Annotated in this window: 46 protein-coding genes and 1 tRNA gene (2 of these 47 cut by a window edge); 25 read left to right on the forward strand and 22 right to left on the reverse strand. The window is 68.2% G+C overall.

Annotated features, from left to right (window positions below; all coding sequences use genetic code 11):
- The 7 genes from MC45_RS17365 to MC45_RS17395 form a co-directional block, all read right to left on the reverse strand.
- Positions 1-387 carry the 5' end (the start) of an FAD-binding oxidoreductase gene (locus MC45_RS17365; RefSeq protein WP_052075748.1) on the reverse strand. 1014 nt of this gene lie to the left of the window's left edge, so the window shows 387 of its 1401 coding nt (coding positions 1-387); its start codon is at positions 385-387; its stop codon lies beyond the left edge, outside the window.
- Positions 388-391: 4 nt separating this feature from the next.
- Positions 392-2578 (reverse strand): TonB-dependent receptor, encoded by a 2187-nt coding sequence (locus tag MC45_RS17370; protein WP_038665882.1) that lies wholly within the window; start codon positions 2576-2578, stop codon positions 392-394.
- A gap of 117 nt (positions 2579-2695) precedes the next feature.
- Complete coding sequence (locus MC45_RS17375; protein WP_038665883.1) at positions 2696-3457, reverse strand: SDR family NAD(P)-dependent oxidoreductase; 762 nt, start codon at positions 3455-3457, stop codon at positions 2696-2698.
- A 13-nt stretch (positions 3458-3470) separates the two neighbouring features.
- Complete coding sequence (locus MC45_RS17380) at positions 3471-4976, reverse strand: carboxylesterase/lipase family protein (RefSeq protein ID WP_038665886.1); 1506 nt, start codon at positions 4974-4976, stop codon at positions 3471-3473.
- Between the two features lie 102 nt (positions 4977-5078).
- Positions 5079-5549: a GAF domain-containing protein gene (locus MC45_RS17385; RefSeq protein WP_052075749.1), complete on the reverse strand. Its 471-nt coding sequence runs from the start codon at positions 5547-5549 to the stop codon at positions 5079-5081.
- Between the two features lie 268 nt (positions 5550-5817).
- Positions 5818-7197 carry a sensor histidine kinase gene (locus tag MC45_RS17390; protein ID WP_038667885.1) on the reverse strand — a complete coding sequence of 460 codons (1380 nt, stop codon included), beginning with the start codon at positions 7195-7197 and terminating at the stop codon, positions 5818-5820.
- Between the two features lie 62 nt (positions 7198-7259).
- Positions 7260-7925, reverse strand: a complete 666-nt coding sequence (locus tag MC45_RS17395; protein WP_179944552.1) for a response regulator transcription factor — start codon at positions 7923-7925, stop codon at positions 7260-7262.
- Between the two features lie 95 nt (positions 7926-8020).
- Between MC45_RS17395 and MC45_RS17400 the strand changes: the two genes are divergently transcribed.
- From MC45_RS17400 to MC45_RS17415, 4 genes are all read left to right on the forward strand, one after another.
- On the forward strand, positions 8021-9097 hold the full coding sequence (locus MC45_RS17400; protein WP_245640771.1) for an ABC transporter substrate-binding protein: 1077 nt from the start codon (positions 8021-8023) through the stop codon (positions 9095-9097).
- The gene (locus tag MC45_RS17405; protein WP_038665889.1) at positions 9094-10581 is read left to right on the forward strand and encodes an OprO/OprP family phosphate-selective porin; all 1488 of its coding nucleotides are present in this window, start codon (positions 9094-9096) and stop codon (positions 10579-10581) included. The genes MC45_RS17400 and MC45_RS17405 overlap by 4 nt, the downstream gene beginning before the upstream one ends.
- 20 nt (positions 10582-10601) lie before the next feature.
- Positions 10602-11906 carry a CitMHS family transporter gene (locus tag MC45_RS17410; protein ID WP_038665892.1) on the forward strand — a complete coding sequence of 435 codons (1305 nt, stop codon included), beginning with the start codon at positions 10602-10604 and terminating at the stop codon, positions 11904-11906.
- 79 nt (positions 11907-11985) lie between these two features.
- The gene (locus MC45_RS17415) at positions 11986-12645 is read left to right on the forward strand and encodes an alpha/beta fold hydrolase (protein WP_038665895.1); all 660 of its coding nucleotides are present in this window, start codon (positions 11986-11988) and stop codon (positions 12643-12645) included.
- 82 nt (positions 12646-12727) lie between these two features.
- On the opposite strand, the gene MC45_RS17420 is transcribed toward MC45_RS17415, so the two are convergent.
- Positions 12728-12814, reverse strand: a tRNA-Leu gene (locus MC45_RS17420).
- A 109-nt stretch (positions 12815-12923) separates the two neighbouring features.
- Here MC45_RS17420 and MC45_RS17425 point away from each other — a divergent pair.
- From MC45_RS17425 to gltB, 6 genes are all read left to right on the forward strand, one after another.
- Positions 12924-13853: a complex I NDUFA9 subunit family protein gene (locus MC45_RS17425; protein ID WP_038665898.1), complete on the forward strand. Its 930-nt coding sequence runs from the start codon at positions 12924-12926 to the stop codon at positions 13851-13853.
- A gap of 9 nt (positions 13854-13862) precedes the next feature.
- The gene (locus tag MC45_RS17430) at positions 13863-14660 is read left to right on the forward strand and encodes an undecaprenyl-diphosphate phosphatase (protein WP_038665901.1); all 798 of its coding nucleotides are present in this window, start codon (positions 13863-13865) and stop codon (positions 14658-14660) included.
- A 153-nt stretch (positions 14661-14813) separates the two neighbouring features.
- The gene (locus MC45_RS17435; protein WP_038665904.1) at positions 14814-16247 is read left to right on the forward strand and encodes an NAD(P)-dependent oxidoreductase; all 1434 of its coding nucleotides are present in this window, start codon (positions 14814-14816) and stop codon (positions 16245-16247) included.
- 17 nt (positions 16248-16264) lie between these two features.
- Complete coding sequence (locus tag MC45_RS17440; RefSeq protein ID WP_245640772.1) at positions 16265-16543, forward strand: nucleotidyltransferase domain-containing protein; 279 nt, start codon at positions 16265-16267, stop codon at positions 16541-16543.
- Positions 16540-17013 carry a ribonuclease HepT family protein gene (locus MC45_RS17445; protein ID WP_038665910.1) on the forward strand — a complete coding sequence of 158 codons (474 nt, stop codon included), beginning with the start codon at positions 16540-16542 and terminating at the stop codon, positions 17011-17013. The genes MC45_RS17440 and MC45_RS17445 overlap by 4 nt, the downstream gene beginning before the upstream one ends.
- On the forward strand, positions 17010-21536 hold the full coding sequence (gene gltB / locus MC45_RS17450; RefSeq protein WP_052075751.1) for a glutamate synthase large subunit: 4527 nt from the start codon (positions 17010-17012) through the stop codon (positions 21534-21536). Before MC45_RS17445 ends, gltB begins: the two co-directional genes overlap by 4 nt.
- A gap of 4 nt (positions 21537-21540) precedes the next feature.
- On the opposite strand, the gene MC45_RS17455 is transcribed toward gltB, so the two are convergent.
- Together MC45_RS17455 and MC45_RS17460 are read right to left on the reverse strand one after the other, a co-directional pair.
- Positions 21541-21927, reverse strand: a complete 387-nt coding sequence (locus MC45_RS17455; RefSeq protein WP_038665914.1) for a type II toxin-antitoxin system VapC family toxin — start codon at positions 21925-21927, stop codon at positions 21541-21543.
- Positions 21924-22190 (reverse strand): type II toxin-antitoxin system VapB family antitoxin, encoded by a 267-nt coding sequence (locus MC45_RS17460; RefSeq protein ID WP_038665917.1) that lies wholly within the window; start codon positions 22188-22190, stop codon positions 21924-21926. The genes MC45_RS17455 and MC45_RS17460 overlap by 4 nt, the downstream gene beginning before the upstream one ends.
- Positions 22191-22286: 96 nt before the next feature.
- Between MC45_RS17460 and MC45_RS17465 the strand changes: the two genes are divergently transcribed.
- Both MC45_RS17465 and MC45_RS17470 read left to right on the forward strand, forming a co-directional pair.
- On the forward strand, positions 22287-22961 hold the full coding sequence (locus tag MC45_RS17465; protein WP_038665920.1) for a glutathione S-transferase family protein: 675 nt from the start codon (positions 22287-22289) through the stop codon (positions 22959-22961).
- Positions 22948-23295 (forward strand): tRNA-binding protein, encoded by a 348-nt coding sequence (locus tag MC45_RS17470; protein WP_038665924.1) that lies wholly within the window; start codon positions 22948-22950, stop codon positions 23293-23295. Before MC45_RS17465 ends, MC45_RS17470 begins: the two co-directional genes overlap by 14 nt.
- 25 nt (positions 23296-23320) lie before the next feature.
- Here MC45_RS17470 and MC45_RS17475 read toward each other — a convergent pair whose 3' ends face one another.
- The gene (locus MC45_RS17475) at positions 23321-23749 is read right to left on the reverse strand and encodes a DUF1810 domain-containing protein (RefSeq protein ID WP_038665926.1); all 429 of its coding nucleotides are present in this window, start codon (positions 23747-23749) and stop codon (positions 23321-23323) included.
- A 41-nt stretch (positions 23750-23790) separates the two neighbouring features.
- Between MC45_RS17475 and MC45_RS17480 the strand changes: the two genes are divergently transcribed.
- Together MC45_RS17480 and MC45_RS17485 are read left to right on the forward strand one after the other, a co-directional pair.
- Complete coding sequence (locus MC45_RS17480) at positions 23791-24297, forward strand: hypothetical protein (RefSeq protein WP_038665929.1); 507 nt, start codon at positions 23791-23793, stop codon at positions 24295-24297.
- Between the two features lie 3 nt (positions 24298-24300).
- On the forward strand, positions 24301-24921 hold the full coding sequence (locus MC45_RS17485) for a YbhB/YbcL family Raf kinase inhibitor-like protein (protein ID WP_038665933.1): 621 nt from the start codon (positions 24301-24303) through the stop codon (positions 24919-24921).
- Between the two features lie 280 nt (positions 24922-25201).
- On the opposite strand, the gene MC45_RS17490 is transcribed toward MC45_RS17485, so the two are convergent.
- Together MC45_RS17490 and MC45_RS17495 are read right to left on the reverse strand one after the other, a co-directional pair.
- Entirely contained in the window at positions 25202-26257 is a 1056-nt protein-coding gene (locus MC45_RS17490) for a GGDEF domain-containing protein (RefSeq protein ID WP_038665936.1), read from the reverse strand.
- A gap of 62 nt (positions 26258-26319) precedes the next feature.
- Entirely contained in the window at positions 26320-26850 is a 531-nt protein-coding gene (locus tag MC45_RS17495) for a peroxiredoxin (RefSeq protein WP_038665938.1), read from the reverse strand.
- A gap of 63 nt (positions 26851-26913) precedes the next feature.
- Between MC45_RS17495 and MC45_RS17500 the strand changes: the two genes are divergently transcribed.
- Positions 26914-27729, forward strand: coding sequence for an inositol monophosphatase family protein (locus MC45_RS17500; RefSeq protein WP_038665941.1), 816 nt, complete (start codon positions 26914-26916; stop codon positions 27727-27729).
- Between the two features lie 120 nt (positions 27730-27849).
- On the opposite strand, the gene MC45_RS17505 is transcribed toward MC45_RS17500, so the two are convergent.
- Positions 27850-29985 (reverse strand): AsmA family protein, encoded by a 2136-nt coding sequence (locus tag MC45_RS17505; protein ID WP_425423989.1) that lies wholly within the window; start codon positions 29983-29985, stop codon positions 27850-27852.
- Positions 29986-30153: 168 nt separating this feature from the next.
- On the opposite strand from MC45_RS17505, the gene rpmI reads away from it, so the two are divergent.
- The 5 genes from rpmI (at position 30154) to pheT (ending at position 34854) form a co-directional block, all read left to right on the forward strand.
- Entirely contained in the window at positions 30154-30357 is a 204-nt protein-coding gene (gene rpmI / locus MC45_RS17510; RefSeq protein WP_017977259.1) for a 50S ribosomal protein L35, read from the forward strand.
- 12 nt (positions 30358-30369) lie between these two features.
- Complete coding sequence (rplT, locus tag MC45_RS17515) at positions 30370-30735, forward strand: 50S ribosomal protein L20 (protein ID WP_038665948.1); 366 nt, start codon at positions 30370-30372, stop codon at positions 30733-30735.
- 226 nt (positions 30736-30961) lie between these two features.
- Positions 30962-31279 (forward strand): GIY-YIG nuclease family protein, encoded by a 318-nt coding sequence (locus tag MC45_RS17520; protein WP_038665952.1) that lies wholly within the window; start codon positions 30962-30964, stop codon positions 31277-31279.
- A complete protein-coding gene (pheS, locus tag MC45_RS17525) occupies positions 31276-32382 on the forward strand; it encodes a phenylalanine--tRNA ligase subunit alpha (protein ID WP_038665955.1) in 1107 nt (368 codons plus the stop codon). The genes MC45_RS17520 and pheS overlap by 4 nt, the downstream gene beginning before the upstream one ends.
- Before the next feature lie 108 nt (positions 32383-32490).
- Positions 32491-34854, forward strand: a complete 2364-nt coding sequence (gene pheT / locus MC45_RS17530; protein ID WP_038665959.1) for a phenylalanine--tRNA ligase subunit beta — start codon at positions 32491-32493, stop codon at positions 34852-34854.
- Positions 34855-35082: 228 nt separating this feature from the next.
- On the opposite strand, the gene MC45_RS17535 is transcribed toward pheT, so the two are convergent.
- Positions 35083-35793 (reverse strand): murein L,D-transpeptidase catalytic domain family protein, encoded by a 711-nt coding sequence (locus MC45_RS17535; RefSeq protein WP_038665961.1) that lies wholly within the window; start codon positions 35791-35793, stop codon positions 35083-35085.
- Between the two features lie 205 nt (positions 35794-35998).
- On the opposite strand from MC45_RS17535, the gene MC45_RS17540 reads away from it, so the two are divergent.
- From MC45_RS17540 to MC45_RS17550, 3 genes are all read left to right on the forward strand, one after another.
- On the forward strand, positions 35999-36559 hold the full coding sequence (locus MC45_RS17540; RefSeq protein ID WP_156143872.1) for a L,D-transpeptidase family protein: 561 nt from the start codon (positions 35999-36001) through the stop codon (positions 36557-36559).
- Between the two features lie 47 nt (positions 36560-36606).
- Positions 36607-37482, forward strand: a complete 876-nt coding sequence (locus tag MC45_RS17545) for an aldose 1-epimerase family protein (RefSeq protein WP_038665964.1) — start codon at positions 36607-36609, stop codon at positions 37480-37482.
- A 302-nt stretch (positions 37483-37784) separates the two neighbouring features.
- Complete coding sequence (locus MC45_RS17550) at positions 37785-39311, forward strand: peptide chain release factor 3 (RefSeq protein ID WP_038665968.1); 1527 nt, start codon at positions 37785-37787, stop codon at positions 39309-39311.
- Positions 39312-39873: 562 nt separating this feature from the next.
- Here MC45_RS17550 and MC45_RS17555 read toward each other — a convergent pair.
- The 5 genes from MC45_RS17555 to rpmF form a co-directional block, all read right to left on the reverse strand.
- Entirely contained in the window at positions 39874-40242 is a 369-nt protein-coding gene (locus MC45_RS17555; RefSeq protein WP_038665971.1) for a MerR family transcriptional regulator, read from the reverse strand.
- The gene (locus MC45_RS17560; protein WP_038665973.1) at positions 40239-40538 is read right to left on the reverse strand and encodes an integration host factor subunit alpha; all 300 of its coding nucleotides are present in this window, start codon (positions 40536-40538) and stop codon (positions 40239-40241) included. The genes MC45_RS17555 and MC45_RS17560 overlap by 4 nt, the downstream gene beginning before the upstream one ends.
- A 124-nt stretch (positions 40539-40662) precedes the next feature.
- The gene (locus tag MC45_RS17565) at positions 40663-41631 is read right to left on the reverse strand and encodes a beta-ketoacyl-ACP synthase III (RefSeq protein ID WP_038665976.1); all 969 of its coding nucleotides are present in this window, start codon (positions 41629-41631) and stop codon (positions 40663-40665) included.
- Positions 41628-42659 carry a phosphate acyltransferase PlsX gene (gene plsX / locus MC45_RS17570; protein WP_038665979.1) on the reverse strand — a complete coding sequence of 344 codons (1032 nt, stop codon included), beginning with the start codon at positions 42657-42659 and terminating at the stop codon, positions 41628-41630. The genes MC45_RS17565 and plsX overlap by 4 nt, the downstream gene beginning before the upstream one ends.
- Positions 42660-42692: 33 nt before the next feature.
- Complete coding sequence (rpmF, locus tag MC45_RS17575) at positions 42693-42872, reverse strand: 50S ribosomal protein L32 (protein WP_037532429.1); 180 nt, start codon at positions 42870-42872, stop codon at positions 42693-42695.
- A 309-nt stretch (positions 42873-43181) separates the two neighbouring features.
- On the opposite strand from rpmF, the gene MC45_RS17580 reads away from it, so the two are divergent.
- The gene (locus MC45_RS17580; RefSeq protein ID WP_245640773.1) at positions 43182-45794 is read left to right on the forward strand and encodes a TonB-dependent receptor; all 2613 of its coding nucleotides are present in this window, start codon (positions 43182-43184) and stop codon (positions 45792-45794) included.
- 447 nt (positions 45795-46241) lie between these two features.
- Complete coding sequence (locus MC45_RS17585) at positions 46242-48299, forward strand: hypothetical protein (protein WP_038665982.1); 2058 nt, start codon at positions 46242-46244, stop codon at positions 48297-48299.
- Here the strand turns inward: MC45_RS17585 and MC45_RS17590 are convergent.
- Entirely contained in the window at positions 48274-48951 is a 678-nt protein-coding gene (locus MC45_RS17590; protein ID WP_038665985.1) for a DUF6445 family protein, read from the reverse strand. The two genes, MC45_RS17585 and MC45_RS17590, sit on opposite strands and share 26 nt — an antisense overlap.
- A protein-coding gene (locus MC45_RS17595) for a tryptophan halogenase family protein (RefSeq protein ID WP_038665988.1) crosses the window boundary here: on the reverse strand, positions 48948-50312 show its 3' portion. Its footprint extends 138 nt past the window's final position; 1365 of the gene's 1503 nt are visible here — the last part of the coding sequence; its start codon lies beyond the right edge, outside the window — the gene reads right to left on this strand; its stop codon occupies positions 48948-48950. The genes MC45_RS17590 and MC45_RS17595 overlap by 4 nt, the downstream gene beginning before the upstream one ends.

Here is a 50312-nt window from a genome sequence, read left to right on the forward strand (position 1 = left end):
CTCGTTGAGCTGCTCGCGGCGGCAGCCCGCCTGCACCGTACAGTCGAAATCCTCGGCATTGACCGCGACGATCTGGTTCATCTCGCCGAGATTGACGCTGACGCCGCCGCGCACCGGCACCGCATTGCCCTCGATCGAGGTGCCGGCGCCGAACGGCACGATCGGCACGTCGGCGGCCACGCAGAGGTTGACGAGATCGACGACATCCTCGGTCGAATGCGCGAACACGACCGCGTCGGGCAGGACGACGTCGAAATGCGCCTCGTTCGAGCCATGCTGGCGCAGCATCGCGTCGGTGAGATGGAGGCGCTCGCCGAAGCGCGCGCGCAGCCGGTCGAGGAACGCCGGGTCAGGCGCGGCGCGGGGGAGGGCTGTGTCGATATGCATGGGGTCAGAACCTGAAGCCGAGGCGCACGCCGATGCGGCGGCGATCGCCGATGATGCCGAGGTCGGAGGCGGGCAGGCCGGCGAGGGCGAGCGTCGTCCTTTCGATATAGGCGTCGAAATAGTTCTTCTGGAGCAGGTTGTTGGCGAAGGCCGCCACCTCCAGCGGGCCGGTGCGATAGGTGATCGCGGCGTTGACCAGCGCATAGGGGCGCAGGAAGGTCGGCGTCGTCTGATTGAGCGTCGCGGCGAGGCGGCTGCCCTTGGCAACGACGCCGCCGGTCAGCGTCAGCGTGTCCTCGCCGCCGAGGGGGATGGTATAGTCGCTGTAGATGTTGCCGCTAAAATCGGGCTGGAAGGTCAGCCGGTCGGACGACAGCGTGCGGCCGGTCACCAGCGTATAGGGCGAGGAATCGGTCAGTCGGGCGTGGATGTAGGTGACGCTGCCGTTGATCGTCCAGTTGGACACCGGCCGGATCGTCGCCTCCAGCTCGGCGCCGTAGCTTTCGACGTCGCCGCTGTTGAGATCGACGGTGACGAGGCCGCCTCCCGCCGCCGGCGCGATCGAGTTGAGACCGATGTAGTTGGAATAATCGTTGTAGAAGACGTCGCCCGACAGGCTGAACGCGCGATTGGGCGAGACGTATTTCGAGCCGATCTCATAGGTCCATGCCGAATCGCCCTTGTAGGTGCGGATCGGCGCGGTCGGCGCGTTGAAGCCGCCGCCGCGATAGCCGCGCGCCACCGAGGCATAGGTCATCAACTGGCTGGTCCAGTGGCGGGTTATCGAAAGGCGCGGCTCGACCTGATCGGATTTGAGCTGCGCGTTGGAGAGGGTGGTCGGCAGCGCCGCCGCGCCGACGGTGATCGCGATGTCGCCATCGGCGCTGCGCTTCTCGTGATCGTAGCGCAGGCCGAGCGCGATCTCCCAGGCGGTCGTCGGCTTCCAGAAGATCGTGCCGAACGCGGCATAGGTGTCCGCCTTGGTGGCGTTGTTGGTCAGGCGGGTGAGGTTGGCGGGCAGGATGCGGGTGCGGTCGAACGCGGTCGCCTCCTCGCGGCTGTAGAACAGGCCGAGCAGGGTGCTGAGCGTGCCGCTGAGTTCGGTGTCGAGGCGGGTCTCGACGGTCTTGGTGCGCAGGCTGTCGGTGCCGTTGCTGCGCGCGATGTCGGCGGGGCCGAAATCGGCGTCGCTATTTGGGGAGACGCCGTTGCGCGCGTCATAGGAGCCGACGAGGGTGAATTTGGAATTGATCGCCTCGATCGGCGTCTCCAGCCGCGCGTTGACGCCGCGATAGCGATATTGGATGCGATTGGGTGCGTTGAACTGGACGATCCGCGAATAATCGGTCGGGCCGGTAACGCGTGCATAGGGCGTGTTGGCGCCTTCGACCCAGTCGTAATAGCCGTTGACGGTCAGCACGACGTCGCCGGTCGGGACGAAGCGGATCGTGGTGTTGAGCGAGTCGGTCTTGAACGGGCTGGCGTCGATGCCGAGCATGTTGTTGCGCAGGAAGCCGTCCTGCTGGCGGTGGCCGGCGGCGACGCGGACCTGCAGCACGTCCTTGATGATCGGGCCGCTGACCGAGGCGGAGGCGAGGATGCTGTCGTCGGGGCCGGCGAAGCTGAAATTGCCGCGCGCCTCGGTCTCGTTCGACGGCTGGCGGGTGATGACGTTGATCGCGCCGCCCAAGGTGTTCTTGCCGTACAGCGTGCCCTGCGGGCCGCGCAGCACCTCGATCCGGTCGATGTCGAGCAGCGGATTGTTGAGGTAGGAGGTGTTGGGCTGGTAGATGCCGTTGATGAACAGGCCGACGCCGGGCTGCACCGATTGCACCAGCGTGACGCCGACGCCGCGGATCGAGACGAAGGCGCGGCCGGCGCCGTCGCTGGCGATGTTGAGGCCGGGGGTGAGCGAGGCCGCCTCGCGCACCGAATTGACGCCGCGTTCGGTCAGCGTGTTGCCGCTGATCGCGGTGGCGGCGATCGGCACGTCGAGCAGCGATTCGGCGCGCTTGCGGGCGGTGACGACGATGTCCTGATCGCCGGTCTGCGGGGCGGCACCGGTGGCGCGGCCGGGCGGGGCGGTATCGGTGACGTCGGGGGCCTCGGCGACCTGCGCGGCGGCGGGTGCGGCAAAAGCGAGCAGCGCGACGGGCGCAGTGGTGACGGCAAACAGGGTGCAAAGGCGCATCGAAAATCCTCTCTTTGGCCGGTGAGTCTTCGCCCACCTGTCAGAAAGGTTGTGCGCCTTTCGCTACCTATCCGAAAGGTCGATCGGATATGCCGATCGGCTCTGCGACTTCGCCGATCACCAGCAGCTGTAACCGCCGTCGGCGAGGACGATGCTGCCGGTCATCAGGCTGGCGGCGTCGCTGGCGAGGAAATGGACGATCGCGGCGACCTCCTCGGGTTCGCCGAGCCGCGCCTGCGGCGTGCCGTCGATCCAGCGGCGGTACATTTCGCTCTCCTTGTCGGCGAAGGCGTTGAGCGGGGTGGCGATATAGGTCGGCGCGACCGCGTTGACGCGTACGCCGCGCGGCGCCCATTCGGCGGCGAGGCTGCGGGTGAGCTGATGCACCGCGGCCTTGCTGGCGTTGTAATAGCTCTGCGGCTGCGGGCGGTTGACGATGAACCCCGACATCGAGCCGATGTTGACGATGCTGCCCCTGCCGCGCGCCAGCATATGCCGGCCGAAGGCGCGCGCGCACCAGAAGGTGCCGTTGAGGTTGACGTCGAGGACGTTGCGCCATTGCTCGTCGGTGACGTCTTCGGCGGGGGTATCGCTGCGCGCGATGCCGGCGTTGTTGACGAGCACGTCGACCACGCCGGCGCTGTCGGCGATGCGGGTCACCGCGGCAGGGTCGGTGACGTCGAGCAGGACACCGTCGACGGGGCGGTCCTGGCCACGCAGGCGCTCGAGCGCGGCGCCGAGCGCGTCGGGATCGCGGTCGGCGAGGATGACGCGCGCGCCGGCCTCGCCGAGCGCATCGGCGCAGGCGAAGCCGATGCCCTGCGCGGCGCCGGTGACGAAGGCGGTGCGCCCGTCGAGGCGCAGACGATCGAGATACATGGGCGCAATCCGATCAGGGCAGGAAGGCGGCGGCGGGCATCACCGGTTCGGCAACCGGTTCGCCGGCGGCGAGCTGGTAGACGGTGCGGCCGTCGCGCTCGAACGGCGCCCAGGGCAGCGATCCGTCGCGGGCGAATTGCACCCAGAGCGCATGGATGCGGTCGGCGAGGTCCTGCGGCGGCGCGGTGCCGCACAATCCTTCCGCGCCGGTGCAGGTGGCGAGGCTGTCGAAGACGAAGGGCAATTCCATGCCGTGCGACGCGCCGAGCCCGTCGCCGTAGCGCGGTGAGCGCCATTCGAATTCGTACATATGGGTGCGGCCGCGATGCTCCTCGGCGAAGCGGCGCGCCGGCCAGCGGAAGACAAGGTCGGTCAACGCGTCGGTCAGCACCTGTCCGGCGGGTTTGCCGCGCCCCATGCCATAGGCCTTGAGCACGGCCCAGGCGCGTGGCTGCGACTTGCGCAGCACGACCCAGGCGAGCAGCCTGCCGACCGCGCTGTTCAATTTGTCGCGGACGCCGCTGGGGACGAGATAGAGGTTCATCTCCTCGCGGTTGCTGCCGATCAGCAGCGCGACCTCGGCGCCGGCGCCCTGTTTGAGCGCCTCGAGCGGCGCGAGCGGCAGCACGTCGTCGCCGTGGACGGGGACGAAGCGGCTGATCCCGAACACCGGCTCGCGCCCGTCGTCGCCGCGCAGGTCGAGCCGGGTGGTGGGCAGCGACACCGTCTCCACCGCATCGAGCAGCGGGTCGCCGGGTGCGACGCTCGCGAACCCGGCGCGATCGGGGGTGACGCCGAGCAACGCCGCCATCTTGCGCACCAGCCGCTGCGCGACCGGGACGGTGCGGGTCATGCCGCCATGGCCGCTCTGCACGATGGCACGCTGGAACAGCCCCCTGGCGAGCGGCGAGGCGATCAGATCGGCGATCGCCATCGCGCCCGCGCTCTCACCGAAGACGGTGACGTTGGCGGGATCGCCGCCGAAGGCCGCGATCTCGTCGCGCACCCAGCCGAGCGCGGCGATCATGTCGCGCAGGCCGAGGTTGGTCGGCACGCCCGGGATCGGCAGGAAGCCGTCGACCCCCATGCGATAGTTGATCGCGACATAGACGATGCCGTCGCGCGCGAAGCTCGCGCCGGTCTGCACGCCCGCGTCCTTGCTGCCGACGACGAAGCCGCCGCCGTGGATGAACACCATGACCGGGCGCGCCCGCTCGTCCCCCGCCGGGCACCAGACGTCGAGCGCGAGATATTCGTCGCCCGGCGTCCAGCCCTCGCCGATCAGCGGCGCGGCATCGAGGCCGGGCAGCTTGCGGGTTCGCTGCGGCGCGTTGGCGCCGGGCTCGACCGCCGGCCGCACGCCGGACCAGCGCGGCACCGGTGCGGGCGGCGCGAAGCGGTGCGCGCCGACGGGGGCCGCGGCATAGGGAATGCCGCGAAAGACGGTGAGCGCGCCATGGCGGCGCCCTTCGACCGGTCCGGCACCGGTCTCGACCACGGGAGGGGGAAGCGACGACATCCTGCCCTTATGCCGCGGGCCGGGCGCCCGGCGTAGCGCCCATCGTTATGCCGATCGGGTGATTTGCCGTGCCCGGCGAGGGCGGCCTGACCCGCGGCCCGATCAGACGTCGGACTCGAGGCGGAGCCGCCAGGGCGTCGGTGCGGGGGTGGGGGCGGGGGCGATGGCGGCGATGGCGCGCTCGGCTTCGCGGGCCATCATGACGAGCAGCGACCGGTCGAAATCCCCGGTCAGCGGTGCACTGTCGGCGATGCAGAGTGCGCCAAGCGCCATGCCCGCCTCGTCGTGGATCGGCACGCCCGCGTAGAAGCGGACGAAGGGATCGCGGGTGACGCTGTCGAACTTGGCGAAGCGGGCGTCCTCGCGCGCATCGGGCACGACGAGCGCTCGACCACCCTGCTGGATCGTCACCGCGCAGAAGGCGGTGCTGCGCGCGGTCTCGGCGATGCCGAGGCCACGCTCGGCGAGCAGGATCTGCGAGCGTTTGTCGATGATCGAGATCGCCGCATAGGGCCGGTGATAATGATCGCGCACGACGTCGACGATCCGCGCGAGTTCGGTGCTGCCGCGCATCGAAACCGCCCGGCTGCGATCCACGGCAAGCTGCCGCGTCTTCTCCGCGGAGAAAGCATCAAACCATGAACTGACGCGCGGCTCGTTCACCGTGCTCTCCCACCTGTTTCATCAACAACTCTAAGTATCGCAATTGGTTGCCTAACAACGCAACTGAAAATACCAAGCAAAGCCGGTGGATATCGGCAGCTGTCGTCAGCAGGGGAGAACAAATCGGCGAAGAATAATCCAACCGAAATGAGGCGAATTCTCGTTAACGGACGATTTACTACGATGACGGAGCGTCGGGCAGGTGGAGGAGGACGGCGAGGCCGGGCTCGGCGTCGGCCAGCCGCAGCGTCGCGCCGATCCGCGCCGCGGCGGAGCGCACGACGGCAAGGCCGAGGCCGCTGCCGTCGGGCGCATGGCGGTCGCCGAGGCGGACGAACCGCTCCAGGGCGCGGTCGCGGTCGGCGGCGGCGATACCGGGTCCGTCGTCGCGCACGGAGAGATCGACGCCGCCGTCGGCGTCGCGGATCGCGACGGTGACGGTGCCGCCGCGCCGGTTGTAGCGGATGCCATTGTCGATGAGGTTGCTGAGGATTTCGACCAATAAAGTGCGGTGGCCGTGCACCCAGGCGGGCGCCGCCGCGGCGTCGAGCTGGAGTTCGACGCCGGCGTCGATCGCCTGGCCGATGCGACGGCTGATGACGCGAACCGCCACCTCGCGCAGGTCGACGCGTTCGAGCGGCGGCGCGGCGCCCGCCTCCTCGGCGCGGGCAAGCGCGAGCAGCTGGATCAGCAGCCGTTCGAGCCGCGCGGCGGCGGTGGCGATCTCGTCGAGCGCCTCGCGCGAGCCGCGGCGGGCGAGTTCGATCTGCACCTTCAGCACCGACAGCGGCGTGCGCATCTGATGCGAGGCGTCGGCGGTGAAGCGGCGCGTCGCGGCGGTCGCGGTGTCGAGCTGGGCGAGCAGCCGGTCGAATGCCTCGGCGAGCGGGCGAAGTTCGAGCGGCAGCGGGCCGGCGTCGATCGGCGACAGGTCGGGCGCGGCATGGCCCTCGCGCGCCTCGACCGCGCCGCGCAGCCGCGCGAGCGGGCGCAGGCTCCAGCCGAGCGCCGGGCGCAGCAGCAGAATGGCAATGCCGACCAGCGCGAGTTCGCCGCCGAGCAGCGCGATCAGCAGCCGGCGGCTGAGCGCGCGACGGCCGTCGAGCGTCTCGGCGACCTGGACGACGACCGGTCGCTCGATGCCGGGCAAGGCGCGGCGGACTTCGGCAATGCGGATGCGCTGGTCGCGATAGTCGGCGAAGCGGAAGCGCGGTTGGTCGATCGCCAGCGCATCGGGGGCGGGGGCGGGAAGGTCGGCATAGCCGGTGAGCAGATCGCCGCCGACCGCGATGCGGTAATAGACGTTGTCGCGCTCGCTGTTCTCCAGCATGCCGAAGGCGGCGGGCGGCAGGTCGAGCGTCACCTCGCCGCGCTCGACCTGCACCGTCTCGGCGATCGCGCCGAGCGCGCCGCCGAGCACGCGGTCGTTGGTGCGCCGCACGACGTCGGCGATCAGCGCCGCGCCGGCGACGCCGAGCAGCACCGCGACGCCGAGCAACGGCCCGAGCATCGCGACGAGCAATCGCGTGCGCAGCGCGATGGCGCGGGGGGCGGGCATCAGGTAGCGCCGCGGGGGAGGGGGCGGGTCGCCGTCCGTCGGCAATGGTGGGTCATCCCGCCTCACCCCGCATCGAGCAGATATCCCACGCCGCGTACCGTGCGGATCTGCGGGCCGTCGGGGGCGAGCTTGCTGCGCAGCCGGGTGACGTTGACCTCGATCGCATTGGGGCCAACCGGCTCGTCATAGCCGAACACCTCGGCGAGCAGCAGTTCGCGTGGCACCACCTGCCCGGCGCGGGTGGCGAGCGCGTCGAGCACCGCCCATTCGCGGCGGCGCAGGTCGAGCGCACGCCCGCTCACCTCGGCCTGCCCGGTCGAGCGGTTAAGCGTCAGCGCGCCGATCGTCACCACCGGCGTCGGATCGCCGCCGCGGCGCCGGCCGAGCGCCCGCACGCGCGCCTCCAGCTCCTGCGGCTCGAACGGCTTGCGCAGATAATCGTCGGCGCCGAGGTCGAGCCCGCGCACCCGGTCGTCGAGCGCGTCGCGCGCGGTCAGCATCAGCACCGGCACCTTCTCGCCGCGCCGCCGCAGCCGTTCAAGCACGGTGAAGCCGTCGATGTCGGGCAGGCCGACGTCGAGGATCAGCAGCGCATAGGGTTCGCCCGAGACCAACGTCAGCCCCTCCTCGCCGCTCGCGCAATGATCGACCGCATGGCCGCCGGCGCGCAGCAGCGCGGCGATGCTCCGGGCGAGCGCCGCATCGTCCTCGATCATCAGGATTCGCATGGTTTCACCCGGTGAAAGGTTGCTGACAGGTGCGCCGGATATCCCACGATGGCAGCTTATCCGATCACAGAAGCGGAAAAGCGAGAGGAGCCGGGATGCGGACGATCCTATTCGGGACGATGATGATGCTGGCGGCAGCGGCGACGGCGCACGCCCAGACCCGGCCGGCGGGCTATCCGCGCTCCTATGACGGGCTGATCGCCGCGGCGAAAACGGAGGGCGGGCTGACCGTCTACGGCAATGCCGACCGCAGCGAGCTGGTCGGCGTCGTCGCCGGCTTCCACCGCCTCTATCCCACGATCCGCGTCCGCTACGTCGACCTCGGCTCGATCGAGATCTACCGCCGGCTGGTCGGCGAGACGCGCGCGCGGCAGCAGTCGGCGGATCTCGTCTGGTCGTCGGCGATGGCGTTGCAGGTCAAGCTCATCAACGACGGATTCGGCCAGGGCTATGCCAGCCCCGAAAAGCCGGCGCTGCCGGCGCAGGTGGTGTGGAAGAACATCGGCTATGGCGTCACCGCCGAGCCGATCGGCATCGTCTACAATCGCCGGCTGATCCCCGACGCGCAGCGGCCGCGCAGCCATGCCGCGCTTGAGGCGCTGCTGCGCACGCGGCGGGCGCAGTTCACCGGCCGCGTCACCACCTTCGATCCGGCGCGGTCCAACGTCGGCTATCTCTATCTGACCGAGGACCTTGCGATCACCCGCGACAGCCGCGCGCTGATGACGGCGATCGCGGCGACCAAGCCGGTGCTGGCGGAGCGGACCGAGCCGATGCTCGCCGCGGTCGCCGCCGGACGGCAGGCGATCGCCTATAACGTCATCGCCTCCTACGCGCTGGAACAGGCGAAGCGCGATCCGCGGCTCGGCGTGGTGCTGCCGAGCGACTATACGATCGTCACCTCGCGCATCGCCTTCATCGCGCGTCAGGCCCGTTCGCCGGCAAGCGCCAAGCTGTTCCTCGATTTCCTGCTGTCGCGGCGCGGCCAGAGCCTGCTCGCCGCACGCAGCCTGTGGCCGGTGCGTGCCGACGTGCCGGCGCGGCGGCTGTCCGCGGCGCAGGCGCGCCCGATCCGCGTCGGGCCGCAACTCCTCGTCCCCCTCGACCGCATCACCCGCCAGCGCTTCCTGCGCGACTGGCGCGCGACCCTTGCCGGAGCCTCCACCCCATGATCCTGCGTACCGGAGCCGCCCTGCTGGCGCTCGTCGCCGCCACCCCCGCGCTCGCCCAGACGCCGACGCAGGCCGAGCTTGCCGAACTGGTGCGCGCGCAGGCGGCGGAGATCGCCGCGCTGCGCGCCCGGCTCGACCGGATCGAGGGCCAGCAGGCGCTCGCCGCCGCGCCGGCCCCGGCGTCCGCCCCCGCGCAGACGCCGCCGCCCCAGGTCGCGCAGGCCGCGCCGCCGCAGGTTCGCCGCACGGTGCCCTTCGCACCGCAGCTGGTGCCCCCCGGCCCGGCCGACCGCGACGTCGCACAGGCGACCGCGGCACGCGACAATCCGTCGGGCGTGACCACCGAATGGGGCGCGGGCCTGCCCGTCTTCCACTCGGCGGACGGCGTCTACACCTTCAAGCCGCGCGGGCGCATCCTCGCCGACGTCAGCAGCACATTCGGTTCCAGATCGGACACGCGCAACCTCACCACCACCGGCATGCGCGCGCTGCGCCTCGGGCTGGAGGGCGGCGTCGGCGCGCATTTCTTCTATCAGATGGAAGCCGATTTCTCGGAGAATGAGGTCGACGTCGTCACCGCCTTCATGGGCTGGCGCAACCGGATCGCGCCGGGGATCGATTACGACGTGCGCGCCGGTCATCTGTTCAACGATCGCAGCTTCGAGGGCTCGACCGGCTCGGATTCGACGCCGTTCCTCGAACGCACGACGGTCGCCACCGCGATCATCCCGCAGCGCGGCTTCTACGGCATCGGCATCATGCCGCGTCTGTTCTGGAAGACCGGCCATGCCTCGCTGACCGTCACCGGCGACCGCGTCGACGGCACGCAGGCGGTGAGCGACGGCCGCACCGTGCTGGGCCGCGCGCACTGGAACCCGGTCAAGACCGACGACACGGTGATGCACGTCGGCATCTGGGGCTTCGACGAGAGCCTGTCGTCCGCGGCGACGACGCTGACCCGCAACACGGTGATCGGCGGCCGTTTCAACGGCGCCCTGCGCGTCTCGACCGGCACCCTGCTCGGCGGCACCGGTACCACCGGCTATGGCGTCGAGCTGGGCGGCTATCGCGGGCCGTTGTGGGTGATGGGCGAGGCGGGGCGGCGCAACGCGCGGCTGGACGGTGGCCGGTCCGATTTCGTCAGCAAGGCGTGGAGCCTGTCGGGCGGCTTCTTTATCACCGGCGACCTGCCGCCGTACAATCCGCGGCTGGGCAGTTTCGGCCAGCCCAAGGTCAAGCGGCCGACTTTCGACGGGGGACCCGGCGCGATCGAGCTGACCGGCCGCTATGAGAGTCTCGACTATACCGATCTCGTCACCGGCGGCGAGGGATGGGCGGGGACTCTCGGCGTGAACTGGTATCTCAACAGCTTCACGCGCGTGCAAGTCAACGCCATCCACTGGGACACCGACAATCGCAGCGGCGCCGTCACCGGCGCCGATTCCGGCGAAACCGTCAGCGCCCGCGTCGCCGTCACCTTCTGATCTTTCCAAGGAACATGCCCATGGATCTGGCGCTGCTCGGCTTCCTGATGGTGGCCACCTTCATGACGCTCATCATGACCAAGCGGATGACCCCGCTGGTCGCGCTGATCGTCATCCCGACGATCTTCGGCGTGATCGCCGGCCAGGCGGCCGGGCTCGGCGACATGATGATCGACGGCATCAAGAATCTCGCGCCGACCGGCGTGATGCTGCTGTTCGCGATCCTGTTCTTCTCGACGATGACCGATACCGGGCTGTTCGATCCGCTGGTCGGCCGGCTGATCCGGCTGGTCCACGGCGATCCGACGCGCATCCTGCTCGGCACCGTCGTGCTGTGCGCGCTGGTCAGCCTCGATGGCGACGGCTCGACCACCTATATCATCACGATCGCCGCGCTGCTGCCGCTCTACAAGCGCTACGACATGAACCGGCTGTATCTGTGCTGCCTGTTGATGGCGACCAGCGGCATCATGAACCTCACCCCCTGGGGCGGCCCGACCGCGCGCGCGGCGAGCGCGCTCAAGCTCGATCCGGCGACGCTGTTCCTGCCGCTGATCCCCGGCATGATCGCCGGCCTCGCCAGCCTGCTCGCGCTGGCGGTGTGGTTCGGCCGCAAGGAGCGCGCCCGCATCGGCGCGGTGCAGGCACGCGAGGAGGCGGAGTTCACCGGCATGGCGGTGTCGCAATATCCCGAGGCGCGCCGGCCGAAACTGATCTGGTTCAACGGCCTGCTCGTCGTCACGCTGCTCACCCTGCTCGTCTGGGGGCTGCTGCCACTGTCGGTGCTGATGATGATCGCCTTCGCGATCGCGATGATCGTCAACTATCCCGGCGTCGCCGAGCAGAAGGAGCGGATCGCCGCGCATGCCGGCAACGTGTTGTCGGTGGTGTCGCTGATCTTCGCCGCGGGCATCTTTACAGGCATCTTGGGCGGCACCGGCATGGTCGAGGCGATGAGCAAGGAGGTCGTCGGCATGATCCCGCCGGTGATGGGCCCCTATATGGCTCCGATCACCGCGTTGCTCAGCCTGCCCTTCACCTTCTTCATCTCCAACGACGCCTTCTATTTCGGCATGCTGCCGATCCTCGCCGAGGCGGGGGCGCATTACGGCGTCTCGCCGATGGCGATCGCGCGCGCCTCGCTGATGGGCCAGCCGGTGCATCTGCTCAGCCCGCTGGTGCCGTCGACCTATCTGCTCGTCAGCCTCGCCGGCGTCGACCTCGCCGACCACCAGCGGTTCACGCTGCTGCCCGCCGCGATGGTGTGCGCGGTGATGACGCTGGTCGGGATGATCGCGCTCGCCTTTCCGTTCGTCGCCGGGTGATCCGCGACGCCGCCTCGATCGCGCCGCGCTTCGCCGTGGCCCCGCGCGCCTTCCGCCGCCCCCAACCCCCGGAGACCCCATGGACCGAACGCGCCTGCCCCTGATGCTGCTGCCCGCGATGGGCTGCGACGGGCGCCTGTGGGCGCGCCAGATCATGGACCTCGCCGATATCGCCGAGCCCGACTTCGGCGATCTGTCGCAGGATGCGACGATCGGCGCGATGGCGGCGCGGGTGCTCGCCGCGATGCCACCGCGTGGCGCCGTCGCCGGGGTCAGCCTCGGCGGCTATGTCGCGCTGGAGATGGTGCGCCAGGCGCCCGACCGGATCACCCGCATCGCCCTGTTCGGCACCCGCGCCTCGATGGAGCCGCGCGCGCGCACCGTCGCCGACCAGGGCCTGATCGCCACCGCGCCGCATGCCGATCCGCAGCTCTCGGCGATCGTCAGCGGTCCGGCGCTGGCGATGGCGGAGCGGCTCGGCCCGGCGGTCTTCGCGCGGCAGCAGGCGGCGCTGCTCGCCCGCCCCGACATCGCCGAGGCGATTCGGGCGATCCACGTGCCGACGCTGGTCGCGGTGGGCGATCGCGACCGTATCTGCACGCCCGACGACGCGCGTGCACTTGCCGAGGCGATTCCCGGCGCGGCCCTGCACGTGCTGCGCGGCTGCGGCCATCTCTCGCCGATGGAGCGGCCCGGCGAGGTGACGACGCTGCTGCGCCGCTGGCTGCGGGCGGAATAGGGGCGGGGTGGGCGCTGCGCGACCCGGCGTTCGTGCCGGTGCGCTGCGCTTTCCGGCCGCGGCAGATGCCGGGGTCGGAAAATGGTGCCCAGAAGAGGACTCGAACCTCCACGACCTTGCGATCGCCAGCACCTGAAGCTGGTGCGTCTACCAATTCCGCCATCTGGGCACGGGGTAGGCGGCGGCCTTTAGGGGGCGGTCGCCGCGCTTGTCAACACGGGTTTCGCCGGGCAAGGGGCGAAACATCAGCACAGCGACGAAAAAATGAGGCCCGGGCGATGAAAGACAAGCTGGTTACGATCTTCGGCGGCGGCGGATTCGTCGGCCGCTATGTGGTGCAGGCGCTGCTCCGCGGCGGCGCGCGGGTGCGCGTCGCCGAGCGCGATCCGCGGCATGCGTGGTTTCTCAAGCCCTTGGGCGGTCTCGGCCAGACGCAATTCGTCGCCGCCGACGTGACATTGCCCGAAACGGTCAGCCGCGCGGTGCAGGGCGCCGATGCGGTGATCAACATGGTCGGGCTGCTTGCCGGCGATTTCGAGCGCGTCCATGTCGGTGGTGCGCGCAACGTCGCCGAGGCCGCCGCGGCGGCCGGGGTCGCGACGCTGGTCCACATGTCGGCGATCGGCGCCGATTCGTCGGCGCCCTCGGCCTATGGCAGCAGCAAGGGCCGCGGCGAGGAGGCGGTCCGTGCCGCCTTCCCGAACGCCGCGATCATCCGCCCGTCGATCGTCTTCGGTCGCGAGGACCAGTTCATCAACCGCTTCGCCGGCATGATCGGCAAGGCCCCGGTGGTGCCGGTGCTGCGCGCGCCGGTGAAGTTCCAGCCGGTGTTCGCGGCCGATGTCGGCGATGCGATGGCGGCGGCGACCGACGCGCGCTTCGCCGGCCAGACGTTCGAGCTCGGCGGCCCCGACGTGATGACGATGGGCGAGATCATCCGCTGGATCGCCAGGACGATCGGCCGCAGCCCGTCGATCGTCGAACTGCCCGATGCGGCCGGCGCGCTGCTCGCCAGCCTGCCGTTCGCGCCGATCACCAAGGACCAGTGGCTAATGCTCCAGCGCGACAACGTCGTCGCGCCGGGCGCGTCGGGGCTGGCGGCGCTCGGCATCGACCCGACCCCGCTGCAGGCGGTCGCGCCCGAATGGCTCGTCCGCTTCCGCCGCACCGGCCGGTTCGGTCGTCGCGCCGAAACCCTCGCCGCTTAAGGACGTTTCATGGACCTGCTCACCGTCATCCTCCTCGGCATCGTCGAGGGGGTCACCGAATTCCTGCCCGTCTCCTCGACCGGCCATCTGATCCTCGCCGGCACCTTGCTCGGCGTGCAGGACCAAGCAACCGCGACCTTCGACATCGTGATTCAATTGGGCGCCATCCTCGCGGTGATCGTCCTCTACTGGCGACGCTTCTGGGACGTGGCGGTGGGCCTCGTCGGTGGCCAGCCCAAATCCTGGGCGTTCGTGCGCAATATCGCGCTCGGCTTCCTGCCCGCCGCGGCGATCGGCGTGGTCGTCTACAAGGCGGTCAAGGCGTTGCTCGAAAGCCCGACCGTGGTCGCGGTCGCGCTGATCGTCGGCGGCATCGCGATCCTCGTCATCGAGCGGCTGGTCAAGCAGGCGCGGATCGAATCGGTCGAGGCGATGCCGTGGAGCACCGCGCTCGGCGTCGGCGTCGTCCAGTGTCTCGCGATGATCCCGGGCGTCAGCCGGTCGGGCGCGACGATCATGGGCGCGCTCAGCCTCGGCGTCGATCGGCGCGCGGCGGCGGAATTCTCCTTCTTCCTCGCCATCCCGACGATGCTCGCCGCCTCGGGCTACGACCTGCTCAAATCGGGCGCGACCCTGGGGCAGGGCGAGTGGCTCAGCATCGCGATCGGCTTCGTCGTCTCGTTCGTCGTCGCTTTGGTGGTGATCCGCTGGTTCGTCGGCATCGTCAGCCGTCACGGTTTTGCACCGTTCGCATGGTATCGGATCGTCATCGGCGCGGTGGCATTGGTCGCACTTCAACTGCGATAGGTCCGCAGCGATACCAAATTTCCGATTTCCGGGCCAGTCCATCCTGCGAAGGGGTCATTACGACGCTATATTAGGGAATGGGTGCTGACGTATTGGTCAATTTATGCGTGACACGGCGCTTCTTCCTGCGTAGCGACGCGGGAAGGAGGCCCCATGGCGCACGATTCCATGCTTAAGTTCGTCGGCCGTCAGCAGGCCTATCCCGCGAAGCGGGCACCCCAGGCGCGTGCCGAGGACTTCGCCGAGATCGCCGCGCGCTATGCAGCGCCGGCCGCGGAGGATCAGGCGGGGCGCTGCTCGCAATGCGGCGTGCCTTATTGCTCGGTGCATTGCCCGCTGCACAACCACATTCCCGACTGGCTGCGGCTGACCGCCGAGGGGCGGCTGCGCGAGGCGTACGAGCTGTCAAACAGCACCTCGACCATGCCCGAGATCTGCGGCCGCATCTGCCCGCAGGACCGTTTGTGCGAGGGCAATTGCGTGATCGAATTCACCGGCCACGGCGCGGTGACGATCGGCTCGGTCGAGAAGTTCATCACCGACACCGCCTGGGAAGAGGGTTGGGTCGAGCCGCTGGTGCCGGGGCCGGCGCGCGGGCAGTCGGTGGCGGTGATCGGCGCCGGTCCGGCCGGGCTGACCGCGGCGGAATACATGCGCGGCCACGGCTATGAGGTCCATGTCTACGACCGGCACGATCGCGCCGGCGGGCTGCTGACCTATGGCATCCCCGGCTTCAAGCTCGAGAAGCCCGTCGTCATGCGCCGCGTCGACCGGCTCAAGGCGGGCGGCATCGTCTTCCACGAAGGCTTCGGCGTCGGTGAGCAGGCGAGCCTCGACGATCTGCGTCGCGAGCATGACGCGGTGCTGATCGCGACCGGCGTCTACAAGGCGCGCGCGCTCGACGTCGCCGGTGGTGACGACGGCCGCGTGGTGGCGGCGCTCGATTTCCTGATCGCGTCGAACCGCAAGGGCTTCGGCGACGCGGTGCCGGCGTTCGACGAGGGCGGGCTCGATGCGGCGGGCAAGCACGTCGTCGTGATCGGTGGCGGCGATACCGCGATGGACTGCGTCCGTACCGCGATCCGCCAGGGCGCGGCGTCGGTGAAATGCCTCTACCGCCGCGACCGCAAGAACATGCCGGGCAGCCAGCGCGAGGTCACCAATGCCGAGGAGGAGGGCGCCGACTTCGTCTGGCTCTCCGCCCCGGCGGCGTTCGACAGCGACGGCACGGTGCGCGCGCGCAAGATGCGTCTGGGTGCGCCCGATGCGAGCGGTCGCCGCGCGCCGGAAGCCGATCCGAGCGGCGACTTCACGCTGAAGGCCGATCTCGTCATCAAGGCGCTGGGCTTCGACGCCGAGGATCTGCCAGCGCTGTTCGGCGCGCCCGAACTTGGCGTCAGCCGCTGGGGGACGGTGTTGGTCGACGGCAAGACGCTGATGACCAGCCTCGACGGCGTGTTCGCGGCGGGCGACATCGTCCGTGGCGCGAGCCTCGTCGTCTGGGCGATCCGCGACGGCCGCGACGTCGCGGCGACGATGCACAAATGGCTCAAGGCGAAGGCAAAGGCGGGAAAGGTCGCGGCGTGAGACTGACCGCGGACGAGGTGCAGGCGATCAAGGCGGCCGCCGTCGAAGCGTTCGGCGCATCCGCCGTCGTGCGCCTGTTCGGCAGCCGGGTGGACGATGCCAAACGTGGTGGCGATATCGACCTGCTGATCGAGGCGCCGGCGGATCGGATCGGGATCGTCCATGAGTCGCGATTTCTGTCCGACCTGTTCCGGCGGATCGACGAGCGCAAGGTCGATGTGGTGTTGACCCAACAGGGTCAGCCATTGCCGCCGTTCGCTGCGATGGTCGCGCAACATGCGGTGCCGCTCCCATGACGGACACCGAGGTCTTTATCGGTCGCACACTCGCCCGCTGTCGCAGGGTTGCGGCGGGCGCGGAGGAACTGGTGCCGCTGCTGGCTGGCGTGATGCCGTTCGGTGGCGAGGATCTCGCCGCGTTAAACCTGATGCAACGCACGGCGGCGACCGCATTCCTGAAACGGTTCGAACAGCTTCAGGATCTGATCGCCCGCGCGGTGCGCGCGATCGCGGGCTGGACGGGCGTCGACGCCGGGTCGATGACCCATCGCGACATCGGCGATTGGCTGGAGAAGCATGCGCTCGTGTCCGACGCCGAATCCTGGATGGTGGCGGTGCGCCTGCGCAACCGGCTCGTCCACGAATATCCGATCGAAGAGCAAGAACAGGTGCGGCGGCTCAACGAAAGCTGGGCCACGATGCCCCTGCTGCGCACCATCACCGACAATCTCGGCGCTTATGCCGAAGGGAAGGGCCTGCCGTCATGACCGACGCCCATGATCCGATGAAGACTGACCAGCGTGCCTATCTCGCGGAACACGGCATGTACCGTCCCGACAGCGAGGGCGATGCCTGCGGCGTCGGCCTCGTCGCCGCCACTGACGGTCGTGCGTCGCGGCGCGTCGTCCAGTCGGCGGTCGATGCGCTGAAGGCGGTGTGGCACCGCGGCGCGGTCGATGCCGACGGCAAGACCGGCGACGGCGCCGGCATCCATATCGACCTGCCGCACCGCTTCTTCGACGATGCGGTCGTCGCGAGCGGCCACAAGGTGCTGCCCAACCGGCTCGCGGTCGGCATGATCTTCCTGCCGCGCACCGATCTCGGCGCGCAGGAGAATTGCCGCACGATCGTCGAGAGCGCGATCATCGAGGCGGGCTATACGATCTACGGCTGGCGACAGGTGCCGGTCGACGTGTCGGTGATCGGCCTCAAGGCGCAGACGACGCGGCCCGAGATCGAGCAGATCATGATCGCCGGCCCGTTGCCCGACGACGTCTCCGCCGCCGAGTTCGAGAAGAACCTGTATCTCGTCCGCCGCCGCATCGAGAAGCGCGTCATCGCCGCGCAGATCCAGGGTTTCTACGTCTGTTCGCTTTCGTGCCGCTCGATCGTCTACAAGGGGCTGTTCCTCGCCGAGAGCCTGTCGGTCTTCTATCCCGACCTGCAGGATCAAAGGTTCGAATCGCGCGTCGCGATCTTCCACCAGCGCTATTCAACCAACACCTTCCCGCAATGGTGGCTGGCGCAGCCGTTCCGCTGCCTTGCGCACAATGGCGAGATCAACACGATCCGCGGCAACAAGAACTGGATGCTCAGCCACGAGATCCGGATGGCGAGCCTCGCGTTCGGCGACAATTCGGAGGACATCAAGCCGGTGATCCCGGCGGGCGCGTCCGACACCGCCGCGCTCGACGCGGTGTTCGAGGCGATCTGCCGTTCGGGCCGCGATGCGCCGACCGCCAAGCTGATGCTCGTCCCCGAGGCGACCGGTGCGGACACGCCGCCCGATCACGCCGCGATGTATAATTATCTCGCCTCGGTGATGGAGCCGTGGGACGGCCCCGCCGCGCTGGCGATGACCGACGGCCGCTGGGCGGTGGCGGGCGTCGACCGCAACGCGCTGCGGCCGCTGCGCTATACGCAGACCTCGGACGGGCTGCTGATCGTCGGCTCGGAGACCGGCATGGTCGTCGTCCCCGAATCGACCGTCGTCGCCAAGGGTCGGCTCGGGCCGGGCCAGATGATCGCGGTTGACCTCGACGCAGGCCGGGTGCTCGGCGACCGCGAGGTCAAGGACCGGATCGCCGCGGAGCACGATTATCCCGCGATGATCGGCGAATTCCATACGCTCGACGACCTGCCCGAGGTCGCCGAGGCGGTGGTCCGTTTCGATCGGCCCGCGCTCGCGCGCCGGCAGGTCGCCGCCGGCCAGACGCTGGAGGATATGGAGCTGATCCTGTCGCCGATGGTCGAAACCGCGAAAGAGGCGATCGGCTCGATGGGCGACGATACGCCGCTCGCCGTCATTAGCGACAAGCCGCGTCTCATCAGCCAGTTCTTCCGCCAGAATTTCAGCCAGGTCACCAACCCGCCGATCGATCCGCTGCGCGAGCGCTACGTCATGTCGCTGCGCACGCGGTTCGGCAATCTCGCCAATATCCTCGACACCGAGGATCAGCGCGATCGCGTGCTGGTGCTCGATTCGCCGGTGCTCACCGGCCAGCATTGGGCGCGGCTCAAGGCGCATTTCGCGCGCACCGCGACCGAGATCGACTGCACCTTCGACGCGGAGGGCGGCCCGGAAAAGCTGCGCGCCGCGATCCAGCGCATCCGCAACGAGGCGGAGCAGGCGGTGCGGCAGGGCAAGAGCGAGCTGTTCCTGACTGACGAGCACGTCTCCGAAGACCGGATCGCGATCGCCGGCGTGCTGGCGGCGGCGGCGGTGCATACGCATCTCGTCCGTCGGGGGCTGCGCTCCTATGCCTCGATCAACGTCCGCTCGGCGGAATGTCTCGACACGCATTATTACGCGGTGCTGATCGGCGTCGGCGCGACGACGGTGAACGCCTATCTCGCCGAGGCGGCGATCGTCGACCGGCAGGCACGCGGCCTGTTCGGCGACTTGTCCTTGGACGAATGCCTCAAGCGCCATCGCCATGCGATCGAGGAGGGGCTGCTCAAGATCATGAGCAAGATGGGGATCGCGGTGATCTCCTCCTATCGCGGCGGCTATAATTTCGAGGCGGTCGGCCTCTCGCGCAGCCTCGTCAACGACCTGTTCCCCGGCATGCCCGCCAAGATCTCGGGCGAGGGCTATAATTCGCTGCACCACAGCGCGCTCGTCCGCCACGAACTGGCCTGGGACGAGGGCGTGGCGAAGCTGCCGATCGGCGGCTTCTACCGCCAGCGCCACACCGGCGAGACCCACGCCTATTCGGCGCAACTCATGCACCTGCTCCAGACCGCGGTGTCGACCGACAGCTATACCAGCTATCTGCAATTCAGCCGCGGTGTCGCCGATCTGCCGCCGGTCTATCTGCGCGACCTGCTCCAGTTTAATTTCCCGAGCGAGGGCGTGCCGGTCGATCAGGTCGAGGCGATCACCGAGATCCGCAAGCGTTTCGTCACCCCGGGCATGTCGCTGGGCGCGCTCAGCCCCGAGGCGCACGAGACGCTGGCGATCGCGATGAACCGCATCGGCGCCAAGGCGGTGTCGGGCGAGGGCGGCGAGGATGTGAAGCGCTTCAAGCCCTATGAGAATGGCGACAACGCCAATTCGACGATCAAGCAGATCGCGAGCGGCCGGTTCGGCGTCACCGCCGAATATCTCAACGCCTGCGAGGAGATCGAGATCAAGGTCGCGCAGGGCGCCAAGCCCGGCGAGGGCGGCCAGTTGCCCGGCTTCAAGGTGACCGAGTTCATCGCCAAGCTGCGCCATGCGACGCCGGGCGTGACGCTGATCTCGCCGCCGCCGCACCATGACATCTATTCGATCGAGGATCTCGCGCAGCTCATCTACGACCTCAAGCAGATCAACCCGCGCGCGCGCGTCTGCGTCAAGCTGGTCAGCTCGTCGGGGATCGGCACCGTCGCCGCTGGCGTCGCCAAAGCCCACGCAGACGTCATCCTGATCGCCGGCCATGTCGGCGGCACCGGCGCGAGCCCGCAGACCAGCGTCAAATATGCCGGCACGCCGTGGGAGATGGGCCTCAGCGAGGTCAACCAGGTGCTGACCCTCAACGGCTTGCGCGGCCGGGTGCGGCTGCGCACCGACGGCGGGCTCAAGACCGGGCGCGACATCGTCATCGCCGCGATCCTCGGCGCCGAGGAATATGGTATCGGCACGTTGAGCCTCGTCGCGATGGGCTGCATCATGGTGCGCCAGTGCCATAGCAACACCTGCCCGGTCGGCGTCTGCACGCAGGATCAGGCGTTGCGCGACAAGTTCGTCGGCACGCCCGAGAAGGTCATCAACCTGATGACCTTCATCGCCGAGGAGGTGCGCGACATCCTCGCCCGGCTCGGCGTCAGGAGTCTCGACGAAGTGATCGGCCGCACCGAATTCCTGCGTCAGGTCAGCCGCGGTGCCGAGCATCTGGACGATCTCGATCTCAACCCGATCCTCGCCAAGGTCGATGCGACCGACGCCGAGCGCCGCTTCTCGCTGTCGACCTTCCGCAACGAGGTCCCCGACAGTCTCGACGCGCAGATCATCAAGGATGCCGCGGCGGTGTTCAGCCGCGGCGAGAAGATGCAGCTCACCTATTCGGTGCGCAACACGCATCGCGCGGTCGGCACGCGGCTGTCGAGCGAGGTCACCCGCCGTTTCGGGATGAGCAAGCTCGCCGACGGCCACGTCACCGTCCGGCTGCGCGGGAGCGCCGGGCAGAGCCTCGGGGCCTTCATGTGCAAGGGCATCACGCTCGAAGTGTTCGGCGACGCCAACGATTATGTCGGAAAGGGCCTTTCGGGCGGCATCATCGTGCTCCGCCCGGCGGTGTCCTCGCCATTGGCGAGCCAGGACAATACGATCCTCGGCAACACCGTGCTCTACGGCGCGACCTCGGGGACGCTGCTCGCCGCGGGGCAGGCGGGCGAGCGGTTCGCGGTGCGCAATTCGGGCGCGACGGTGGTGGTCGAGGGCTGCGGCGCCAACGGCTGCGAGTATATGACCGGCGGCGTCGCGGTGCTGCTCGGCCGCGTCGGGCAGAATTTCGGCGCGGGCATGACTGGCGGCATGGCCTTCGTCTACGATCCCGACGGCGAGTTCGCGCAGCGCGCCAATCCGGAGAATATCGTCTGGCAGCGGCTCGCCTCGGCGCATTGGGAGGGCGTGCTGCGCGACCTCGTCGAGCGGCATGCCAATGCTACGGACAGCAAATGGTCGAAGGGTCTGCTCGCCGACTGGGAGCGGATCGCCGGCGATTTCTGGCAGGTCGTGCCGAAGGAGATGCTGTCGCGGCAGACCTATCCGCTGGACGATTCGGTGGAACTGGTCGCGGCGGAGTGACGGATCAGAGCGCGGACCGGATATCGGTCCGCGCGAAATCCTCGCCTTTGTAGAGCAAGGGCGCGTCGAGTGCTTTGGCGATCGCATAGACCATGCAGTCGCCGAAATTCAGCCGGGCCGGCCGGCCGCCGAAGCGCGTATATGCCTCGCATGCGATCACCAGATGCTGTTCGGTCCAGTCGACGAGGCGGATAATGCCGTGACTGAATAACGGCACCGCGAGGCGTTTGTCATCCGGCGTTACTCGCCGGCTGAGCACAAGATGGACCTCAAGCGCGGTGGGTGCTGGCATGATCGCCTCGTCGGCGCTTGCAATGGCTCGCAGGAAGCGGTCGGCATCCGGCTCTTCCAACGCGATGGCGACCAGCGCCGACGCGTCGACGACGATCATTTCGGCAGGCCGTCCGCGTCGTACAGCATCTCGTCCGGGGATCGGTCGTCGAGTACCGGCAGAGTGCGGATATGCGCCTGCAGTTTGCGGACGTCGTCCAGCCACGCCAGCCGTTCCGGCGACAGGCGCGCCCGTAGGTCCAACTCCTTAGAGAGTTCGCCGAGCATCACCTGTCCGACAATATCGGCCGGAGTCTGCCCACGCAGCTCCGACAGTTGATGGATCGCGTGTTCGACATCGGGCCGATCGATCTGGATATCCATTGGATCACCTCTGCGGTGGTGAACTGGTAAATAGATTGGGGCAGGCTGGTCTGCAACGGCTTCACCTCGCCCCCGCCGATGCCCTACAGGGGCCGTATGTGGCAGCTTTACCAATTCCCGCTTTGTCCGTTCAGCCGCAAGGTGCGCCTGCTGCTCGGCGAGAAGGGCATCGGCTATGAGCTGGTGCGCGAATCGCCGTGGGACCGACGCGACGAGTTCATGGACATGAACCCCGCCGGCGAAACGCCGGTTATGGTCGACGCGTCCCGCCCCGGTGCGCCGCTGATCGATTCGATGGCGATCTGCGAATATTTCGAGGAGACGGTCGACAAGGCGGCGACGATCAACGGCACCGCCGCCAATCGCGCCGAGATCCGCCGGCTGGTGAGCTGGTTCGACACGCATTTCTATCGCGACGTCACCGGGCCGCTGCTCCACGAGCGCGTCGTCAAGCGGCTCGCGCACCGCGCCGCGCCCGATGCCAAGGGGCTGCGCGAGGCGATGAAGGCGGCGGTCAGCCATCTCGATTATACCGATTATCTGCTCGACCACCGCAACTGGCTCGGCGGCGCGACCCTGAGCCTCGCCGATCTCGCCGCGGCGGCGCAGATCTCGGTCGCCGACTATCTCGGCGGCATCGACTGGAAGGGGCACGACCAGACCGCGCGCTGGTATCGCGGCTTCAAGAGCAGGCCGAGCTTCCGGCCGTTGCTGTCGGAGCGGATGGAGATGATCGGACCACCGGCGCATTACGACAATGTCGATTTCTGAGCCGATCACCTTCGCCGATTTCGAGCGGGTCGACATCCGCGTCGGCACGATCGTCGCCGCCGAGCCCTTTCCGGAGGCGCGCAAGCCGGCGATCAAGCTGCGCATCGATTTCGGCGACGCGATCGGGGTGAAGAGATCCTCGGCGCAGATCACCGACCATTACACGCCCGAGGCGCTCGTCGGCAGGCAGGTCGCGGCGGTGGTCAATTTCCCGCCGCGCCAGATCGGCCCGTTCATGTCCGAGGTGCTGACGCTCGGCTTCCCCGATTCGGACGGCAAGGTGGTGCTGATCGGCCCGAGCTTGGCAGTGCCGAACGGCGGCAAGCTGTTCTGACCGGCGCGCGGTGCCTGCGCGCGCCTTACGAACCGCCGTCCCGCGCCAGCAAGTCCAGCGTCGCCGGATCGCACTCGCCGCCGTAGAAGCGCGTCAGTGCCGCCTCGAACGGCGCGGGATCGTCCGCGACCGCGGCGAACAGCGTCAGCGACGAGCGCAGCTTGAGCGCGTCGACCTCGCCGAAGATCGCGACGGCGGTGCCGGGTGCGCTGGTCACCGTCCGCGTCGCCTCGATCAGCCGCGGGCTGAGCAGCGGATGCGCAAGATAGGCGCGCGCCTCCGCCGCGTCGCGGATCGCGTAGAAACGCGCGGTCTCGCTGCGCCCGAGGCCGGCGATCTGCGGAAAGATGAACCACATCCAGTGGCTGGTCTTGCGGCCGCGGCGCAATTCGGCGAGCGCCTGATCGTGGACGAGCGCCTGGGCGGAGAGGAAACGGTCGAGAGCTTGCGTCATATCGCAGGCAACCGCCGGGGCGCTTGCCGCGTTCCACGACAATGCGCGCTCTCTGCCTTGCTCCGCTCCTGCTGCTCGCCGCCTGCGGCAGTGGCCAAAAGTCCAACGGTGCGGACAATGCCGCGGCACGCTTCGTGCCGCCGGCGACGCAGCCGCCCAAGCCACTGCCGGGGCAGGAGCACAGCAATCCGATCACCGCCTATGTCGGCAAATATCCGGGCGATACGGTCGCCGGGGTCGGCTTCTACGACCGGACCGAGGTATCGCGCGCGCTGATCGATGCGATCGGCGACGACACGTTGCGCCATCGCTTCACCGCGCATGACGCGGTCAGCGTGCCGATCTTCCAGACCAAGGACGGGCGCATCGCCGCGCATGGCTGCGAAGCGCACAATTGCGACGGCAAGGACTGGACCTTCCTCGTCGCCCCCGACGGAACGCGCGGCGAGGCCTGTTACCACGATGGCGAGACGATGGGCGCGACCAGCCGCTGGTATGCCGCCGGCAGTCCGCCGAAATCCCGTCCCGGCGATTGCCCCCAGGAGTAAGCGATGCTCGAACACGTTCCTGCCTGGCTCGGCCAGGCGCTCAGCGGCGTCCGCGCCGGCGCCGACAAGCTGGCGATTGCCCGGCCCGAACTTGGCGCCACGTTTCCCGCGCTCGATCTCACCAGCCCGGCGTTCGCCGATGGCGCGCCATTGCCCGACCGGTTCACCGCGGATGGCGAGGGCGTATCGCCGCCGCTGACCTGGGGCGCCGCGCCGGCGGGCACCGCGCTGTTCGCGCTGCTGGTCGAAGACGCCGATGCGCCGGCGCCGCAGCCGCTCGTCCATGCGGTGATATGGGGGATCGCCGCGGATGCCGGGCGCCTCGAAGAGGGCGCGATCGTCGGTGATGGTGCCGGATCGCCCGACCGCGATGTCGGGCGCAATTCCTACCTGCGCGAGGGCTGGTTGCCGCCCGATCCGCCGACCGGCCACGGTGCGCATCGCTACGTGTTCCAGCTGTTCGCGCTTGGTCCGGATGTCGGGGCGCCGGGCGAGACGCCGGGTCGCACCGCGATTATCGAGGCGATGGCGGGGCATGTGCTCGCCGCCGGAGTGTTGACCGCAACCTATGGTCGCGGCGAGGCGGCGGCGGTCGGCCCGGTCGGGGCCGCCGCGCCCGCCTGAGTCATCATGCGATCGGCGTGACCGGCACCGCGGCGCTGATTGCGACGGCAGCGAAGGCGAGGGCGGCGACGACCGAGAAAGCGGTGCGCTGGGCGAGTTCGAGGCGGAGAAACATGGCGTTGGTCCCTTTGCTGATCGGGGCGAACCGTTCGCCGCCGATGCTAGGGACGTTGCAGCCATCGTGCCAGAAACAAAAAACGGTTGATTTCTGCCGATTTTCGTGGTGAGGTGAGATGCGCTTGGGAAATCCCGCCAGCCGCATCCGTACGTTGCGCCAAGATCAGGCGGCGCAGACCCGGTCGCGGCCCTCGGCCTTGGCCGTGTAGAGCAGACGGTCGGCGCGATCGAAGGCATCGGTGAGCGTCTCGCCGGCATGGACCGCGGTCACGCCGATCGACACCGTCACCTGCCCCAGCGGGCGGTCGCTCTCGCGCAAGCGGAAGCGCTTTACCGAGATCGCGTCGCGCACGTCGTCGAGTCGCGCTGCCGCATCCGCCAGCGCGACGCCGTGCAGCAGCACCGCGAATTCCTCGCCGCCGTGCCTGACGACGAGATGATCGCCGCACGCATCGGCGAGCGTCCGCGCCACCGCGCTGAGTACGCGGTCGCCAATCGGATGGCCGTGGACGTCGTTGATCCGCTTGAACCGGTCTATGTCGCATACGGCGAGGCAGAAGGGACCGTCGTGCTCGCGCCGTACCGCGAACGCCTCATCGAACGCGCGGCGGTTGGGCAGGCCGGTCAGCGGATCGCGCCGCGCGGTGTCGTTCGCCTCGGCCAGCTTGGCGCGCAACGCCTCGGCCTCGTCGGTCGCCTTGGCCAGCCGCATCTCCGCCTCGCGGATGCGGGTGAGCATCGCGCCGGTGATCCGTGCGATCTCGTCGAGCCCCGCGGCGGCGGGGATGGCCGGCGTATTGTGGCGGATCGCCGCCGCGCTCTGCGCGAGATCGCGACCGAAGCCGCGCGTCTCGTCCTGCATCTCGCGCATCATCGTCGCGAAACCGTCGACCTGCGCCTGCGTCTTCGCCACCAAAACGGCGGCATCGTCGTCGCGTGCATCGGGTTCGCCCTGGCGCCTGTCGGCCTGCGACTCGACGGCGGCGCCGCCGGTGCTCACCGTCCCGCCCAGCGCTTCGATATCGGTGCGGCTGAGCCGGATGCCGCCGTCGGTCAGCCGGCGCACCGCCTGGGCGATGGCGCCATGCGGATCGGCGATGACGTCATAGGCGAAGCTGTAATGCGTCGGTTCCGGCGACAGGCCGTGATCCGCCAGGAAGTGGCCGATCTGCCCGAACAGATCGACCTTTCCGTCCTTCCTCGCTGCAATCCCGCGCATGCCCCACCCTTCGTTCGCAAGCACTTATAAATACTATTACTTAGCGTAGGGTTTCGAAAAGATCAGGAATGGTGAAGCTTGCGCACCGCGGCGAGCGTCAGCGCCACGTGCTGCGCCGGGTTCATGTCGTCGTGGACGAACGCGACGCGGCCGTCGGATGCGATGACGTAGCTGGTCCGCTTGGTCAGCGCGCGCCCGCCGCCGTTGAGCGCGACGTCATAGCCCTTGATGACGTTCGGCCCGGCACTGGCGACCGCGAACTTGCCCGCGCATTTCTCCGCGGAGAAGCGCTGGAGCGTCGGTACGTCGTCCGCCGACATGCCGATCACCGTCGCGCCGGCCTTCTGGAAGTCGGGGATCGCCTCGGCGAAGGCATGCGCCTCGGCATTGCAGCCGCCGGTGAACGCCGCCGGGAAGAAATACAGCACCACCGGCCCCTTCTTGAGCTGCTGTGCCAGGTCGACCCCGACCACCTGCCCGGCGACCGCCCCGCGGGTGGAAAAGGTCGGCGCCTTGGCACCGACCGGCAGGCCGGCGAGCGCGGGGGTGGCGATCAGGGCGACGGCGGCAATGGCGGCGGGGAACAGGCGCATGGGATATCCTCTCGACTTTCGTGCACTCTAGCGTGGCGCGGGGCGGCGCGATAGGGCTGGCCCATGCCGATCACCGCCGCCGATATCCAGCTCGCCAGCCGCCTCGCCGACGCCGCCGGCGCCGCGATCCGTCCCTATTTCCGCGCCGAGCATGGCGTCGAATTCAAGGACGATCATTCGCCCGTCACCCGCGCCGACCGCGAAGCGGAGGCGGCGATGCGCAAATTGCTCGATGCCGAGGCGGCGGGCGACGGCGTGATCGGCGAGGAATATGGCGAGAAGCCCGGCGTGACGGGGCGGCAATGGGTGCTCGACCCGATCGACGGCACGCGCAGCTTCACCGTCGGTCGCGCGATCTTCGGCACGCTGATCGCGTTGGTCGAGGACGGCTGGCCGCTGCTCGGCATCATCGACCAGCCGGTGCAGCGCGAACGCTGGCTCGGCGTCGCCGGCCGCCCGACGACGTTGAACGGCCGGCCGACGCGCACGCGGACCTGTCAGCAGCTCGAAGGCGCGGTGCTCGCCACCACCAGCCCGCATCTGTTCGCCGAGGACGACGTGCCGCATTACATGGCGCTCGTCGCCGCCGCCTCGGGCGGCCATACGCGGCAGGGGCCGGTCTATGGCGGCGACTGCTACAATTACGGGCTGCTGGCGAGCGGGCAGCTCGACATCGTCGTCGAATCGGGGCTGCAATTGTACGATTTCGCCGCGCTGGTGCCGGTGGTCGAGGGCGCGGGCGGTCGCATGTGCGACTGGAACGGCGACCCCCTGACCTCGGCGAGCGCCGGCCACGTCCTCGCGATCGGCGACCCGGCGCGCACCGACGACGTGCTTGAGGCGATCCGCGCGACCGCGGGGAACGACCACGGTCATTGAGGGAATCCCATACCCCACTCCGTCATCCCCGCGCAGGCGGGGATCCATACACGCTGACGTAGCGGCTTAAAGGGGGACCCGCGCGTCTGGATCCCCGCCTACGCGGGGATGACAACGAGGTCAGAATATCCCCAGGAACTTCTTCCGCTGGCTCTTCTTTTCGCCGCCGGTCGTCTTGCCGTCCTCGTCCTTCGCCGTCGTGCCGTGGCCGACGTCGTCGCGCGCTTGCCCCTTCGTCGTCCGCTGCGCCTGCGCCGTCGCGCCGGACAGCACCGGCCCGCACGCCGCCGACTTGGCATCGCCGACGTCGACGAACGCCAGCACCCCCGCCAGCGGCGTCGCGACCAGCGCGAGCCCCAGCCCCGCGCCCGCGCGCCCGAGCAACTGGTCGCTGATGACATTGAGCTTCGGTGCCGCGAAATAGCCGCCGACGCCGACCGGCGACTGGCCCGAGAACAGGCTGAACTTCTTGCCGTCCGCACGGAAGGCGAGATCGACCGCCTCGGTCCTGAAGCTGAACCCGCCGCGGCCGACGATGACGTTCTTGGTCGTGTCGATCAGGATCGGGTCCGCCGCCGCGACGCCGTTGCGCACGGTGAAGCCGATCAGCCCGCAATTCACCTCGACCGGCTTCTTCAGCTTGTCCTCGAACATCTTCTGCACGAACGTGCCGAGATCGAGCTCGGCGAGCTGGACGTTGCGTGTCCACAATTGGCCGTGCGGCATGACGAAGGCGATCCGCCCTCGCGCGGTGCTGAGCGAATCGTGGATCGAATCGCCGCGCCCCTCGAGCTGGATGCGTCCCTTGATCGTCCCCGTCGTCCCCGCCTCGGCGACGCCATAGCCAGCGAGCAATTTGCCCATCGGCGTCGGCGACAGGCGGATGTCATAGGTGTCGCGCGCCGGCCGCTGGCGCGTATCGAACACCACGTCGGCGGCGACGTTGCCGCGCGCCATCGCCATTGTCAGCGGCGACAGCGCCAGCCGGCCGCGCTCCAGATCGAGCGTCATGTCGATGTCGCTGATCGGCAGGTTGCGCGAGCGCACCCGTGCGATCGTCCATTTCAGATCGGCGTCGAAGCGCTGCATCGTCGCGATCGGCAGCGCCGCCTCGGGCAGGATGCGCTGCGGCGCGGCACCAGTGGCGCGCGCGGCGGCGAGCGCGCCCTTGGTCGCGACGATATCGGGATTGTAGCCGATGAACGGTGCGGCATCGATGATGTCGAGCGTCTTGGTCGATAGCTGCGAATCGAGATGCAGCCGCTCGCCGTTGGTGATCTTCAGCGTGCCGGCGACGTCGCTTGCCCCGACTACGCCGCTCATGCGGGTGAAATTATAGACCTGCCCCTGCTGCATTAGTTGCGCTTTCAGCCGGTAGATGCGCGTATTGGGGATGGCGACGCCGATGATGCCGAGCAGCTCGGACAGGTTGCGGCCGCGCGCACGCGTCTGCAACGGCACGCCCTCGATCGCTGCGATCGACGGCAACGTGCCCGAGACGTCGAGCACGTTGTGTGCCGCCCAGGCGCGCATCACCAATTCGTTCTTGCCGCGGTTGACCGTCGCGTCGGGGGCGAGCAGCCGCGCAGTGACGCGGAACGGCGTGCCGCGCACCAGTCCGTCGCCCTCGACGCCGACCGCACGGCCGATCCGCGCATCGGTCGAGCGGATATCGTCGACCTTGAGGTCGGCGAGCAATTGCATGCGCGGGTCGCGATAGCGCACGCTCGTGCCGCGCACCGTCGCGGTTTCGATGCGCGGGAAGTCGAGCGGCTTGCCGCCCTTCTTGTCGCTGAACGTCCACGTGTTGGCGGTATGCGCGCGGTTCCATTCGAGATCGACCGCGCCGTCGGTGAGATCGAGCCAGTAGAGATGCCGCTTGCCCCACAACAGCGACAGCGGCGCGATCCGCGTGTCGATCCGCGCCGCCTGGAACAGATAGGGTCGCGTCGCCCACTCCGGATTGGCGATCGTCATCTGCTCGGCGACGAACTTGATGCGGAACGGCGCGAAATAGAGCTGGAAATCGCCCGCCACCGTCACCGGCCGATGCGTCTGGCCGCCGACGAATCGCTCGAACGGATGGCGCAGGAAACGGCCCTTGGTGATATAGAGCACCAGCCAGATCGCGACGATCAGCCCGACCAGCGTCAACAGGATGTTACGGACGATCCGCCAGACGCGGCGGCGCTGCGGAGCGACCGCGGCGGGAGGGGGCGGCGGCGCGGCAGCCGGTTCCGGAGCGGGGGGCGGCATATCCATCGCCGCCTGAATCGCGCCAGCGCTCGTTCCGGTTCCGCATCGGTTGCGTTTCCTCGCGGGGTCGGCTAGGGGCCCCGCTTCCCGAGCGAGGCGCTACAGGACTGCCCGGCCATCAAGGGCTGCCGCGGCGGTTCATGCCATGCTCACAGCGAAAGGACCAAAATGCCCAAGCTCAAGACCAAGAGTGGCGTCAAGAAGCGCTTCAAGCTGACCGCCAGCGGCCTGCTGAAGCACGGCGTCGCCGGCAAGCGCCACCGCCTGATCAGCCACAACAGCAAGTACATCCGCCAGAACCGCGGCACCAAGGTGCTGTCGAAGGCCGACACCGCGACGGTGAAGGCCTGGGCGCCGTACGGCCTCAAGTAAGGACATCAGGACATGGCACGCGTCAAACGTGGTGTAACCACCCGCGCCAAGCACAAGAGGATTCTTGAGCAGGCCAAGGGCTATTACGGCCGCCGCAAGAACACCATCCGTATCGCCCGTCAGGCCGTCGAAAAGGCCGGGCAGTACGCCTATCGCGACCGCAAGGTCAAAAAGCGGACCTTCCGCGGCCTGTGGATCCAGCGCATCAACGCCGGCGTCCGCGCCGAGGGTCTGACCTATTCGCAGTTCATGCACGGCCTCAAGCTCGCCGGTGTCCAGCTCGACCGCAAGGTTCTGGCCGACATCGCGATGCACGAGAGCGCCGCATTCAGCGCGATCATCGCCCAGGCGAAGGCCGCGCTGCCCCAGGCCGCGTAAGCGATCGGGACTGCAGACGGATCGGGGCGCCGGTGGGACACCACCGGCGCCCTTTTTCGTTTTCGGGCCATTCCCCTCTCCCCATTGTCATCCCCGCGTAGGCGGGGATCCATAAACGCTGACGTCCATGCTGGAGGCGCAACACCTGCGCGTCTGGATCCCCGCCTTCGCGGGGATGCCGATGAAGCGGGGGGCGGACACCTCCCCAAACCGGAAGGCATAGCGGATGGAATGGCAGCCCTGCGTCTACATCCTCGCCAGTCGCCGACACGGCACGCTCTACGTCGGCGTCACCTCGAACCTCATCGGACGGCTGATCCAGCATCGTGAAGGATTGATCCCGGGGTTCACCTCCCGCTACGGCGTGCATCGTCTGGTCTGGTACGATGTGGCGGACACGATGGAAGCTGCTATCCATCGCGAGAAGCAGCTCAAGCGATGGAACCGCGACTGGAAGCTGCGGCTCATCGAAGAGCATAATCCCGGCTGGGATGATCTGGCGCTCGGCCTCGGCCTGCCGCCTGTGAAAGAGAGCGATACGTGACCGAAGACCTCGATACCCTGCGCGACCATCTGCTGACCGCGATTCCCGCCGCGGCGAGCGCCGACGCGCTCGAAGCGCTCCGCGTCGAGGCGCTCGGCAAGCAGGGCAGCGTCTCGCAACTGCTCAAGACGCTCGGCAAGATGAGCCCCGAGCAGCGGCAGACGGAAGGGCCGCGGATCAACGGCCTGCGCGAGGCCGTCGCCGAGGCGATCGCCACGCGCAAGGCGAGCCTCGACCGCGCCGCGCTCGACGCGCGTCTTGCCGGCGAGACGATCGACATGACGCTGCCCGCCGAGGCGCCGCTCGCCGGCACCGTCCATCCGGTCAGCCAGGTGATGGACGAACTTGCCGAAATCTTCGCCGACCTCGGCTTCGCGGTCGCCACCGGGCCGGAGATCGAGGACGACTGGCACAATTTCACCGCGCTCAACATTCCCGAGACGCATCCGGCGCGCGCGATGCACGACACCTTCTATTTCCCCGACGGCGACGCGGGCGAGAAGCGGATGCTGCTGCGCACGCATACCTCGCCGGTGCAGATCCGCACGATGCTGCAACAGCAGCCGCCGATCCGCATCATCGCGCCCGGCCGCACCTATCGGTCGGACAGCGACGCGACGCACACGCCGATGTTCCATCAGGTCGAGGGGCTGGTGATCGACAAGGGGATCACGCTCGGCCATCTCAAATGGACGCTGGAGACCTTCCTAAAGGCGTTCTTCGAGCGCGACGATATCGTCCTGCGCCTGCGCCCGAGCTATTTCCCCTTCACCGAACCCTCGGCGGAGGTCGACGTCGGCTATACGATCGAGAAGGGCAAGCGCGTCATCGGTGGCCATCCCGGCAGCAAGGGGGGCGGCGGCTGGATGGAGGTGCTCGGCTCCGGCATGGTCCACCCCAAGGTGATCGCGTCGTGCGGGCTCGATCCCGAGGAATGGCAGGGCTTCGCCTTCGGCTGCGGCATCGACCGGCTGGCGATGCTCAAATACGGCATGGACGACCTGCGGCCGTTCTTCGACGGCGATATCCGCTGGCTGAAACATTACGGCTTCTCGGCGCTCGACGTGCCGACGCTGTCGGGCGGTGTCGGCGCAGGCGCGTGACGCCGTCCCCGATCGGAAGCGCATGATGGCGGGTGCAGGTGGTTGGTACGAACCGCCCGCATCCATGGGTCCCGGCGGGCGCCGGGATGACGAAGGTCTGGAATCGATATGAAATTCACTTTGTCCTGGCTCCGCGAGCATCTCGACACCGACGCCACGCTCGACGCGATCGTCGATACGCTGACCCGCATCGGGCTGGAGGTGGAGGGCGTCCACAATCCGGGCGATGCGCTGAAGGCGTTCCGCGTGGCGAAGGTGCTCAGCGCCGAACGCCATCCGCAGGCGGACAAATTGCAGGTGCTGTCGGTCGACGCCGGGGACGGTCCGTTGCAGGTCGTGTGCGGCGCGCCCAATGCGCGTGCCGGGCTGGTTGGCGTGTTCGGCGCGCCGGGCGCCTATGTCCCCGGGCTCGACGTGACGCTCAAGGTCGCCGCGATCCGCGGCGTCGAATCGAACGGCATGATGTGCTCGACCCGCGAGCTCGAGCTCGGCGAGGATCACGACGGCATCATCGAGCTGCCCGCCGATGCGCCGGTCGGCACGCCTTTCCCCGATTACGCCGGGCTTAACGATGCGGTGATCGACATCAGCGTCACCCCCAACCGTCAGGATTGCATGGGCGTGCGCGGCATCGCGCGCGATCTCGCCGCGGCCGGGCTGGGGACGCTCAAGCCGCTCGTCATCGAAGCGGTGGCGGGCGCGGGCGAGGCGCCCGACGTCCGCACCGACGATCGCGACGGCTGCCCCGCTTTCTATGCGCAGAATGTCAGCGGCGTGACCAACGGCGAATCGCCCGACTGGCTGCGCCGGCGCCTCACCGCGATCGGGCAGAAGCCGATCAGCGCCTTGGTCGACATCACCAATTACGTGTCGATCGACCTCGGCCGGCCGCTCCACGTCTACGACCGCGCCAAACTGGCCGGCGGGCTCGTCGCGCGCAAGGCGCGGGACGGCGAGCAGGTCGTCGCGCTCAACGGCAAGACCTATACGCTCGATGCGACGATGACCGTCATCGCCGACGCGGCCCAGGTCCACGATATCGCCGGTATCATGGGCGGCGATCATTCGGGCGTCTCCGCCGAAACGAGCGACGTGCTCATCGAATGCGCCTATTTCGATCCCGACCATATCGCGCGCACCGGCCAGAAACTGCTGCTGACGAGCGACGCGCGCCAGCGCTTCGAGCGCGGCGTCGATCCGGCGTTCCTCGACGACGGCCTCGCCATCGCGACGCGGCTGGTGCTCGACCTGTGCGGCGGCACGCCCTCGCCGGTGACGCGCGCCGGCGAACCGCCGCTGACCCCGCGCGTCTATGCCTATGACCCCGCCAAGGCGGAGACGCTGGGCGGCCTGGCCGTGCCGGCGGACCGCCAGCGTGCGATCCTCGCATCGCTCGGCTTCGCCGTCGCCGACGACTGGCAGGTCACCGTGCCGACGTGGCGCCGCGATATCGACGGTGCCGCCGACCTCGTCGAGGAGGTGATCCGTATCGAGGGGATTGACAAGGTCGCACCCGTGCCGCTGCCGCGCATCCCCGGCGTGGCCAAGCCCACCGCCACGCCTGAGCAAAAGCTCGAACGCCGCGTCCGTCGCGCCGCCGCCGCGCGCGGACTCGACGAGGCGGTGACGTGGAGTTTCCTGTCGGAGGCGCAGGCGGCGCCGTTCGGCGGCGGCACTTGGACGCTCGCCAATCCGATCAGCGAGGACCTCAAGGTGATGCGGCCGTCGCTGCTCCCCGGCCTGCTCTCGGCGACCGAGCGCAACCTCAAGCGCGGCATCACCGCGGTGCGGCTGTTCGAGATCGGCCGTCGCTATCTCGCCGAGGCCGAACATGCGACGCTAGGCCTCGTCCTCGCCGGCAACCGTCGCGAGCGCGGCTGGCGCGAGGGCAAGGCGGCGGGCTTCGACGCCTATGACGCCAAGGCGGAGGCGCTCGCGTTGCTCGCCGCGGCGGGCGCGCCGGTCGACAATCTGCAGGTGATGGGCGAGGCCGGCGACGCCTGGCATCCGGGGCAGAGCGGCACGCTGCGGCTCGGGCCGAAGACGGTGCTGGCGCGCTTCGGCATGCTGCATCCCAGTTTGCTCAAGGCGTTCGACCTCGACGGCGCGGTGGCGGCGGTGGAGCTGTATCTCGATGCGCTGCCGGCGAAGCGCGCATCAGGCTTCATGCGCCCGGCCTTCGCGCCGCCGGCTCTGCAATCGGTCCGCCGCGATTTCGCCTTCCTCGTGCCGGCCGAGGTGAGCGCCGACGCGCTGGTCCGTGCGGTGCGCAGCGCCGACAAGGCGGCGATTGTGGCGGCGCGCGTGTTCGACGTGTTCACCGGCGCGGGGGTGGAAGAGGGCAAGAAGTCGGTCGCGGTCGAGGTGACGCTGCAACCGTCCGACAAGAGCTTCACCGACGAGGCGCTGAAGGCGGTGGCCGACAAGGTCGTCGCGGCGGCGGCAAAGCAGGGCGCGGTGCTGCGGGGGTGATCTAATTCCTCCCTCGCGCAGCGGGGGAGGGGGACCGCGGCCGTAGGCCGTGGTGGAGGGGGCGTTTCCGCACGCGGCCAACGTGGCCGTATCCTCCCCCTCCGTCAGGCCTTTGGCCTGCCACCTCCCCCTGGCGGGGGAGGAATAAGGGAGATCTCGCACTCCCCCGTCACCCTAGATTGAGCCTCGGGTGACGGCGCACTTGTGGAAAGGCCCCGGCCTAACCGCTCACACCTTGGTCGAGTAGATCATTCGCCCCGGCCCGAGCTGCTCGAACACCTGCGCGAGGTCGCTTTCGCCGACCGCGAAACAGCCCTGGCTGCGGCCGAGCATGCCGTGCGTGCGCAGCATGTCGCGGTTGGCATACCAGGCCGAATGAACCACGATCGCGCGCGCCAGCGCATTGTCGTTGGTCGCGTCCAGCCCCATCAGCCGCTGCGAGCGGCCGTGCTTGCCAACGTAATAATCCGCGGTGACGAACGCGCCTTCCGACGAGGCGTTGGAATTGGGCTCGTTCGAGAAACGCTTGAGAAAACCGGTATGCGCCGGGTCCGAGCCGCTGCCGTGCGCGACGAGGAACGACTGGCTGCGCCCCGAGACGAGATCGACGAGATGGAAGCGCGCTTCCGACGACGGTGCCGCCATGTCGGCGATCGCGATCCGGTCGCGCTGCGGGATGCGGCGGCCGTGCTGGCTCAGCGCGGCGAGCGCCTGGCGCATCAGGTCGGGGCGGACAACGCGCGACGAGGTGATCGGTCGCGCCGCCACCATCGCCCGCGGAGCGGGGACGGGCGGTTCGGTCATCGGCCGCAGATCGCGCTGGGTTAGGCGACGCGGCGTCGCCGACAGCGTGCCGGGCAATGCCAGCGTCGCCGCGAGCACGAGCCCGTTCTTCAGCAGAGCCCGTCGGTCGCGTGCGCTATCATGCTCAGTATGCATCAAAATTTCAAAAGCCCCGGTCAATCCCGCTAACAGTCATATAGCAGCAACGGACTTAATTTTCGCCCACCGCACCCCCCGATCGGCGTTCTGGTTGCACGGTTGGCCGCGAGCGGCCCTCGATTGGTCCCGAATCGGGTTCGGCACGATCCGCGGAGTCGCGCGTTGAGCCGGCAGAAGGGGGAAGCGAAAGGACGACGACGAAATGAAGCATTGGCTCATCATGGCGGGCGCCACCGTTACCCTCGCCATCGCACCGGCCCCGGCCTTCGCCGCCGCCGCCACCGATGCGCTCGCGCCCGAGGTGACCACGCTCGCTCCCAACAAGTTCCTGTGGAACGACGATGCCACGCTCGGCCCGGTCAGCATCGTCATCTCGATCCCCGACCAGAAGGCCTATGTCTATCGCGGCGAGATCCTGATCGGCGCGTCGACCGTTTCGACCGGCAAGGACGGCAAGGACACGCCGCTCGGCACCTTCCCGATCCTGCAGAAGTCCGAGGTGCACAAGAGCAACCTCTACGACAGCGCGCCGATGCCGTTCATGCAGCGGCTGACCTGGGACGGCGTCGCGATCCACGCCGGGATGAATCCCGGCTTTCCCGCCTCGCACGGCTGCATCCGCGTGCCGACCGCTTTCGCCAGGAACCTATTCGGTGTGACCAGCAAGGGCACGCCGGTGCTGGTCACCGATGCCTCCGCCGCCGAAGGCTGGGTGCCGCCGACCGCGGCGGATGCGGCGCTGCTCGACCCGATGGCGCCCTGACGGACGGGCGGTTGCGATCGCGCTTCGGCTGACGCACAAGGCCGCGCATGACCGACCTCGTCACCATCCGCTCGATCGCGCTGACCGCGCAGATCAACCCGCTCGGCGCCGAGCTGACGCATCTGCGCGACGCCGGCGGGCGCGAGTTGATGACCGATGCCGATCCGGCCTTCTGGACCGGGCATGCGCCGATCCTCTTCCCGGTCATCGGCATGCCGTTCGAGGAGACGATCCGCGTCGACGGCACCGCTTATCCGATGAAGAAGCACGGCTTCGCCCGCCGCTCGCTGTTCGAGGTGATCGAGGCGGCGGAGGATCGCGTCACCTTCGCGCTGACCGACAGTGCCGAGACGCGCGCGGCCTATCCGTTCGCCTTCCGTCTCGAACTGACCTACCGGATCGAGGGCGCCACGCTGTGGATCGAGGCGCGGATCGCCAATCCGGAGGACACGCCGCTGCCGGCGAGCTTCGGCTTCCATCCCGCCTTCGCCTGGCCGCTGCCTTATGGCGAGGATCGGGCCGCGCACCGCATCCTGTTCGACGCCGACGAGCCCGACGCATTGCGCACCATCGCCGCCGATGGCACGATCGCCGAAGCGCGCCGCCCGTCGCCGCTCGACGGCCGCGAACTGGCGCTTCGCGACGATCTGTTCACCGAGGACGCGCTGGTCTGGGACCATATCCGCTCGCAGGGCGTGACCTATGGCGCGGCGAACGGCCCGCAATTGCGCATCGCTTTCCCGGATACGCCGATGCTCGGCGTCTGGACAAAGCCCGGCGCTGCCTATGTCTGCATCGAGCCGTGGCACGGTATCGCTGATCCCGTGGGCTATACGGGAGAGTATCCTGACAAGCCCGGCGTGTTCGAAGTGCCGGCCGGCGGCGAGAAGCGGATTGAAATGAGTGTGACGCTGAAGGGGTGACGGAATTTTCCCGACATGTGTCATCCCCGCGCAGGCGGGGATCCATACGCGCAGACGTCGCGACTCTATCCGGACCCTGCGCGTCTGGATCCCCGCCTTCGCGGGGATGACGAAGGGGGGGCATCCCCAACCCCTCTGTCCTCCACGCCCTACATCTGGCAAAGCACCGCGACGACACGTCTCTCCCGCAGCCGGCCGCCCGCAAGCGTGCCGAACCGGGCGGGGCGCTGCCGACCCCGACGCTCCGTCACCTCCACCTTCCGCGACCCGCGCCCGGGTCGCCCGCCAGCCGGATACTGCCAGTGACCTCCCCCCGCCGCACCTTCGCGATCATCTCCCACCCCGACGCGGGCAAGACCACGCTGACCGAAAAGCTGCTGTACTTCGGCGGCGCGATCCATCTCGCCGGCGAGGTCAAGGCACGCGGCCAGAATCGCCGCGCACGCTCGGACTGGATGAAGATCGAACAACAGCGCGGCATTTCGGTCACCTCGTCGGTGATGACGTTCGAGCGGGAAGGGATCACCTTCAACCTGCTCGACACACCGGGCCACGAGGATTTCAGCGAGGACACCTATCGCACGCTGACCGCGGTCGATTCGGCGGTGATGGTGATCGATGCCGCCAAGGGCATCGAACCGCAGACGCGCAAATTGTTCGAGGTGTGCCGCCTGCGCTCGGTGCCGATCATCACCTTCGTCAACAAGGTCGATCGCGAAGGGCGCCCGATCTTCGAGCTGCTCGACGAGATCGCCGACATGCTCGCACTGGACGTCGCGCCGATGAGCTGGCCAGTCGGCATGGGCGGCGAGTTCGAGGGCGTGCTCGACCTCGTCACCAACACGATCAGCCGCCCCGAGGGCGACAGCCGCGCCTTCCTCGGCAAGACCGAGGCCGACCCGACGCTGTCCGAACGCTGGGCGGAGGAGATCGAGCTGGCGCAGGCGGGCTATCCCGAATTCGACGCCGAGGCCTATCGCAACGGCGACCTGACCCCGGTCTATTTCGGCTCGGCGCTCAAGGATTTCGGCGTCGCCGAGCTGATCGGCGCGCTCGCCGAGCACGCGCCGCCGCCGCGCGCGCAGCCGGCCGAGCCCGCCCCCGTCTCGCCCGACAATGACGAGGTGACCGGCTTCGTCTTCAAGGTGCAGGCGAACATGGACCCCAATCACCGCGACCGCATCGCGTTCATGCGATTGTGTTCGGGGACGTTCAAGCGCGGCATGAAGCTGACGCCGACGGGCCACGGCAAGCCGATCGCGGTGCATTCGCCGATCCTGTTCTTCGCGCAGAATCGCGAGCTTGCGGACGAGGCCTTCCCCGGCGACATCATCGGCATCCCCAACCATGGCACGCTGCGCGTCGGCGATACGCTGTCAGAGCGTGCCGACGTGCGCTTCACCGGCCTGCCCAATTTCGCGCCCGAGATCCTGCGCCGCGTCCAGCTCAAGGACCCGACCAAGACCAAGCAGCTCCGCAAGGCGCTCGACGACATGGCCGAGGAAGGGGTGACGCAGGTCTTCTATCCCGAGATCGGCTCGAACTGGATCATCGGCGTCGTCGGGCAGCTCCAGCTCGAGGTGCTGCTCAGCCGACTCGATGCGGAATATAAGGTCGCGGCGGGGCTGGAGCCGGCGCCGTTCGAGACGGCACGCTGGGTTTCGGCGGAGAACCCGGCCGATCTGAAGGACTTCATGGATCTCAACCGCTCGGCGATGGCCAAGGACCGCGACGGCAATCCGGTCTTCCTCGCCAAGAGCGCATGGGAGGTCAATTATATCGCCGACCGCTACAGCAGGGTCCGTTTCGCCGCGACGCGCGAGCGCTAGACGGGCATCGACATGCGGGGTTTGAGGGCTTTCTCCGGACTATCGCATATGGTCGATCAAGTGATGCCCTGCCCGTAAATCCCCCGTCATGCCGGACCTGATCCGGCATGACGCTTCTTCTCTCCGATCAGAGAAGCGGGACCCCGGCGCAAGGCCGGGGTGACGGAAGGAGTTTGGAAACTCGTCCGAACCAGTCAGACGCTCATATGGACGAGCCCGCCGTCTTGCAAATCTCCACCGTCACCCTGGAACAAGAGGAGTCACCTGTGAAAGCCCCCCAGTGCTCCTGCGAACGCAGGAGCCCAGGAGTCTTGGACGCCGCAAGACGTTGTTTTGCTTGGCCCTGGGCTCCTGCTTTCGCAGGAGCACTGCGCTGATCCACTGGTGATGCGGACCTTCGTAGAGGTGTCGAAGACGTTCGGGTGACGAACACGAGGTGAAAAACTGATAGGGTCTCATCACCGCAGTCACCCGCGATTGCGCTGCACTGACGGAGAGGGTTTCACCAGACATAGGGCAGGGGGCAGCTACGGCCGCCTCGCACTCCGCTTCATCCGACCGGTCAGGCGGTATCGTCGTCCTGCGTCAGCGCACGGCCGAGATCGTCGCGGATCGCGCGCAACGCGGCAAATATGTCGGGTGCCCCATCGCCCGCGCCGGTCTCCGAATGGGCGGATTGGGTCAGCACCTGCTGGACGCCGCGGACGGTATAGCCCTGCGCGTTGAGCAACGCATCGATACGCCGCACCAAGGCGACGTCTGCGGGTCGGTAATAGCGACGGTTTCCGGCACGCGTGACTGGGCGCAGCTGCGGGAAACGCGTTTCCCAATAGCGCAGGACATGCTGCGGGAGGCCTGTCGCCTCCGACACTTCCCCAATCGTCCTGAACGCTCCGCTCGCCTTGGGCGTGCCGGAGACCTTGCGGCTCAGCTGGAGGTGACGATGCGTTCGCGCATCATCTGGCTGGCGCGGAAGGTCAGCACCCGCCGCGGCGCGATCGGCACCTCGACGCCGGTCTTGGGATTGCGGCCGATCCGCTCGCCCTTGTCACGCAGGACGAAGGTGCCGAAGCCCGAAATCTTGACGTTCTCACCCCGCGCGAGCGCCTCGCACATTTCGGTCAGAATCTGTTCCACGATCTTCGCCGACTCGGTCCGCGACAATCCGATCTGACGGTGCAGGGCTTCCGAAAGGTCCGCCCTCGTCAGTGTTCCAACAGTAGTCATCAACACGCTCGCCCCACTCCATCTGCTAGGATGCCCGCGTATAATGTTACACGATAGCAGACGTGTCCGAAAGTGACTTTGTTGTCAGGTTCCCGGCAAGGCCGGAAAAACGAACGAATTGCTGTCAGAAGCGGACGACCGCGGCGCCCCAGGTGAAGCCGCCGCCCATCGCCTCGAGCACGACGATCTCGCCCTGGCGGACCCGGCCGTCGCGCACCGCGACGTCGAGCGCGAGCGGCACCGAGGCCGCCGAGGTGTTGGCGTGGCGATCGACGGTGACAACGATCTTGTCGGGCGACAGGCCGAGCTTGCGACTGGTCGCGTCGAGGATGCGGGCATTGGCCTGATGCGGCACCACCCAGTCGACATCGGCCGAGGTCAGCCCGGCGATGACCAATGTCTCCTCCAGCACCGCGGCGAGATTGACGACGGCGTGGCGGAACACCTCGCGGCCCTTCATGCGCAGCTTGCCGACGGTGCCGGTGGTCGACGGGCCGCCGTCGACATAGAGCAGATCGTTGTGGCGGCCGTCGGCGTGGAGCTTGGTGGCGAGGATGCCGCGGCCGGTCGCGGCGTCGCTCTCCTGGCCTTCGAGCACGATCGCGCCGGCGCCGTCGCCGAACAGCACCGCGGTGGTGCGATCCTCCCAGTCGAGGATGCGGCTGAACGTCTCGGCGCCGATCACCAGAGCGCGGCGATGCACGCCGGTGCGCAGCATCGAATCGGCGACCTGCACCGCATAGAGGAAGCCCGAGCAGACCGCGGCGACGTCGAAGGCGACGCAATCGTCGATGCCGAGCATCGCCTGCACCTTAGTGGCGGTCGCCGGAAAGGTCTGGTCGGGGGTGGCGGTGGCGAGGACGATCAGGTCGATGTCGGCGGCGGCGACGCCGGCCGAATTGAGCGCGGCGCGGCAGGCGTCGGCGGCGAGCGTCGCGGTCGTCTCGTGCGGACCGGCAATGTGGCGGAAGCGGATGCCGGTGCGCTCGACGATCCAGGCGTCGCTGGTGTCGAGCTGCTGTTCCAGATCGGCGTTGGACACGCGCCGCTCGGGCAGCGCCGAGCCGGTGCCGAGGACGACCGAACGGATCATGCGGCTTTCTTCTCGAAATTGCCGAGATCGTCGGCGATGCGGCGGGTCAGGTCGGCGCGGACCATCTTGGCGGCATTGCCGATCGCGGTGGCGACGCCGCGCTCGTTGGCGCTGCCGTGGCTCTTCACGACGATGCCGTTGAGGCCGAGGAAGACCGCGCCATTGTGATTGTTGGGATCGAGGTGATCGCGCAGCAGCTCGGTTGCCGGACGCGAGATCAGGAAGCCGACCTTCGAGCGGACCGACGAGCTGAACGCGCGCTTGAGCAGGTCGGCGACGAAGCGCGCGGTGCCCTCGGCGGTCTTGAGCGCGATATTGCCGGCGAAGCCGTCGCAGACGATCACGTCGTGATTGCCGCGGGCGAGCTGGTTGCCCTCGACGAAGCCGGTGAAGGTCAGCGGCAGATGCGTCTGCCCTTTCAGCACCGCGGCGGCATCGCGGATCTCGTCGGTGCCCTTCTGGTCCTCGCTGCCGATGTTGAGCAGCGCGACACGGGGGCTGTCGAGATCCATGATCGTCCGCGCGTAGGCGGCACCCATGACGGCGAACTGGACGAGGTTGCGCGCATCCACCTCGGTATTGGCACCGAGATCGAGCATCACGACGTCATTGTCGCCGAGCGTCGGCAAGGGCGCGGCGAGCGCCGGCCGGTCGATGCCGGGCAGGGTGCGCAGCGCGAGCTTGGCCATCGCCATCAGCGCGCCGGTATTGCCCGACGAGACGGCGGCGCCGGCACGACCCTGTTTCACCAGATCGATGGCGATACCCATCGAGGTCGTCTTGGCGCGGCGGATCGCCTGGCTCGGCTTGTCGCTCGAACCGACGGTCTCGGGGGCGTGGACGATCTCGCTATGCTGGCTGAGGTTGGGATGGCTCTTCAGCTCTTCCGCAACCTTGGCCTCGTCGCCCACCAGGAAGAAGCGCATGCCTTCATACCGCCGGCGGGCGGCAGCCACGCCGGCGAGCATGACCGCCAGCCCTTCGTCGCCGCCCATCGCATCGACGGCGATCCAGGAAGTGTCGGGCATGTTCAGCGCTTATCCGGATGGGAGGGGAGGGGCTCAGCCCTCGACCGAGACGATCTCGCGGCCGTTATAGTGGCCGCAAGCGGTGCACAGATTGTGCGGACGCTTGAGCTCGCCACAGTTCGGGCACTCCTGGAACGATTCGATGCTGAGCGAATCGTGGCTGCGACGCATGCCGCGCTTGGAGGGAGAGGTCTTTCGCTTGGGGACGGCCATTTCGGCACCTTGTTCTAGAAATCGGCTTACGGAAAACCGATGAGCCCGACGGGCCGCCCGGGCAACCGACGAAACGCCGGCCGCTGGACGCCACCGACAACCGGACGCATCGCGAAGCGGGGGCCTATAGCGAATTTCCGCACCGGCGCAAGCTTCGGCGCACCGCACCCTCGGGATCCGGCTGTGTCCCCGCCGCCACAGGCTCCACCCATTCTGGTCCGAATCCGCTCCGACCGCTGTTGCTAAGTGCCCGAAAGGTATAACAACTCGCTCAGCCGTCAAAGAATGGCAGACGTATTTAGGGGAGACATGATGCGCACCGACCATGTTGGTATTCGCGCCCTGCTGCTCGCAGGTGCTGCGACCTTGCCTTTCGCCGCCGCGGCACAGACGGTGCCGGGCGACCAGCCCACCACGCAGGGCGCCACCCAGACGGACACGCAGGCCGGCACGCCCGCCGCTGCGACGGCCCCGGCCGAAGCGAACGACGATCTCCAGGATATTGTCGTCACCGGCCAGACCACCCGCGACCGCCCGCTGATCACCTCGTCCGCCGACATCACCTATGCGACGCGCGAGGCGATCGACCGGCGTGCGCCGCGCTCGACCGCGGACATGCTCGAACTGGTCCCGGGCATCTTCGTCGAGGCGACCGCGGGCGAGTCGTCGAACAATTATTCCGTCCGCGGCCTGCAGGGCGGCGGCCAGCGCTTCGTCCAGCTCGAGGAAGACGGCATGCCGATCCTCTATGGCGGCGGCGGTGCCGACTTCTTCTTCCAGCAGGACCTGACGATCGACCGGCTCGAGGCGGTCAAGGGCGGTTCGTCGGGCGTGCTGACCGTCAACGGCGCCGGCGCGACGATCAACTTCATTTCCAAGCGCCCGAATTTCAAGGAATTCGAGGGCGCGGTCCGTCTCACCGGCTTCAACTACGGGCTCAAGCGCGCGGATTTCTATTATTCGGCGCCGCTCGCCGACAATCTGGCGTTCAACTTCGGCGGCTATGTGCAAAGCAGCCCCGGCGTGCGCCGCAACCCGTTCGACTATGCCGGCTATCGGATCAAGGGCGCACTCGAATACCGGCTGCCCGGTGGCGGATCGATTCGCCTGTCCGGCCGCCGCGGCGATATCGAGACCGCTTATTACGCATCGGCGCCGTATCGCTACGACAATGGCGACCCCGCCAGTATTCCCGGCTTCAACATCCAGAAAGACAATATCGGCGGCGACGCCTTCACCTCGATCAACGTGCCGGTATCGACCTTCGCGCATCCCAGCGGCTACCGGCCGTTCCGCTATCGCGACGGCATCCGCTCGCTCTACAATCAGGCGCGGCTCGATATCGACGTGCCGGTGTCGGAGACGATCAGCCTGTTCGCGCGCTCGCGCTACATCGATTACAAATACGATTTCAACGGCCTGTTCCCGGGGTCGGGGACGGGCAATGCCGGCCTCGCCAGCGCGGTCGACTATCTGACCCCAGATCCGGCACGCTCGCCGATCATCGACGTGCTGCGTGCCGGCTTCGCCGCTTTCCCCGCCACCACCCGTTTCGGCATCCGCAACCTGCGCACCGGCGTGGTGCTCGGCTCGGACCAAACCGCGGCGCTCAACGCGCTCAACGGCAACGGCTTCCTCCAGCGCACGACGCTCAACCACGATGCCGTCCACGGCAAGGATTTCGGCAGCAACATCGGCGCGCGCTGGGAAACGCAATTCGGCGCGATCAAGAACTCGCTGACCGTCGGCGGCATGTATTACAACGTCAAACGCAGCCAGGATCAGTCGGCGACGGCCAGCGTCGTCAACGACGTCAAGAACAACAGCGACATCTACGACATCGTCGCGCTGAACGGCGCCAATGCGGTGATCGGTACGCTGACCGACAGCGGCCTCGTCTCTTACGGCGATTGGGGCAACGGCATCCGCGAGCGCAAGGACGAAACCGTCTCGCTCTATGCCAATGACGAAATCGCGCTCGGCGATCATCTGCGCATCGACGGCGGCATCCGCTGGGAACGCGACACCGCGACCGCGTTCGACGGTGTGTCGGCGGCGACCAACCAGGCGGTGCCGGCCAGCCAGGGCGGCGTGATCCGCACCGTCGGGCCGACCTTCAACGGCCAATATGCCCCGACCAACGTCAGCCGGACGGGCACCGACGGCAAGCTCAGCCAGTCGAAGATCGCCTGGACGGTCGGCGCCAACTATCTCTTCACGCCGAACTTCTCGATCTACGCGCGCTATGCCGACGGCTTCCAGACCAACAACATCGATCCGATCACGACGATCAAGCTCTACGAAGCGGGGCTGCGTTATCAATACGGCCGTTTGTTCACCGGATCGGTGACGGTGTTCCGCACCAATTTCGACGACCAGAATTATAATTTCGCCAATCCCGCCAATCCGGCGGTGCAGCAGAACATCAACGCCGATCTGCGCACCAAGGGTGTCGAGGTCGACGTGCTGGTGCGGCCGATCCGCTGGTTCTCGGTCGATTTCCAGGGCGTGTTCCAGGACCCGAAACTGGTCAACCTCCAGCTCGATGGTGTCACCGACCCGGGCTATGCCGGCAACCGTCCCGAACGGACGCCCGCGTCGCTATGGACCGTCACCCCGGCGATCCAATTGCCCAACGGGCTCGGCGAAATCTTCGGCCGCTACAAATATATCGGCAAGATCTTCGCCGACGCCGGCAACGGCGTCGCGCTGCCGAGTTATGGCGTGACCAGCGCCGGGGTGACGCTCAACGTCACCGAGAAGCTGCAGGTGGCGGTGAATGCGGAGAACATCTTCAACGTCGTCGGCCTGACCGAGGGCAATCCGCGCCAGGGGCAGACGCAGGCGATCACCGACGGCTATTTCTACGCCCGCGGCATCGTCGGCCCGACCTATGGCGGATCGGTGACGTTCCGCTTCTGACCGGGCAGACGCCTATCGCCGGGATGATGAGGTGCGACCGGCTTCTCCAGAAGATCCGTCACCCCGGACTGGTTCCGGGGTCCACGGGAGCGCTGGAGAACGATGTCGCATCAATCCTTCTCTCTCGCCGCGGAGTGGACACGGACCGAGTCGAGGCCTTTGCGAAAGTCCGCGATGCTTGTGGATCAGCACAGTGTTCCTGCGGAAGCAGGAACCCAGGGCCAAGCAGGACAACGTCTCATGGCGTTCGGGACTCCTGGGCTCCTGCTTTCGCAGGAGCACGGAGCGACTTTCGGGGGGGCGAACGGGTCGGGTGTGACGGCGTGGACGTCAAAGGGGATCGACCCCGCTTGGGGTCATAGACGATAGTCCATGTGGGATCACGAAAGCGGGGCGGGCCAACGATCGGTTCGAACGATGGCGTCAGCCCCATCGAGGAGTGGTGAGATGAAGACCCTGATATTGGCGCTGCTCGCCGGCGCGGCGATCGGCGGCGCGACATGGGCGGGGGCGCAGCAACGGTCCGCGCCCGAACTCGCCTATCAGGTCACCGAGGGGCAGAACCTCAACGCGTTCCTGCGCGATGGTCCGGTCGCGGCGCATCTGCTGCTCCGCAACGGCAGCGATCCGCGCATCCTCGTCGCTTTCCCGGCGGGCAACAGCGGCGTCGGATTGTGGTTCGAGCCGCTTGCCCGTCCCGCGACATGGCGGCTCGAACAACCGCCGCGCGCCGCCTCGGCCCCCGGTGTCGCCGGGCCGCAGCCGGCGATCGTCGCGGTCGCCAGCATCGACGCGCCGCGGCTGCGGATCAAACAGGCGGTGCTGTCGAGCGTCCGCTTCCTGCGCGACTATCAGTCGGTCGGCCGTTTTCCCGAGGCTTTGGCCGTCGATCCGGTCGTGACGGGCGACACGATCACTTGGCGCCGGGCACGGCTCGACGGCGCGCCGGGCTATCTGCTGCAGGTCCGCGTGCGCGCGGGCCGGATCGCCGACGGGGCGATCACCGCCGCACCCGGCCAGCCGATCCGGCTGGAGATCACCGCGTCCAGCGGCGAGACGCCCTTGCACGGGCTGACGCCGGCCGAGTTGCTCAACGCCAAGGCCGCCGCCGATCCGGTCGCGCGCAACGCGCTGCGCTTCCTCAGCTACCGCGAGAAGTTCCTCGCCGGTTCGTGGCGGTTTCAGACCTATTTCGGCCGCGACACCTTGATGTCGCTGCGCCTGCTGATGCCGGTCCTGCAACCGCGCGCGATCGAGGCGGGGCTGGGCTCGGTGCTGGCGCGGCTCGACTCGTCGGGCGACGTGGCGCATGAAGAGGGGATCGGCGAGTTCGCGGTGGTCGATCGTCGCCAGCACGGCGGCAGCGGCGATGCCGCCGTGCTCGATTATGCGATGATCGACGACGATTACATGCTCGCGCCGGTGGCGGCGAGCTATCTGCTCGACCGCGGCGACCGCGCCGCGGCGCAGCGCTTCCTCGCCGCCCGACTGGTCGACGAGGGCATTCCCGGCAAGACCGAACCGGCTGGCGCCGCCTTGGTCCGCAACCTCCGCTTCGTCGTCGCGCATGCGCGACCGTTCGCCGCGACGCCCGCCGTCGATCAGTTGATCGGCCTCAAGCAAGGCCGGATGACCGGCCAGTGGCGCGACAGCGAAGAGGGGCTGGGAAGGGGGCGCTATCCCTATGACGTCAATGCGGTGTTCGTGCCCGCCGCACTCGATGCGGCGGCGCGGCTGCTCGCCGCCGGGCTGCTCGACCCGTATCTGGCGGGCGATGATCGCGCGATGCTCGCATCGGCGAGCGCCACGGCGCAGGTTTGGCGCCGGCGCGTGCCGGACCTGTTCCGTGTCACGATCCCCGCTGCCGACGCGGCGGCGCGGGTGCGCGGCTATGCGCAGGGCCTCGGCATCCCCGCCGCGCCGGCGCTCGCCGCGCTCGGCGGCAAGCCGCTCGTCTTCCACGCCATCGCGCTCGCCGCCGACGGCAAGCCGGTGCCAATCGTCCATTCTGACGAGGGCTTCGCGTTGCTGTTCGCCACCCCGTCGGCCGCCGATCTCGATACCTATGTCGACGCTGCGATGCGGCCGTTCCCGGCCGGGCTGATGACCGATATCGGCCTGCTCGTCGCCAATGCCGCGCAGGCCGACGCCGCGACGCAGGCGCGGTTCACCCCCGCGGCTTATCATGGCGCGGTGGTCTGGTCGTGGCAGCAGGCGCTGTTCGCCGCCGGCCTCGAACGGCAATTGGCGCGGACCGACCTGCCGCCGGCGACGCGTAGCCGGCTGACGGAGGCGCAGGCGCGGCTATGGCGCGCGATCCAGGCGACGCGCGCGACGCAGAGCTCGGAACTCTGGTCTTGGGCCTTCGCCGACGGCCGCTATGCCGTCGTCCCGTTCGGCGCGGGCAAGCAGGACGTCGATGAATCGAATGCGGCGCAATTGTGGAGCACCGTCTACCTCGCCGTCCAGCCGCCGCGGGTCAGCCCGGCGCCAGGAACGCAGTGATCGTGAGCCGGCCGCGCGTGGGATCGTCGCTCAGCACCGCATCGGGGGCGATCGCACCGCTGTGGAGCAACGCGCTGCGATAAAGGACGGCGCGATTGTAGCGCGCCTCGACCAGCGCGATCCGCTCGAACAGCGGCGTCGATCCGTGGATATAGGCCGGGGCGGGCACGCCGCCGTGACGCAGTTCGGCGTCGAGCTGCTCGAAATAGATCGGCGCGCGGGCACGATCGAGCCGCTCGAACCCGGTGCTGCGATGCCGGTAGAATGCGGTGCCGTCGCCGCCGTCGGGGTCGAGATAATGGACCAGGGCGATCCGGCGGGGATCAACGGCATCGACGTGCGGCAGGCGCTGCGGCAGCGTCAGTCGCGCGGGCGGCGTGGTGACCAGGGCATAGCTCGAATCGAGCAGCGCCAGCGCACCGTCATGATTGAACACCCCGGCGAGCGCGCGGGTCAGCGCCGGTCGCACCGCGGCGAAATAGGTGGCGGGCAGGCTGGCGCGCAGGCCGGGATAATGGTGGCGGCCGGGCTCGAAGGGCGCGGTTGCGGCATGGCTGCGCAACGCATCGGGATCGGGGTGGAAGCCGTCGATGATCGCGATCGGCTCCGCCTCGTTGCCGATGCGGCGCGCAACGATGTCCGGCGGCGTCACGACGGCGTGCCGATCATCTGCGCCAGCACCGCGTCGTGCATGGGCAGTGTCGGCACAGCCCGCGCAATGACGTCGGCGATCTGCTGGACCTGCGCGCGATTGGCAGCCGGATCGATCGCATCGGCGAGCGGATTATAACCCTGCGCCTTGATTCCCTGGCCATCGAGCACCGCAAGCCAGCTCGCCTCGCGGAACAATTCGTCTGGATCGAGGATCAGCCGTCCCGATCGTCGATATTGCGCGATCCGCTCGCGCAGGCCGTCGGGAAGGGACATCGCTCGGCAATGACGCCAGAGCGGCTCTTCGCGGCCGGTCGCATGGTAATGGAGGATCAGGAAATCCTTGATCCCGTCCATATCGCGCGCGAACGTCGTGTTGAAGCGTGACGCCAGCGCCGGATCGCAATCGCGATCGGGGAACAGCGTCAGCAATTTGGCGATGCCGCTCTGGATCAGATGGATGCTGGTCGATTCGAGCGGTTCAAGGAAGCCAGACGACAGGCCGATCGCCACGACGTTGTCGCGCCACGGCCGGCGCCGCATGCCTGCCTTGAAGCGCAGCAGCCGCGGCTCGGCCAAGGGCTCGCCGTCGAGATTGGCCAGCAACGTCGCGATGGCGGCATCATCGCTGCACTGATCGCTGGCATAGACATAGCCGTTCCCGATCCGATGCTGCAGCGGAATGCGCCACTGCCAGCCGGCGGCACGGGCGGTGGATCGGGTGTAGGGCGTGGTGGGGGCGACCCGTGCGCAGGGCACGGCCACGGCGCGGTCGCAGGGCAGCCAGTGCGACCAGTCCTCGAAAGGTTCGCCGACGACGTCGTCGATCAGCAGCGCGCGAAAGCCGGAGCAATCGATGAAGAGATCGCCTTCCAGCCGCTCGCCCCGCGACGTGGTCAAAGCGCTGACGAAGCCGGTGTCCGGGTGGCGCTCCACAGTATTTAGCCGGCCTTCGACGCGTGTCACGCCGCGAGTCTCGCTTACCCGACGCAGATAGGCCGCATAGAGGCCGGCGTCGAAATGATAGGCGTAACCGAGGCTCGACAGGATCGACCGCGCATCGCCGCTCGGCCGCGCGAACCGGTTCTCGTCGGCGAGTCGTTCCGCCAGCGACAGGGCGCCGAGCGGCAGCGCGAGGCCGTTGGTCGCCGCCTTCAGCCAGCGATGATGGAAGGCGACGCCGGGCAACGCCGCGCCATAGTGACCGAAAGGATGGAAATAGCGGTGACCCGGCGCGCGCCAATCGACGAACGCGATGCCGAGCTTGAACGTCGCCTTGGTCGCCCGCAGGAAGTCGGCTTCGTCGAGCCCGACCAGCGAATTGAACCAGTGGATCGTCGGAATCGTCGCTTCACCCACCCC

Origin of the sequence: Sphingomonas taxi (genome assembly GCF_000764535.1) — a bacterium.
Taxonomy (GTDB): Bacteria; Pseudomonadota; Alphaproteobacteria; order Sphingomonadales; family Sphingomonadaceae; genus Sphingomonas; species Sphingomonas taxi.

Excerpts from the sequence above, each read along its gene's own strand:
- MC45_RS17370 (WP_038665882.1), bottom strand. The coding sequence starts at position 2,578 with ATGCGCCTTTGCACCCTGTTTGCCGTCACCACTGCGCCCGTCGCGCTG.
- MC45_RS17390 (WP_038667885.1), bottom strand. The coding sequence starts at position 7,197 with ATGCCCGCCCCCCGCGCCATCGCGCTGCGCACGCGATTGCTCGTCGCG.
- MC45_RS17485 (WP_038665933.1), top strand. The coding sequence starts at position 24,301 with ATGCTCGAACACGTTCCTGCCTGGCTCGGCCAGGCGCTCAGCGGCGTC.
- MC45_RS17585 (WP_038665982.1), top strand. The coding sequence starts at position 46,242 with ATGAAGACCCTGATATTGGCGCTGCTCGCCGGCGCGGCGATCGGCGGC.
- MC45_RS17445 (WP_038665910.1), top strand. The coding sequence starts at position 16,540 with ATGACGGACACCGAGGTCTTTATCGGTCGCACACTCGCCCGCTGTCGC.
- MC45_RS17500 (WP_038665941.1), top strand. The coding sequence starts at position 26,914 with ATGCCGATCACCGCCGCCGATATCCAGCTCGCCAGCCGCCTCGCCGAC.
- MC45_RS17455 (WP_038665914.1), bottom strand. The coding sequence starts at position 21,927 with ATGATCGTCGTCGACGCGTCGGCGCTGGTCGCCATCGCGTTGGAAGAG.
- MC45_RS17475 (WP_038665926.1), bottom strand. The coding sequence starts at position 23,749 with ATGACGCAAGCTCTCGACCGTTTCCTCTCCGCCCAGGCGCTCGTCCAC.
- MC45_RS17520 (WP_038665952.1), top strand. The coding sequence starts at position 30,962 with ATGGAATGGCAGCCCTGCGTCTACATCCTCGCCAGTCGCCGACACGGC.
- MC45_RS17410 (WP_038665892.1), top strand. The coding sequence starts at position 10,602 with ATGGATCTGGCGCTGCTCGGCTTCCTGATGGTGGCCACCTTCATGACG.
- rpmF (WP_037532429.1), bottom strand. The coding sequence starts at position 42,872 with ATGGCCGTCCCCAAGCGAAAGACCTCTCCCTCCAAGCGCGGCATGCGT.
- MC45_RS17535 (WP_038665961.1), bottom strand. The coding sequence starts at position 35,793 with ATGCATACTGAGCATGATAGCGCACGCGACCGACGGGCTCTGCTGAAG.
- gltB (WP_052075751.1), top strand. The coding sequence starts at position 17,010 with ATGACCGACGCCCATGATCCGATGAAGACTGACCAGCGTGCCTATCTC.
- MC45_RS17435 (WP_038665904.1), top strand. The coding sequence starts at position 14,814 with ATGGCGCACGATTCCATGCTTAAGTTCGTCGGCCGTCAGCAGGCCTAT.
- MC45_RS17430 (WP_038665901.1), top strand. The coding sequence starts at position 13,863 with ATGGACCTGCTCACCGTCATCCTCCTCGGCATCGTCGAGGGGGTCACC.
- rpmI (WP_017977259.1), top strand. The coding sequence starts at position 30,154 with ATGCCCAAGCTCAAGACCAAGAGTGGCGTCAAGAAGCGCTTCAAGCTG.
- MC45_RS17400 (WP_245640771.1), top strand. The coding sequence starts at position 8,021 with ATGCGGACGATCCTATTCGGGACGATGATGATGCTGGCGGCAGCGGCG.
- MC45_RS17540 (WP_156143872.1), top strand. The coding sequence starts at position 35,999 with ATGAAGCATTGGCTCATCATGGCGGGCGCCACCGTTACCCTCGCCATC.
- MC45_RS17490 (WP_038665936.1), bottom strand. The coding sequence starts at position 26,257 with ATGCGCGGGATTGCAGCGAGGAAGGACGGAAAGGTCGATCTGTTCGGG.
- MC45_RS17565 (WP_038665976.1), bottom strand. The coding sequence starts at position 41,631 with ATGATCCGTTCGGTCGTCCTCGGCACCGGCTCGGCGCTGCCCGAGCGG.
- pheT (WP_038665959.1), top strand. The coding sequence starts at position 32,491 with ATGAAATTCACTTTGTCCTGGCTCCGCGAGCATCTCGACACCGACGCC.
- MC45_RS17545 (WP_038665964.1), top strand. The coding sequence starts at position 36,607 with ATGACCGACCTCGTCACCATCCGCTCGATCGCGCTGACCGCGCAGATC.
- MC45_RS17560 (WP_038665973.1), bottom strand. The coding sequence starts at position 40,538 with ATGACTACTGTTGGAACACTGACGAGGGCGGACCTTTCGGAAGCCCTG.
- MC45_RS17460 (WP_038665917.1), bottom strand. The coding sequence starts at position 22,190 with ATGGATATCCAGATCGATCGGCCCGATGTCGAACACGCGATCCATCAA.
- MC45_RS17375 (WP_038665883.1), bottom strand. The coding sequence starts at position 3,457 with ATGTATCTCGATCGTCTGCGCCTCGACGGGCGCACCGCCTTCGTCACC.
- MC45_RS17380 (WP_038665886.1), bottom strand. The coding sequence starts at position 4,976 with ATGTCGTCGCTTCCCCCTCCCGTGGTCGAGACCGGTGCCGGACCGGTC.
- MC45_RS17385 (WP_052075749.1), bottom strand. The coding sequence starts at position 5,549 with ATGCGCGGCAGCACCGAACTCGCGCGGATCGTCGACGTCGTGCGCGAT.
- MC45_RS17465 (WP_038665920.1), top strand. The coding sequence starts at position 22,287 with ATGTGGCAGCTTTACCAATTCCCGCTTTGTCCGTTCAGCCGCAAGGTG.
- MC45_RS17415 (WP_038665895.1), top strand. The coding sequence starts at position 11,986 with ATGGACCGAACGCGCCTGCCCCTGATGCTGCTGCCCGCGATGGGCTGC.
- MC45_RS17425 (WP_038665898.1), top strand. The coding sequence starts at position 12,924 with ATGAAAGACAAGCTGGTTACGATCTTCGGCGGCGGCGGATTCGTCGGC.
- MC45_RS17580 (WP_245640773.1), top strand. The coding sequence starts at position 43,182 with ATGATGCGCACCGACCATGTTGGTATTCGCGCCCTGCTGCTCGCAGGT.
- MC45_RS17505 (WP_425423989.1), bottom strand. The coding sequence starts at position 29,985 with ATGCCGCCCCCCGCTCCGGAACCGGCTGCCGCGCCGCCGCCCCCTCCC.
- MC45_RS17405 (WP_038665889.1), top strand. The coding sequence starts at position 9,094 with ATGATCCTGCGTACCGGAGCCGCCCTGCTGGCGCTCGTCGCCGCCACC.
- MC45_RS17480 (WP_038665929.1), top strand. The coding sequence starts at position 23,791 with ATGCGCGCTCTCTGCCTTGCTCCGCTCCTGCTGCTCGCCGCCTGCGGC.
- plsX (WP_038665979.1), bottom strand. The coding sequence starts at position 42,659 with ATGCCCGACACTTCCTGGATCGCCGTCGATGCGATGGGCGGCGACGAA.
- MC45_RS17470 (WP_038665924.1), top strand. The coding sequence starts at position 22,948 with ATGTCGATTTCTGAGCCGATCACCTTCGCCGATTTCGAGCGGGTCGAC.
- rplT (WP_038665948.1), top strand. The coding sequence starts at position 30,370 with ATGGCACGCGTCAAACGTGGTGTAACCACCCGCGCCAAGCACAAGAGG.
- MC45_RS17395 (WP_179944552.1), bottom strand. The coding sequence starts at position 7,925 with ATGCGAATCCTGATGATCGAGGACGATGCGGCGCTCGCCCGGAGCATC.
- MC45_RS17495 (WP_038665938.1), bottom strand. The coding sequence starts at position 26,850 with ATGCGCCTGTTCCCCGCCGCCATTGCCGCCGTCGCCCTGATCGCCACC.